We start from the raw sequence: 56,011 nt of genomic DNA, 5'->3' as shown, positions 1-56,011 counted from the left end.
GTACGCCGAGACCAGCGCCGCGAGCCGCTGGTCGCGCCCCATAGACGCCCTACGCCACGACGGCGAGGGCGCCGAGCGGGAACAGCGCGACCAGCGCGACGGCGGCGGCGGCCAGGGCGCGCATGCCCCGCTGCTCCCAGTCGCTCCCGTACGCGGCGATCGCGACGGACTCCAGCCGCGTGACGAACTCCGCCGCGCCCGGCGGCCGCTGCCCCGGGTCCTTGGCCATCCCCTCCAGGACGAGCCGGCGCAGCGGCTCGGGCACCTCCCGCACGTCGACCTGCGCGGTGAGGTGCTGGTTCATCAGGGCCGCCCGCTCGGCCGTCGCGAAGGGGCGCCGCCCGGTGACGCACTCCACGAACACGCACGTCGCGGCGTACACGTCGGTGGCGGGGCTGGCGGGTTCGCCGCGCCACTGCTCCGGCGCCATGTAGACCGGCGTCCCCGACATCGAGCTGCCGCCCGCCAGGACGGCGATGCCGAAGTCCACGAGCTTGCTGAGGCCGTCGCCCCGCACCACGACGTTCGCCGGCTTGTAGTCGCGGTGCACGACGCCGACGGCGTGGGCGGCCGCGAGCCCGAGCAGCGAGCCCTTCAGCACGAGCAGCGCCGCCTCCGGGGCGAGGGCCCCGTGCTCGCGCAGCACCTCCTTCAGGGACGCGCCGTTCACCGCCTCCATCACGATCGCCGCGCCGTGCTCGCCCTCCACGAACTGGTAGAGGCGCGCCACGTACGGGCTCGTCAGGCGCCCCAGCATCTGCGCCTCGGACCGCAGCGCGCCGACCGCGCCGGGATCCCCGCCGACCAGGTACTTGATCGCAACCGGAGTCCCGGACGCCGTGTGGCGGGCCAGGACGACCCGTCCCTGCGCGCCCCGTCCGAGTTCGCGCTCCTCAGTGAACCCCGTCAGCCGCCAGTCCATCCCGCGCTCCCGCCGCTCTTCAGATCATGCTTCACAGGACGGTGACGCCACCGCGTGAGGAAAGGTTCGCGGAAAGTCCGCACGACCGCCGCGTCCGGGGGCCGGGCAGGGCCTCCGGGGACGGCCGGTGAGATGGGACACACCGCCCGCCGCGCGACCCCCGGCCCGGAGGCCTCCGAAGCCACAGGTCACGGGCCGCGCTTATCATTCCATGACAAAGCGCGGAGGAAAAGCGCGGCCGGGAATTCACGGAAGGAATGTGCTACAACCCGTTGGGGTTCGCCGACCGCGAAAGGATCTTCATGGGCGCAGCGGAGGCTCTCGCAGGGGTCGTCGACACGGAGCGCTATCCGCTGGCCGCGCCGGGAGGCGCCGGCTGGGACGTTCTCGTTTCCCGGACCAGGGCCGAACTGAGGAAAACGGGCTGCTGCGTGCTGCCCGACTTCATTCGCCCGGCATTGCTGGACGCGCTGCGCGCGGAATGCGAGGCGATCGCGCCGCACGCGCATTACGACGTCGAAACGGTGAACGCCTACAACATCGATGTGAGCACGCCTTTGCCGGTGGACCATCCGGGACGCCTCACCGTCGAGCGGGGCAACGCGTTCGTCGCCCGCGACCACATCCCCGCGGACTTCCTCGTCCACCGGCTCTACGCGAACGGGCTCTTCCAGCGGTTCGTGGCGGCCTGCTTCGGGCTGCCCCGGGTGCACGAGCTGGCCGATCCGCTGTCGGGGCTCGTCCTCAACGTCGTCAACCCGGGAATGGAGCATCCCTGGCACTTCGACACCAACGAGTTCACGGTCAGCCTGCTGACGCGGGAACCCGAGGACGGGGGCGTCTTCGAGTACTGCCCGAACATCAGGTCGGCGGAGGCGGAGAACTTCGGCGACGTGCGCCGCGTGCTGACCGGCCGCGGCGGCGACCTCGTCCGGCGGCTCACGCTTCGCCCGGGTGACCTGCAGTTGTTCAAGGGACGGTACTCGCTGCACCGGGTCGCCGCGGTCCGGGGGGACACGGCGCGGCACACGGCGATCCTCGCCTACAGCGAGCGCCCGGGGGTCATCGGCAGCGTCGCGCGCACGAGGCAGCTCTTCGGCCGCGTCCTGCCCGAGCACCTGGCGGCGGAGGGGCGCGCCGTCCGGGTCGACCGGCTGCTGGACTAGGAGGCACCCGCCCGTGCGCACGGACGCCACAGGGAAGATCTCGCTCGACCACATCTACACCAGCCCCGATCCCCGCGCCTACTTCGGCACGCTGCGCGAACTCCATTACGACATCCCGGAACTGGCCAAACCGCACTTCCAGCGGCTCATCGCCGAATACCGGGAGGCGCGCAGTGTCCCGGTTCCGACCGTTCTCGATATCGGCTGTTCCTACGGCATCAATGCGGCCCTGCTGAAATACGGCGTGACGATGGCTGACCTGTACGATCGCTACGGCGGTCCCGACGCCCTCGGATACACCCGTGCCAGGCTGCTGGCCCGAGACCGGGAGTTGGTCCGTTCCCGTGAAACGACGAGCCGGCTGCGCTTCCTCGGCCTGGACGCCTCCGACAGCGCCCTTTCCTACGCGCTCGAAGCCGGTTTCCTCGACGGCGCCGTCCACGCGGATCTGGAGAACGACGAGCCGACCCCCGAGCAGCGCGCCCAGCTCGCCGGGACGGACGTGGTCATCTCGACGGGGTGCCTCGGATACGTCACCGAGCGCACCATCACCCGCGTCGTCGAGGCGCACGGGGAGCACCGGCCCTGGATGGCGCACTTCGTGCTGCGCATGTTCCCGTTCGACCCGGTCGCCGACGCGCTCGCGGCCGCCGGGTACACGACGGTCCGCCACGACGGCCTGTTCCGCCAGCGGCGGTTCGCGACGCCGCAGGAGCAGGCGCTCGTCCTGGACCGCCTCGCCGACGTCGGCGCCGACCCGAGCGGCCTGGAGACCGGCGGCTGGTTCTACGCGCAGCTCTACGTCTCCCGTCCTGACGACAGAACAAGAGGATCGATGTGAACGCCGGCGATGAACTCTCGTCCCGCACCTTCGGCAACGAGGAGCGCCTGCCGCGGGTGCCGCTGCCCACGCTCGACGAGACCTGCGAGCGGTTCCTCGAATGGTGCGGGCCGCTGCTGACCGCGGAGGAGCGGGCCCGGACGGAGGCGGCGCTGGCCTCGTTCGCCCGCCCGGGCGGGCCGGGCCGCACGCTGCACGCCGCGCTGGAGCGCTACGACGCGAGCGAGGGGGTGGACAGCTGGCTGGACACCTTCTGGCCCTACCGGTACCTCGGCCGCCGCGACCGGATCGCGCTGAACGCCAACTTCTTCTTCCTGTTCAAGGAGTCGCCGGAGGGGCAGGTCGAGCGCGCGGCCGGTCTCGTCGCCGGAGCGCTGGACTACAAGCTGCGGCTCGACCGCGAGGAGATCCCGCCCGTCGTGCAGCGCGGCCGGCCGCTGTCGATGGCGCAGAACCGGTACCTGTTCTCCACCACCCGCATCCCCGGCGCCGAGCAGGACACCGTCCGCGCCCCCTACACCGCCGAGTGGCCCGGCCCCTCGGACGCCCGCCACATCGTCGTGCTCTTCCGCGGCAACATGATCCGGATGGACGTGCTGGGGCCCGACGGCCGCCCCCACACGCTGGAGGAGCTGCGGGCGGGACTGGCCGCCGTCATGAGGGCGGAGGCCGCGCCGGAGCCGTCCGCCGGGCACCTCACCACCAAGGCCCGCGCCGAGTGGGCGGCGAGCCGCGAGGCGCTGCTGGCCCTCGGCAACGCCGAGGCGCTCGACGACGTCGAGACCGCGCTGTTCTGCGTGTGCCTGGAGGACTTCGTCCCCGCGAGCACCCTCGACGCCTGCGACCACCTGCTCCACGGCGACAGCGCCAACCGCTGGTTCGACAAGGCCGTCTCCTTCGTCGTGTTCGGGGACGGCACCGCGGGCATCAACGTGGAGCACTGCGGCCTGGACGGCACCACGATCCTCAGCTTCGTCGACGCGCTGCTGGGCGAATCCCCGGAGAAGCTGTCGCACCGGTCGGGCGCCCGGTCGCAGGGGCTCCCGGCCGTCCGGGCGATCGAGTTCACCCTCGACGACGCCCTGCGGCGCGACATCGGCGACGCCGCGGCGGCGTTCGCCGCCTACGGGGCGGCCACGGCCACCGCGACCGTGCCGTTCGACGACTTCGGCACCGAAAGCATCAAGCAGCTGAAGATGTCACCGGACGCGTTCGTCCAGATGGCCTACCAGCTCGCCCACAAGCGCGCCAAGGGCCGCGTCGGCGCCACCTACGAGTCGATCGCCACCCGCCAGTACCGGAACGGGCGGACCGAGGCGATGCGGGTCGTCACCCCCGAGGTGCTCCGCTTCGTCGAGGCCATGGACGACCCGGCCGCCGGGCCCGGACCGCGCCGGGACGCGTTCCGCGCCGCCGCCGACGCCCACGTCCGGCGGGCCAGGGAGTGCCAGGCGGGGCAGGCGCCCGAGCAGCACCTCTGGGAGCTCCAGCTCGTCCAGAAGCGGCGCGGCGCCGAGCTGGGCGTCACCGAGCCGCTCCCGCTGTTCGAGTCCCCGGGGTGGCTCGTCATGCGGGACGACTACCTGAGCACCAGCTCGGCGCCGTCGGTCAACATCCGGTACTTCGGGTTCGGGTCGACGAGCGAGCAGTGCATCGGCGTCGCCTACGTCCTGCTCCCCGACCGGTTCAACGTCTACCTGAGCACTCCGCGGCCGGTGGCGGGCGCGATGCGGGAGTTCGCCGACCGGCTCCGCGAGGCCGTCCGGGAGTTGCGGGAGCTCCTGGCGTGATCACCGGCCGGGCCTCGCCGGCCGGTGCCTCCGCCCGATCGGGTAGAGCCAGCGCCGGAACACCCGGCTGAGCCCGGGCATCACGAGCAGGGTGAGCAGCGGGATCACGATGACGGGGAACGTCAGCGCCCGCACCGGCAGCGGCCACGACTGGGTCAGCGGCGTGACGAACGCCTGCAGCAGCAGGCTGAGCGGGTACACCGCGCAGAAGGTGACCACGATCATCTTGAGTTTGGAGGGCGGCGGGACGGACTCGCCCGGCAAGTTGAACCACGTCTCCAGCCCGGTGGTGTCCTGCCGGTGCTCGTCGGCGATCCCGCTGACCCGCTCGATCCACTCCGCGCGCTCGCCGGAGTGCAGCCACCGGTCGAGACTCTTCTGGTCGGCGAAGTTCACGACCGTGTAGTACCGGTGCCGCGACCCCTCCGCGCGCAGCCAGGTGGCGCCCTGGTGGCCGGAGTACCGGGTCGCGACCTCGTGGAGCCCCTCCGCCCACTCCTCGAAGTCGCGCTCCCGGCCCGGCTTGACGTCCCAGGTGAACACGACCGTGACGGGCTCGGTCTCCGTGGAAGCCATGGCTGAGATCTCACCCGTCACGTCCGGTCCATGCATGTATGTCCCGGTCAGGTGGCGGCGAGCGCCTCGGTGGGGCTGAGGCGGGACGCCCGGATCGCCGGGTACAGGCCGGCGACCGCGCCGATGAGCAGGGTCGCGGCGACCCCGCCGAGCACCGCCCACGCGGGGATCACCACCGGCCACCCCTGGGAGACGGCGTAGCCGGCGGTGACCAGCGCGCCGACGGCCGCCCCGCCGGCGCCGCCGAGCGCCGACAGCAGCAGCGACTCGGCGAGGAACTGCGTGCGGATCTGGCCGCGGGTCGCGCCGAGGGAGCGGCGCAGCCCGATCTCCGACCGGCGCTCCAGCACCGAGATGACCATGGTGTTGGCGACCCCCACGCCGCCGACCAGCAGCGCGACCGCGCCGAGGCCGAGCAGCAGCCCGGTGAACGCCTCCCCCGCCGCCTTCCTGGCCGCCAGCGCGTCCGACGGCCGCGACACCTCCACCTCGTTCGGCGCCTCCGGGTCGGCGGTCGCGGCCAGCACGTCCCGGACGTCCTCGACGCTCGCCTCCGCCGACCGGGTGTAGATCGTCGTCGGATGGCCGTCGAAGCCGAGCCGGGACCGCGCCGCCGGCCAGCCGACCAGCGCGGCGCTGTCCAGCTCGGGGGCCAGCACCACCGGCTCCAGGATGCCGATCACGGTGAACCAGCGGCCGCCGATCAGCACCTGGACGTCCGGGGCCGCGTGCCCGATCCCGAGGCGCCGCGCGGCGGTCGAGCCGAGGACCGTCGCGGGAAAGCCGCCGGTCGCGGCGTTCAGCCACACGCCGCCGCGCAGTTTCGCCCCCGTCGCGGCGCGCAGGTCGGCGCGGGCCGCGTACGCCGAGATCCCGTTGGTCTCCGCCTCCGGGATCCTGCCCGTCCGGTAGACCTTCGCGCCGTCCAGCAGACCGGTCGCCGACACCTCCCGGACCGGGGCGATCCGGGCCACCATGGCCTCCGACTCCAGCGGCAGCTCCGCCTTCTCTCCGGTCAGGGTGTTGCCGGGCGAGACGGTCAGCAGGTTGGTGCCGAGCGCCGCGAGCGCCCGGTCGAGGTCGGCGCGGGACGAGGAGGACACCCCGACGACCGCGACCATCGCGGCGATCCCGATCGCGATGCCGAGCGCGGACAGGAACGCCCGCAAGGGCCGGGTCCGCAGGCCCACCGCGCCGACCCTGAGCACGTCGCCCGGCCACAGCCGCGCCGGGCGCAGCGTCCCGGCCGTCATCGCGCCGCCCCCGCCGGGCCGTCCACCGCGGCGGCGTCCTCCACCACGGCGTCCTCCACCACGGCGTCCTCGACCCCGGAGTCCTCCACCACCAGGCCGTCGCGCATCCGGACGCGGCGGGGCAGGGCCGCCGCGATCTCCCGGTCGTGCGTGATGAGCACGACGGTGGTGCCCGCGGCGTGCAGCTCGCGCAGCAGCGCCATCACCCCCTCGCCGGACGCCGAGTCCAGCGCGCCGGTCGGCTCGTCCGCGAGCAGCAGCGCGGGCTCCCCGGCGACCGCCCTCGCGATCGCGACCCGCTGCCGCTCCCCGCCGGACAGCTCGTGCGGCTCGTGCTCCAGCCGGTGGCCGAGCCCGACCCGCTCCAGCGCCGCCGCCGCCCGCCGGCGCCGCGCCGCCGGGCGCAGCCCGGTGTACAGCAGGCCGTCCGCGACGTTGTCGATCGCCCGGGTCCCGGCGGCCAGGTGGAAGTGCTGGAAGACGAACCCGATGCGGCTCGCGCGCAGCGCCGACAGCCGCGCGTCCGGGAGCCGCCCCACGTCGTGGCCGTCGACGCTGATCTCGCCCGAGGTGGGGCGGTCCAGGGTGCCGAGCATGTTGAGCATGGTCGTCTTGCCCGACCCGGAGGGGCCGACGATCGCGACCAGCTCGCCCGCGCCGACGTGCAGCGACACCCCGGCGAGCGCGTGCACGCCGCCCGGGTAGGACTTCCTCACGTCCCGCAGTGTGATCATTTCGGCACCCCCACGAGCACGCCCTCGGCGATCCCCGGTCCGGAGACCTCGACCTTCCCGTCGGCGAACAGCCCCGTCTCGACCGGGACATAGGACGACGTCCCGCCCTTGACGACCTCCACGCCGAAGCCGCCCTCCCGCAGCGCGACCAGCGCGGACACCGGCACCGTCAGCACGTTCTCGCGCCTGCCCGCGGTGAACCGGACGTCGGCGGAGGCGAGCGCGTACCGGGCCGCGGCCTTCCTGGCCGCGGCGGAGTCGAGCCAGATCGTGACCTCCACCTTCGTCTCCGGGTCCTCGCCCTGCCCGCCCGGCTCGATCACGGTGGTGACCTCGTCGATCTCGGCCGCGACCGGCCGGCCCTCCGGCAGGGTCACCTCGACCCGCGCGCCCTTCTTCGCCAGCCGCTGGTCGGCGGTGTCCAGCTCGACCGTGACGGCCTGCGCGGTCCCGGTGTAGCCGAGGATCTTCTTGCCGGGCGCGGCGGGCTCGCCCGGGTTCGCCGCGACGGTCTCGACCCGGACGGGCCCCTCCGCGTAGGCGACCCGCCCGACCTCGACGGTCCCGGTCTCCGGCGCGCCGATGTCCTCCTGCCATTCCCGGACGGCCTCGGCCGTGCCCGAGGTGTACTCGTCGTCCACGGTGAAGCCGCCGTAGCCGAGCGCGCTGAGGTTCCGCTCGAACCGCTTCACGTCGGAGCCCTCGGTGCCGACCCGCAGCGGCCGGTAGGACGGCTTGGGCCCGTACATCAGCACGACGGGGTCGCCGTCGAGCTCGTACAGCCGATGGCCGCGGGTGACCTCGTCCCCGCTCTCGGGCAGCCAGGTGATCGTGCCCCTGGCCTGGCTCGTCGCGGTCAGGGTCGGGCCGTAGCCGAGCCGCCCGTCCTCGGTCTGGGTGTCGCTGAGCGTCTCCCGGGCCACCTTCGCGGTGCCGGGCGGCAGGGCCGCGGCCCGTCCTCCCTCCCGGTCCCCGCCCGCGGCGAGCGCGGCGACGGTGGCGGCGCCGCCCGCCGCGACGACGGCGGCGACGGCCAGAGCGATCTTCAGGCGGGGCCCGCGGCGGCGGGCGCGGCGGCCCGCGGGCTCGGCCGGCGCGCGTTCCGCGACCGTCTCCCCCGTCACTTCCCGCCGCCCTGCAGGACCTTGTCGCACGCCTGCTGCGCCGTCTCCAGATCCGGGTCGTCGCCGACCGTGTTCTTGTCGATCCGGATGCCGGGCTGGTTCGGGTCGGGGTCCGGGAACTTCTCCACGCCGTTCTTGCGCATGCACGCGGCGAACTCGCGCGCCCGCTCCTGCATCTTCGGATCGGGCGCGCCGGTGCGGTCGGCCATGGGGTTGTACTGCCGGCACGCCTCCATGGCCTTGTCCATGGCGCCCTTGTCGCCCTTGTTCTGGATCCGGATGCCTCCGCCGGGCTTCGGGTCCTCCATGTCGACGCCGTGCTCGCGCATGCACTGGGCGAACTTGACGCCGCGCTCCTCCGGGGCGAGTTGCTCGCCGCCCTGCTTCGCTCCGCCCTGCTTCGCGCCCCCGTTCGCCGAGGCCACGCCGTCGCCCTTGCCGTCAGAGCCGCACCCGGTCAGGGTCAGCGCCAGCGCGAGCGGCACCATCGCCAGGATCCGCAGTCGCATGTCTCCTCCTCACTCCCGGCCGGAGCGGTTCCGGCCGGCGAGGAGCGATGCAACCCGGAGGAGCGTTTCCCCCGTGTTTCCGCCTTCCCGCGTTCTCGCCGGGAGGCGGCCGCTAACGGAAACGAAACACGTCTTCCGGCACCATCGGCGTTCTGAGGAGGCTTCATGAGAGTGCTGGTGGCAGAGGACGAGCGGCTCCTGGCCGACGCGATCGCCGAATGGCTGCGCGACGACGCGCACGCCGTCGACCTGGCCCACGACGGCGCGGCCGCCCTGGAGCGGCTCACCGTCAACGACTACGACGTGGTCGTGCTGGACCGCGACCTGCCCCTCGTCCACGGCGACGACGTGTGCCGCGAGATCGTCCGGGGCGGGGGCGCGGCCCGGGTCCTGATGCTCACCGCCGCCGCGGAGGTCACCGACCGCGTCGCCGGGCTCGGCCTCGGCGCCGACGACTACCTGACCAAGCCGTTCGCGTTCCCCGAGCTCGCCGCCCGCGTCCACGCGCTCGGCCGCCGCTGCCGCCCGGCCGCGCCGCCGGCGCTGCACCGCGCCGGCATCACCCTGGACCCGGCGCGCCGCGAGGTGTTCCGGGACGGGCGCTACGTGCCGCTCGCCCGCAAGGAGTTCGCCGTCCTGGCCGAGCTGCTGCGCGCCGAGGGCGCCGTCGTGTCCTCCGAGCAGCTCCTGGAGAAGGCGTGGGACGAGCACGCCGACCCGTTCACCGGCGCCGTCCGCCTGACCGTCCTCAAGCTGCGCCGCAAGCTCGCCGACCCGCCCGTCGTCGAGACCGTCAAGGGAGCGGGGTACCGGATCCCATGAGGCTGTCACTGCGCGCCCGGCTCACCCTCACCTACGGCGGCCTGTTCCTCGTCGCCGGGGTGGTGCTGCTCGGCGCGACCTACGCCCTGTTCGACCAGCAGCTGTCGCGGTCCAGTACGAAGGTGCTGGCGACCCGGGTGAACCCGGCGCCCGGCACCGCCCCGCCGGCCGGGAGCGCGCAGCAGGCGTCGCAGGAGGCGAGGGCGATGGCCGACGCCGACCGCTGGATGCGCGATCGGCGCGAAGAACTGCACGACGCCGCCGTCACCTCCCTGGTCACCCAGGGGTCGATCGCGCTGCTGGTGGTCGGGGGCGCCGCGGCGGGCTTCGGCTGGCTCATCGCGGGCCGGGCGCTGTCCCCGCTGCACCGCGTCACCGAGACCGCCCGCCGCATCGCCGGCTCCCCCGCCGCCGACCGCGGCCTGCACGAGCGCATCGCGCTGCGGGGCCCCCACGACGAGGTCAAGGAGCTCGCCGACACCTTCGACGCGATGGTCGACCGCCTCGACCGCTCCTTCGACGGCCAGCGCCGCTTCGTCGCGAACGCCTCCCACGAGCTGCGCACCCCGCTCACCCTCGGCCGCGCGCTGGTCGAGGTGGCGATGCACCGCGAGTCGGCGTCCCCGGACGTCCGGCAGCTCGGCGAGACCCTCCTGCAGATCAACGCGCGGCACGAGCGCCTCATCACCGGCCTGCTGCTGCTGGCCCGGTCCGAGAACGAGATCACCAACCGGGCGCCGGTGGACCTGGCGGACGTCGTCGCCCACGTCGCCGCCCAGACGGCGCTGGAGGCCGACGGCTCCGGCATCGCCGTCGAGACCGACGCCGCCGAGGCCATGACGGCGGGCGACGCCCTGCTGCTGGAACGCGTCGTGCAGAACCTGCTGGAGAACGGCCTGCGCCACAACACCGACTCCGGGTGGGTCTCCGTCTCCTGCCGGACCGAGAACGGCCGCGCCGTCCTGGAGGTCGCCAACTCCGGCCCCGCCGTCCCGCCCTACGAGATCCCCGCGCTCTTCGAGCCCTTCCGCCGGCTCGACGCCGACCGCCTCGTCACCGCCAAGGGGGCCGGTCTCGGCCTCTCCATCGTCCAGTCCATCGTCCGCGCCCACAACGGCACCGTGACCGCCGTGCCCCGCCGGGAAGGCGGCCTCACCGTCACCGTCGCCCTCCCGTCCGCGGATCCGGAGCCGGAGCCGGAGCCGGAGCACCGCCCCGGCCCGCTCGCCGCCCGCGCCTAGGCGCGGGCCGCCTTCGGGGAGAAAAGCCGAGTTCACCGGGGTTATTCCGCTTTGTTATGTCCTGCTGGCATTACCGGGCCAAGACCGCGAATGAGACTTTTATCGCGTTCATTCGGCCTCTCGCGGCCTCCCCGCCCGGACACTCCCCCGGCGCCGGACGGGAATCGCTCGGCTCCCTCGCGAGAGGCGGTGCGGCCCTCGCCGGGAGAAAAGGCGGAAGTGCATGAGAACGCGTACCCGACCCGCCCGGGCGCGCCGGCGGCTCGCGGCCGGACTCGCCGGGGCGGCCGCCGCCCTCGCGGCGTCCACCGGCGTCGCCTCGGCCCAGAATCTGCCGATCACGCAGCAGGTGCAGCAGCAGGACCAGTGGTGCTGGGTCGCCAGCGGCCTGACGATCGCCAAGTTCTTCGGCAAGGGCAACGTCAGCCAGAACGACTTCTGCGCGCTCGGACGCGGCTACCCGCGCGGCAGCGCCTGCCCGAACCAGGCCGGCTACCTGGAGTACGACCAGCGCGCGTTCCAGGCGCTCGGCGTGTCCCCCGGCCAGGTCAGCGGCCCCCTGTCGTACCAGGCGGTCACGACCGAGATCAACGGGCAGCGGCCGATCCTCACCGGCATCTACTGGACGGCCGGCGGCGGCCACGCCCAGGTCATCTACGGCTACTCCGGCCAGACGGTCTCCTACGGCGACCCGTGGCCCTCCAGTCCCCGGTACGGGGAGATGGCGTACAGCAGCTACGTCAGCAACTACCAGTTCCGCTGGGGCCAGGCCCTGTCCAGGATCGGAGGCTGACATGCGCACGACCGCGAGACTCGCGACCGGAGCCCTGATCGGCGGGACGGTCCTGCTGGGCGGCACCGCCGCGCAGGCCGCCGGGCCGTCCTCCGACGAGGCCGCCGCGGCGAGGGCCGCCGCGTCCCCCGCCGCGCAGCAGAGGCTCGGCGCGTTCTTCGTCCACCTCGACCAGCACCGGCGCGGGCGGCTGGTGAACCAGGCCGTGCCCAAGGCCGAGGCGCAGGCCAAGGCCCCGCGCCTCGAAGGAGCCGTCCAGCGCGTCTACTCGCTGAACCCCGCCTTCGTGAAGGGCGACGGCGGCGCTCCCGTGGCGACCTTCGCCTACATGGCGGTCGGCGCGGCGTCGGCCACCGGGCAGCACGCGACGGTGTGGCTGACCAGGTCCGGCGCGGGCTGGCAGGTCATGAACGTCATCTCCGGGTCGGAGGAGGCGGTCTACCCGGCGCGGGCGCGGGGCGGCACGGTGTTCACCGAGCCGCAGATCCACGCGTGGTACCGGCTGAAGGACGGCCGGGTCACCGCGCTCAACGGCACCGCCGCGTCGTCGGTCGGCAGGTCCGGCGTCACGGTGGCGGCGTACCGGAGGCTCGTGCGCTCCCGGTACGCCGACAAGCTCCCGGGCAGCGCCTACCAGCGCTCCGGGAAGTTCGGCGGCTTCTCGCCCGCGACCGGCGTCAGCGATCCGGCGCCGGACGGGGGCCCGGCGCCCGCCCTGCTGGCGCTGGGCGCGGGCGGTGCGGTGACCGCCGCGGGCGTCGCCCTCGCGCGGCGCCGCCGCCAGGGCGGCTGCTAGCCGCCCTCCCGCGGGTCCCCGGAACCGCCCCCCTCCCCGGGCCCCGCACCGGCGCCCGTCCCCGCGCCCTCCACCGGGCCGGCGGGGACGGGCAGCGCCGGGTGCGCCTCGGGATGCTCGTCCCACCAGTCGCCGTAGGCGCGCTGGGCTCGGACGAGGTCCAGGTAGACGGCGTCGAACACGTCGCGCAGCCGGGCCGCCGCCCGCCCGGCCCCGGGCCGCCACATCAGGACGACCCGCTGGCCGAGCGGGTCGCCCGTGATCCGGCGGAACGCGACCCCCGCGCGGGGGGCCGCGGTCGGCTGGTAGATGCCGACGGCGCGCCCGGACCGGATGAGCGACGCCGAGATCTGCCAGTCCGTCGCCCAGTACCTGACCCGCGGCCGGAACCCCGCCTCGGCGCACACGCCGCGCAGGTAGGCGGGCCAGGGGCCGTCGTCGAGCGGATCGTCGATCCAGTCGTGGTCGGCCAGGTCGGCCAGGTCGACGGTCGCGCCGGCGGCGAGGGGGCTGGAGCAGGACATCCCGACGAGCGCCGGCTCGCGCTCGACGAGCACCAGCCGCTCCAGGCCGCCGCGCGGCCGCGGCGGACGGTCGACGGGCTCCTGGAACAGCCCAATGTCGAGGGTGCCGGAGGCGAGGAGCGCGGGGATGCGCCCGCCCCCGGGATCCACGCGCAGGTGCAGCCGCGACTCCGGGGAGAGCGAGCCGAGATGGTCGCCGAGCCGGGTGAGCACCGGGCACGCCTGCACCCCGATCCGCAGCAGCGGCGCGGCGGCGGGTTCGCTGACCCGGTGGGCGAGCGCGGCGTTCAGGTCGTCGATGCCGGCCAGCGCGGCCCGGGCGCGGGTGGCGACCTCGGCGCCGACCGGCGTCGGCGTGACGCCCTCCGGGGAGCGGACGAACAGCTGCACGCCGAGGTGGCCCTCGACCCGGCGCAGCATGGTGCTGACGGCGGGCTGGGTGAGGCCGAGCCGGGCGGCGGCCTTGCTGATGCTGCCGGTCGCGGCGATCGCCTCGATCATCCTGAGGTGGTGGGGGCCGAGGTCCACGGGCGCGCTCCTGAGGTCTCTCCGCCCCGTCCGGTGATCTCAGCCGCATCGTAACCCGGGAGCGGTCCGGGCCGGCTGGAAATCCGTGCCCGTCAGCGGGCGGCGCCGTGCCGGCGCAGTTCCCGCGGGCTGACCCCGAAGCGCTGCCGGAACGCGTGGCTGAGCGCGCTGGCCGAGGAGAACCCGGTGGCGTGCGCGAGGTCGGTGATGGTGACGTCCCGGTCGAGGGGGTTGCGGAGCCGGTCGCGGACGAGCCGGAGCCGCTCCTCGCGGATCAGCTCGCGGGGCGTGGTCCCGGCGCGCTGCAGGGCGAGCTGCACCTGCCGCAGCGACCAGCCGAGGTCCTGCGCCATCGCGGCGCCGGTGAGCCCGGGGTCGGTGGCGTGCTCGCGGACGTAGCGGCGCACGACCGCCTCCACCTCGGCGAGGTGGCCGGGCGCGGGCGGGCGCTCGTCCCCGGCCAGCAGCAGGCACAGCAGCTCGGTGATCCGTTCGCAGGCGGCGTCGAACTGCGGCGCGGTGAGGCTGCGGCGCTCCTCGCCGACGGCCCGCACCATGTCGGCGACGACGCGGCCGAGGCCGGCGGACAGGTCGAGGCCGGTCGCCGGGAGGACGGGGCCGCCCAGCCGGCCGTCCATCTCGCGGGCCGGGATGGTCATGACGAGCGCGCGGGCCGGGCGCGGCTGGACGACCCGGAACGGCGCCGCGGGCGCGATGAGGCCACCGGTCCCCGGGCGCAGCCGCGCCTCGCGGCCGTCCTGCACCATGAGCATCTCGCCGTCCAGCGGGAGCAGGAACCGGTAGCCGCGGTCGCGGCGCGCCTGCCCGGGGGCGCGGTCGTACTCCGCCCGGTCCGACAGGTGCAGCACGAGCCGGTACTCGGCGCCGTTCGCCCCGCCGAGCGCATCGTCCACCCCGGGCCCCTCCGCCGCTCTAGATCACCTTCGGGCGAGCGTAGTACCGCCGTCACCTGCGAAACAGCCGAATCCATCGGAAAGTAACGTGATTCGGACGATGGGTGATCTTGCGATGCGCCCGGCGGCAAGTTCTCTGCGCGCGAGCACAAGCGCGGCCCCGCGCACCCGTCCTACGGTGCCGAAACTGCGGCGTATCCGCGCCGCCCCCACCAGCCATGAGGCGGTCCGCCGGGTGTCGCCGACACCGGACCGGGCCCCACCTCGCCCGAAGACTTCTGCACCGAGGATCTGATGGAGCAATTCCTGTTGGCGGCGGCGCTCGTCGTCGTGGCGGGCGCCGGCATCGCGGCCGCAGCCCTGCTGGTGCGCCAGCGGCGGGAGACGGCCGGCCTCCGCGCGCAGAACGCCGCCCTGGCCCGCGGGCTCGACCTGCGCGAGAGGGAGCTGCGGCACCTCGCGGACGTCCGGCTGCCCGAGCTCATGGAGTCCCTGCACAACCCCGGCGTGCGCGTCACCGGCCCGCTGCACGACCTCGACCGCGAGGCGCCCGCCTACGGGCAGGCGCTGCGGACCGTCACCGAGCTGTTCGCCGGGTCCGCCGCACGCGTCCGGGAGCGGGCCGACCTGTCGGCCAAGTCGACGCTGCGGGCGATGATGCGCGCCGTGCAGAGCCTCGCCAACGAGCAGCAGCTCGCCATCTCCGACATGCAGGAGCGCCACGACGACCCGGACGTGCTGGAGGGCCTGCTCCGCGTCGACCACATGAACGCCCAGCTCGGGCGGCGCGCCCAGGCCACCGCGGTGCTGTGCGGGTCGTGGCCGGGCCAGCAGCGCTCGGCGTCGTCGATGAGCGACGTGGTGCGCGGCGCCACCTCCCGCATTCGCGACTACCTGCGGGTCAACATGCAGGGGCCGGTGAACACCGCGGTGACCAGCCGGGCCGTGGAGCCGATCGTGCTGACGCTGGCCGAGCTGCTGGACAACGCGGCGCGGCACTCGCGCCCCGACACCACCGTCGAGGTCAACTTCCAGTCCACGCACAACGGCGTCGCCATCATGATCGACGACGCCGGGGTCGCGATGGACGCCGAGGAGCTCCAGCGCGCCGCCGACCTGCTGTCCGGCGACGCGTCGGTCGACATCCACCGGCTCGGCGACCCGCCCCGCGTCGGGTTTGCGGTGGCGGGCGTCCTCGCCGCGCGCTACGGCTTCCGGGTGTCGGTCGACACCCGCTCCCCCTACGGCGGCGTGCGGGCGGTCGTGTTCGTGCCGTCCGCGCTGCTCACCGACCTCCCGGGCGAGCACGCGCCCGACCCGGCCGCCGCGTCCCGCCCGGCCGCGGAGGGCCCCGCGCCCGCCGCCTGGACCCCCGCCTCCGCCACCCCCGGCGGGCTGCCGAAGCGCACCCGCGTCGCGGTCGCCGAACGCCCCGCCGAAGAACAAGAGCCGCCCGACGTGCCCGACGCGGGGGCGCCGCCTCCGCTCAGGCCGGCCCGGGAGACCGCCGCGGGCCTCGGCGCCTGGCAGCGCGGGACGCGGTCCGGCCGCGCTTCGACGCCGTCCGACGGCGAGGGCCCCGGCATCGAGAGCAAGGACCTGCGGCCATGAACGAGGGATGGAACGGCGCGATGGACGACGGTACGAACCGGCTGGGCTGGATGCTGGACGACGCGCTGCGGATGCCGGAGACCCGCTACGCGATCCTGCTGTCGGCCGACGGGCTGCTCATGGCGCACTCCGAGCGGATCAACCGGGACGAGGCGGAACGGCAGGCCGCCGGCATGGCGGGCCTGCAGTCGCTCGCCCGCAGCACCGCCGAGTTCTGCGGGGACGCCGGCACGACCTGGCGGCAGACCGTGAACGAGTTCGACGACGGGTACGTCTTCCTCGTCGCCGCCGGCCCGGGCGCCTACCTGGCGGTGTCGGCGACGCAGCACGTCGACATGGAGACCGTCTCGTTCCGGCTCCAGGAACTCGTGCAGCGGCTCGGCAAGGAGTTGACCACCCCGCCGCGTCCGGGCGCCGGCCGTCCCGCATGACCCCGCGCCGCAGCAGGCGGGCCCTGGTCCGCCCGCACGTCGTCACCGGCGGGCGGGCCCACCCCACCCGCAACGTGTTCGATCTCGTCACCCTCGTGACCGCGACCGGCGACCTGCCGCGCACCGGCCTGTCCCCGGAGAAGACGCGCATCGTCGAGCTGTGCCGCGGCGGCGCGCTGTCGGTGGTCGAGATCTCCGGCCATCTGAGCCTGCCCGTCGGGCTCACCAAGGTGCTGCTGTCCGACCTCGTCGACAGCGGGCACCTCTCCACCCGGGCCGCCGCGCCCTCCGCCCAGCAGTCCAAGGCCCGGCTCCTTCAGGAGGTGCTCGATGGACTCCGCGCTCGCCTCTGAGACCCCCTACCTGCGCGAGAGCGTCCGGACCGCCGTCAAGATCCTCATCGTGGGGCACTTCGCGGTCGGCAAGACCACCTACGTCGGAACGCTCTCGGAGATCCGCCCGCTGCGCACCGAGGAGCGGATGACGCAGGCCGGGGCGGCCGTGGACGACCTCGCCGGCATCAGGGACAAGACGACCACGACCGTCGCGATGGACTTCGGCCGCCTCACCCTCAGCGACGACCTCGTCCTGTACCTGTTCGGGGCGCCGGGGCAGCAGCGCTTCACCCGGCTGTGGGACGACCTCGCGCGCGGCGCCCTCGGCGCGCTGATCCTGGTGGACACCGCCCGCCTCCAGGAGTCGTTCGCCGTCATGGACATCGTGGAGAAGCAGGGCCTGCCGTACGCGGTCGCCGTCAACCACTTCGACGGCTCGCCGCGGTTCCCCGAGGCCGAGGTGCGCGAGGCCCTCGACCTCACGCCGTCGACGCCGCTCGTCAGCTGCGACGCCCGCGACCGCGTCTCCTCGACCGAGGCGCTCATCTCCCTCGTCGACCACCTCCTCACCCTGGACGGGGAGCACCCATGACCATCGACCGCACCGCGCCCGAACGCGTCCCGCTGTACGGGCCGGAGTTCGCCAGGAACCCGCAGGCCGCCTACGCCCGGATGCGCGAGTACGGCGACCTCGCGCCCGTCGAACTGGCGCCGGGCGTGCCGGCGACGCTCGTCCTCGGCTACGACGCCGCCCTGGAGATCCTGCGCGACCCGGCCACGTTCCCGCGCTGCAGCGAGGTGTGGGAGGAGACGGTCGGCCCCGAGTGCCCGGTGCTGCCGATGTTGATGGCGCGGCCCAACGCGCTGTTCACCAACGGCTCCGTGCACGCCCGCCTGCGGTCGGTGATCGTCGACAGCCTGGACCGGGTCGACCCGGTGTCGCTGCGCGAGAACGTCGAGCGCAGCGCCGACACCCTCATCGACCGGTTCAGCCGCGACGGCAAGGCCGACATCCTCGGCCAGTACGCCCGCATGCTGCCGCTGCTGGTGTTCAACGAGCTCCTCGGCTGCACGCCCGAGATCGGCGACAAGCTCCTGCGCGGCATGAACGCCATCTTCGACACCGTCTCCGCCGAGGAGGGCAACGCGCTGCTCGGGGAGGCGGCCGGCGAGCTGATCGCGCACAAGCGCGCCAACCCGGGCGCGGACGTGACGTCCTGGATGCTGAGCCACCCCGCAGGACTCGACGACCTGGAGACGATCCACCAGGTCATCCTGCTGATGGGGGCCGGCACCCAGCCGGAGGGGAACCTCATCGCCAACGGCATCCTGCTGCTGCTCTCCGACGACCGGTTCGGCGGCGACCTGTCCGGCGGCGCCCTTCCCGTCGAGGACGCGCTGGACGAGATCCTCTGGACCGACCCGCCGATGGCCAACTACGGAGGGACCTTCCCCCGCCAGGACATCGACTTCCACGGGTACCGGCTGCCCGCCCACCAGCCCGTCCTGGTCAGCTACGCCGCGGCGAACACCGACCCGTCCCGGAGCATCGCCGACCGCCGGGGCAACCGCGCCCACCTGTCCTACGCGGGCGGCCCGCACAGCTGCCCCGCCAGGAGCCACTCCCGGCTCATCGCGTCCGTCGCGGTCGAGAAGCTCCTCGACCGGCTGCCCGAGGTGGAGCTGGCCGTCCCCGTGGAGCACCTGGAATGGCGGCCGGGCCCGTTCCACCGGGCCCTCATCGCCCTCCCGGTCACCTTCCCGCCGGACCAGGCCCTTCCGTAGCGGCGCGCAGCGCGCCGATGACGGCGGCGAGCTGCGTGACCAGGCCGGCGACGCCGGCCTGGTCGGCGCCGTTGACGGTGACGGTGCGCAGCTCGTCCGGCTTGGGCAGCTTCGCCATGATCTCCGGCAGCGACGCGATGAGCCGCGCCTGGACGGCCGCGGGCGTCCGCTCGTTCTCCAGCGCGGCGCGGGCGGCGTCCCGCTCCAGGTCGAGCAGCGCCTGCTCGTGCCGCGACCGGGCCCGCAGGTCGGCGAGGGCCAGCTCGCCCTCGGTGCGCAGCCGGGCCAGCTCGTGGTCGCGCTCGATGCGCAGCCGGCCCGTCTCGGCCTCCTCCTCGTGCCGCTCGCGCTCCATCCGCAGCGCGTGCCGGGTGGTCTCGGTCTGGAGCTCGGCGAACTCGCGGGTGTCGTCGTGCTCGCGCCGGGTGCGGCGCAGCTTCTCGGCCGCCTCGGTGTCGAACAGCTGCGACTCGTTGCGGGCGCGCAGCTCGGCGAGCTCGCGCTCGTGCTCCAGCCGCTGCGTCTCCTTGATCCGCGCGGCGGCCATCTCCCGCTGCGCGACGGCCTCCTCGGCCTCCAGCTCCGCCAGCCGCGCGATCTGCCCCTGCTCGGCCCGGTAGGGCTTCTGCAGGTTCTCCCAGAGCCGCGACGAGCTGACCACGGCCTCCTTGATCTGCACCGTGACGATCCGCAGGCCGAGCCCCTGGTCGCTGTTGTCCTCGCCCTCGGCGACCGCGCGCAGCCGGGCCGTCAGCTCCTCGATGATCGGCTGCTTGTCGCTGAGGACGTCGCGCACCCCCATCGTGGCGACCTTGTCCTTGATCGCCGCCTCGGCCTGCTCGCGGAGCTGGAGGTTCACCAGCCGCAGCGGGTCGTCGCCGCCGAAGTCGAGCTTGCGGTAGGCGGTGCCGAAGTCCTGGATGATCCACTGCACGTAGCCCTGGACGAGCACGCCCTGCAGCTCCCGGCAGATGCAGTACGCGTTGATCAGGATCGTCTGCGTCGCGCCCGGCACCACGAGGAAGGAGTCGGTGGACGGGTTGAAGCGGAACGACACCCCGAGGCCGATGTGCAGCGGTTCGGCGCGCCCGCGCCGGGTGTGGACGACGAACGCGTTGGGCGGGACGAGCACGTTCTTCCACCGCCAGAACCCGCTGATCCGCACGTCCACCGGCCCCGGGCCGGGGCGGTCGGCGGGCGCCGCGCCGCCGAGCGCGCGGTCGCGCTTGGCCAGCGGTCCCGGCTCCGGGACCGCGCCCGGCGGGCCGGGGGGCGGCGGCGGAGAGCGCCGCGCCTTCAGGTCGTCCTCCAGCACCGCCTGCTGCGCGACGACCTTGTCCAGATAACTGTTGCCCTGGTCTGAGGCGCTCATCTCGCTCCCCCGGAATTCGGTGTGGCCGATACATTAATGAACCTTTTGCTTTGATGCGTGCGTATTTGCCTTCGTGGCAGCACAGGAAGCGACGGCGACGCGCGAAGGGGAACGGCGGGAAGCGGCCGGGACGGACCTGCCGATGCTCGCGCTCGGGGCGGGAGCGATCGCGCTGGTCGTCCTCGCGCTCGCCGTGCGGCTCGGCGGCGCGTTCAGCGGGACCGCGGCGCCGGGGCTCTCCCAGGCGGGCGCGCTGGCCAAGACCGGCCTGGTGACGGCGCGGCTGGGCGGTAACGCCGCCGCCGTCCTGACGGTCGGATGGCTGCTGGTCGCGGCCGTGTTCGTGCCCGGCACGCCCGCCGCGCGGAAGTGCCTGCGCGCCGCGTCGCTCACCGCCGCGGCCTGGGCGGCGTGCACGCTGGCGCTGATCGTGTGCACCGTCCTCGACCTGTTCGGCGTGGGCGTCACCAAGGTCACCGGCGACATGATGCGAACGTTCCTCGTCGAGCTGCCGCAGGGGCGGGCCCTCCTCCTCGTCCTCGCCGCCACGGCCGCCGTGTCGGTCGCGGCGAGGCTCCCCCGCGCCGCCGGCGGGGCCGGGTACCTGCTGGCGGGCGCGCTCGCCGGGATGCTGCCGCCGCTGTTCACCGGGCATGCCGCGAGCGGCGCCGGCCACGCCCTCGCCGTCTACAGCCTGGTCGCCCACATCGCGGGCGTCGCGCTGTGGACCGGCGGCCTGGTCGCCCTGGTCACCCTCGCCCCGGCGGTCGGCGACCGGCTTCCCCGCGTCGCGGAGCGCTACAGCCGGCTGGCGCTGGTGTCGTTCGCCGTCGTCGGCGCCAGCGGCGCGGTCAACGCGTGGGTGCGGCTCGGCGGACCCCACCTCGGATCGCGGTACGGGGCGCTCGTCGTCGCGAAAGCCGCCGCGTTCGCCGTGCTCGGCGCGATCGGCTGGCGGCACCGCCGCGCCACCCTGCCCACCCTGCGCGGCGGGAGGGGCGCGCGGCCCTTCCTGCGGCTCGGGGCCGTCGAGGTCCTCGTGATGGCGGCGGCGATGGCGCTCGCGACCGGCCTGTCCCGCACGCCGCCGCCGGAGGTCGCGCCGGGCACGCTGGACGTCGTCGCGCTGCGGCTCGGGTTCCCGCTGCCCGGTCCCGCCGGGGCCGGGCCGCTCCTGCTCGACTGGTGGATCGACCCGCTGTTCCTCGTGCTCGTCGTCGGCGGCGCCGTCCTGTACGGGACGGGCGTCGCGCGGGTGCGCGGCTGGCCGCGCCGGCGGAGCCTGTCCTGGGCCGCCGGGCTCCTCGTCGTCCTTCTCGCGTCCTGCGGCGGGCTCTCCCGGTACAGCATGGTCCTGTTCAGCGCCCATGCCGTCCAGCACGTTCTGATCGGCCTGGTGGCGCCGGTGCTGCTGCTCCACGGGGCGCCTCTCCGGCTGGCGCTGGAGGCGGCGCGCGGCGGGGGCGGGGCCCTGCTCGCCGCCGCTGCCGGATGCCGGGCAGTGCGGGTGCTCACGGACCCGGCCGCGGCGTCCGTGCTGCTCCTGCTCAGCCTCTACGCGTTCTACGGCTCGCCGCTGTTCGGGGCGTCCCTCGGCAACCACGCCCTGCACTCGCTGGCGCTGGCCGCCTTCCTGGCCGTCGGGCTCGCCTACTTCCACGGGACGACCGGGACGCCGATGCCGCTCGCCCTCCTGCCCCTCCACGCCATCGCCGGGACCGCCCTGGCGCGGAACGGGACCGTCCTCGGCGGCTGGTACGAGCACCTCGGCCGCCGCTGGGGCGTGTCACCCCTGGAGGACCAGCACCTCGGCGCCCTGCTGCTCTGGACGGCGGCCGCCGCCGTCACGCTCGCCGTGGCGGCGGCCCACGGGCTCTACTGGCGGGGCCCCCGGTCCACGACCCGGCTGAGCGCCTCCACCACCGTCGGGTCGTACTCGGAGGCCGAGTCCAGTCGCAGCCTCTCCAGCACGGCGGCGCCCCGGTCGCGGTCGGCGGAGTCGCCGACCAGGTCGTCGTAGGCGTTGGCGACCTTGATGATGCGGCCGGCGAGCGGCGGCGGGAGCGGCCGCTCCCCGGAGTCGCCGGACGGCTCGCGCCCCGTCCGGTAGGGGTGCGACGACAGCTGGACGATGTGCGCGACCCGGTCCAGGACGCCGGTCTGCTTGATCACCTCGGCGCCGAGCTCGGCGATGCGGCGCTGCTCGGCCGGGGACGCCAGCACCGTCGCGCCGCCGGGGATCGGGTCGCCGAGCGACAGCTGCCCGATGTCGTGCATGAGGGCGGCGTACTCCAGTTCGAGCAGCTCCTCCTCCGACATCCCGAGCTCGCGCCCCATCGCCACCGCGAGCTTGGACACCCGGTGCGAGTGCCCCGCCTCCACGTAGCCGCCGACCTCGGTGACGCGCGACAGCGCCCGGACGGTCTGCAGGTAGGTGGCGCGGATCCCGGCGTAGCGGCGGAACGCGAACTGCGTCACCAGGATCGGCACCGTGAAGATCAGCAGCGCGGCCTCGCCCATCGCCGTCGTGGAGACCGCGATGAGCATGGCGGTCGCGCTGGTCGCGGCGCACAGCGCCATCTTCGCGTCGATCTCGTCGCGCAGCGCGATGCCGAACCGCGCCCGCACGGCCTCCGCGCGGATCATCGCGGCGATCAGCATGTCGGTGAAGCAGGACAGCACCACGACGAAGCACATGACGGCCAGCAGCAGCTGCCAGGGCAGGTGCAGGGACAGCAGCGGCCGGAAGCACAGCGCGACGACCGCGACCGTGAACAGCCGCCGCGCCATCGCGTCGGGCCGCGGCGACCGGCCGACCGCGATGTGCGGCAGCGAGCCGACCAGCATCCCGGCCGCGGCGACCGCGACGACCTGGAGCGCGGAGTGCTCGGCGGCCACGACGCCGAGCGGCGCGTCCGGCGCGGCGCCCTCCGGGCCGACGCCGACCAGCATCGCGTACCCCATCGCGCCGGCGCTGGCGATCGGCGCGACCTCCCGGTTGCCCGGCATCACCATGCGGAACAGCTCGCCGAGCGCGATCAGGACGCCGAAGATGATCGCCACGTCGGGCTGGCGCAGCCCGACGGACCCGACCTCGGCGATCGCGACGATGACGAACAGCCCGGCGGTGGCGATCAGCAGGAGCTGGCCGGAGTCGATGGTCTGCCACGCGGCCCGGTCGCGGGCGCGCGCCTCCCCGCTCACCGCCGCCCCCTCACTGGCGCACCCCGTCGCCGCCGGCGACGCGCAGCGGCGCGCTCGGGTCGTCGTGGTCCTGCTGGGTGGTCTCGACGACGTCGTCGTCGGGCAGCACGACCGGCCGCGGCGGCTCCCAGCCCTCCCGCTCCAGCGCCCGCAGGAACGCCTCCACCATCGCGGGGTCGAAGTGGTCGCCCATCCCGCGGCGCAGCTCCTCGACGGCCTCGTCCTTGGTGCGGGCGGCCCGGTAGGAGCGCGTCGAGGTCATCGAGTCGAACGCGTCGGCGACGGAGATGACCCGGGCGAACTCGGGGATCTCGTCGCCCGCGAGGCCCATCGGGTAACCGCGCCCGTCCATCTTCTCGTGGTGGTGCATGATGCCGGCGAGCGCCTCGTCCAGGAAGCCGATCTCGCGGACGATCTCCAGCCCGCGCATCGGGTGCAGCTGGATCGCGGCGAACTCCTCCTCGGTGAGCGAGCCGGACTTCTGCAGCACCTTGGTCGGGACGCCGAGCTTGCCGACGTCGTGCAGCATCCCCGCGTACCGGATGGCCTCGACCCGGTCCGCGCGCATCCCGATCTCCTGGGCGATCATCACCGAGCCGCGGGAGACGCGCTCGGAGTGGCCGCGGGTGTAGAAGTCCTTGGTCTCGACCGCCTGGCACAGCGCGGCGAGCGTCGCGGCGTGCGCCTGCTGCTGCGCGTACGCCTGGTCCATGGCCCAGCGGGCGATGAACAGCGGGAGCAGGACGAGGATCGCCGCGAACAGGCCCACCCGCGGCCAGAGCCCGGCGATCAGCAGGCCGACCATGCCGTAGCCGAGGCAGCCGATCGCGAGCTGGCCGCTCTCGCGCAGGAGCTCGCGCGGCGAGGCCTGCCGGCTGAGCAGCAGCACCCCCGCCATCAGCGTCAGGTTCACCAGGACGAAGGCGACCAGCGCGCCGAGGAACGGCCCGATGACGTTCTCGACCCAGCGGGCCTTCTCGGGGTGGAACCGGTCGCCGTCGAGGAGGTTGAACACCGTCCCGGCCATGAAGCCGCTGAGCGCGAACTGCGCGCCGTTGAAGAGCCGCTTGACCGGGGCGAAGATCCGCTGCCCGGTGACCAGCGCGCAGAGGCCGAGCAGCGCGGCGCCGACCGGGCCGAGCAGCACCACCGACGCCAGGCTGGCGGCGAAGCTCAGCGACACCCTGGCCCGCGTGATGTTCAGCCGCGCGGGCGCCGAGTCGCAGATCAGGAACAGCAGCGCCAGGACGGCGAGCTTCGTCCAGTCGATATCCGTGAAGGACGACGTCGCGATGAGGCCCGCCGCGAGCGCGACCACACCGCAGACGTACGCCCAGGCAGCGAGAGGTAGTCCACGCATTGCCGCCCCTCGGGGAGTGACGAGTTGGCAGGCCGCCACCGGGCTCACACGTGCCAGCCGGCACCTAGACCCAGGACACGCCCTTGGTCATCATCAGCGACGACGACGACGGGACGCTCAGGCGCCGCCCGTGTCCATGCGGTGTCACGCGCTTGTGCATGGCTCCTTGCCTCCCCCCAGCCGAGCCGGGCCGACCGGCCTCGCGGCCGGCCACCGGGACCGGTGCGGTCCAGGTCTCCCGGGCGAGCACGTACCCCGAATTCCTCGGAGTGCACGCGCTCCGTCACTGATTTCGGCATAAGCCTAACGCGGACTGCCCAGGTCACACAGGCGTGCAGGAAAACGTGAGCAAAGCGTGAACCAATCGTCACCTTAGGTGATCAATTGTCCTGGTTGAAAATCCAATCATCGGCCCTCTCTCCAGCCTGCACAAACCGGCTGCACAAACCGGCTGCACAATCCCGCTGCACATCATGAATGCACGTGCATCCGCAAATGCATCCACCTAATTCCTTAAAGGTCGGCGAACGAGGCCCCGGAGTTGGAGAAAGCGTGGACCAATCAGCGGCGCGCGGGGTTCCGTTCCCGCGCCCAGGCGACCGTCTCCGCAAGCCCTTCGGGCAGGCCGACGGCCGGCTCCCAGCCGAGCGCCTCCCGGGTCCGGCGCGGATCGACCGACATCGCCGGCAGGTCTCCCAGCCGGGGCGGCGCGAACTCCGGGTCGTCCGGCGCCCCCGCCGCCTCGGCGACGAGCGCGTGCAGCTCGCGGTCGGTCGTCTGCAGGCCGGTGCCCACGTTGAGGCGCAGCCCGCCGCCCGCCTCCCCCGCGGCCCGGGCGTACGCGTCGACCACGTCACCGACGTAGACGTAGTCGCGGGTCTGGGAGCCGTCGCCGAAGACCCGGGTCGGACGGCCCGCCAGCAGCGCGTCCGTGAAGATCGAGACGACCCCCGCCTCGCCCTCGGGGGTCTGCCGCGGCCCGTAGACGTTCGCCAGCGTCAGCGTCGTGAAGTCGATCCCGTGCAGCTGCCGGTACATCCCGGCGTACACCTCGCCGGCGACCTTCGAGGCCGCGTACGGCGACGCGGGGCGCAGCTCGGCGTCCGGGGGGACGGGCAGCGCGTCCGGCACCCCGTACACGGCGCAGCTGGAGGTGAACACGACCTTGCGGGCGCCCGCCGCCCGCGCGGCCTCCAGGACGTTGGCCGTCCCGACCACGTTGGTGCGGGCGTCGCCCAGCGGGTCGCCCACGCTGACCCGCACGCTCACCTGCGCGGCGAGATGGAAGACCACCTCGGGGCGGCGGGCCGCGGCCCGCTCGGCGAGCGCCGGGTCGGCGACGTCCATCTCCCACAGCTCGACCCCGGGCCGGGCGTTCGCGCCCGACGACATGTCGTCCACTCCCACGACCTCGTGGCCGTCCGCGAGGAGCCTGTCGACGAGATGGGACCCGATGAATCCGGCCGCGCCGGTGACGAGTGTCAGCACACCGGAAAGATACCGGCGGTCAGGCGCTCTCCGGCTTGCCGGCGCCACCGGACGCCGGGACCTCGCCGGCCCCGGACGCCTGGATCTCGCCGCAGATCTCCTCGATGCGGCCGAGCACCTTGGCGCGCAGTTCGGTCGGGGCCTGCTCGCACCCGCACGACTTGCTCACGAGCTTCTTGACGGCCTCTTCGAGGCCGTACTCGCGCAGGCACGGGCCGCACTCGTCGAGGTGCTGGCGCACCTCGCCGCAGCCGCCCTGGTCGAGCTCGCCGTCGAGGTAGGTGTACACGCGGGCGAGCACCTCGTCGCAGGGCGTGTCGTGGTGGTTGCCGCAGCTCATGTCGACCCCCTGCTCGCGCGGGTGAGCCCGCGCTCGTCGGCGTAGTCCTCGAGCATGCCGCGCAGCTGGCGCCGGCCCCGGTGCAACCGGGACATCACCGTGCCGATGGGCGTGCCCATGATCTCGGCGATCTCCTTGTAGGCGAACCCCTCGACGTCGGCGAGGTAGACGGCGATCCGGAACTCCTCCGGCAGCTCCTGGAGCGCCCGCTTGACGTCGGAGTCGGGCAGGTGCTCCAGTGCCTCGGCCTCGGCCGACTTCAGACCGCTCGACGTGTGCGACTCGGCACGCGCGATCTGCCAGTCCTCGATGTCGTCGGTGGCCGCCTGCTGCGGCTGGCGCTGCCGCTTGCGGTAGGTGTTGATGAACGTGTTGGTCAGGATGCGGTACAGCCAGGCCTTGAGGTTCGTCCCCTCCTTGAACTGGTGGAAGGACGCGAACGCCTTGGCGAACGTCTCCTGGACGAGGTCCTCGGCGTCGGCCGGGTTGCGCGTCATGCGCAGCGCGGCCGAATACAGCTGGTCCAAGAACGGGAGCACGTCGCGCTGGAAGCGCTCCTGGCGCTGCTCCACGGTCTCCGCGGTGCCCGGTACCTGACCCACCCCCTCGGCTCTGGCGCCCGTGGCCTTGACCGGCCGGGCGGCGCCATACCCCTCAGACGATATCGACCCCACAGACGATATCGGTCCGCGCGGCCCTCCGACGCGGGCGGGGGCCCGCGCGTCGCCGCGGGGCGCCGCCGTGCCGGCTCTCCGCTGCTGATCGGCGACGGCTGTGGTCATCCGGCTCGCACCTCCGCTTTCGCTGCTCTGTGAGAGGGTGCAACACCGGAACGCCCCCGCCGATTCCCGGGCGGGGGCGGGCGCTCCGCGACCGTGTCGCCGGGTCCCGTCCCTCACTCAGGGTGATGACCGGCCCCGGACGGGGAAAGATGTGACGTACACGGCTAGAACAGGAGCAATTGGTGCACTCGGTGCCTTCGGCGCGACCTTCCGAGCCCACCATCGCCAGCCTGCGGGACACCTCCGGTGACGGGTCAGGGGACTCCCTGGCGCGCTACTGGACCTTCTACGAGGCGGTGGCGGACGCCCAGCTCACCCGGTGGCTGCCGCGCAGGCCGTCCCGCGTGCTCGACATCTCGGGCGGGCAGGGGCACAGCGCCGCCCGCGCGGCCGCGGCGGGCCACACGGTGCTGGAGGTGCGCGACCCCGAGCGCCGGGGCCGTCCGGCGCCGGTCCGCCCCGGCACCCCCGGGGGGCGGACCGCCCGCACGGTCCCGCTGATCGCCGACTCCGGCACCCTGTCCTACCTCGGCGACGCCTGCGTGGACGCCGTGATCGCCGAGAACCGCGTGCTGTCGCGGCACCTGGCCACCGAGGCGACGATCGGCGAGATCGCCCGCGTGCTGCGCCCCGGCGGCCGGGTCCTGCTGTGCGTCGACTCCCTCACCCTCGGCATGGCGCTGCTGGCCGAGCGCAACTACTGGGCGCACCTGTCGGACGTCCCGAGCGCCGAGGTCGTCCTCGTGCCCTGGCCGGACGGGACGATCACCCGCTCGTTCTCGGCCCACCAGCTCCGCGAGCTGCTCGCCGACGCCGGCCTGGAGGTCGAGTGGATCCGGCCGCGCACGGTGCTGTCCCCCTCGACCGTCGAGCACGTCCTCGGCGAGTCCCCGCGGGCGCTGCAGCGCCTCGTCCGCACCGAGATGGGCGCACGCCAGACCGACGAGTCGCTCGGCATCCACCTCCTGGCCAGCGCCCGGCTGCGCTAGCCGGCACGTCACGCCGTCACGCGGTCAGGCCGGCCGTGGCGGAATTGTCGCGCCCGGAGCGCTCCCCGAGCGGAATGGCGCCGGACCCTCCGGCGCGGCCCGTGTCAGAAGAGACCCTCGGAATGGTCACCGGAACCATCCCCGGAATTTGCCGGTTCTATAAGTTCCGGGCCGTTGTTCCGCACGTTGTTGACGGCCTTCGAGACGGGATAGGCGTCCATTGTCCCGGCCATGGCGGGAACGAGCAGGCCGCGCACCTGCTCGGTGTCGGTGAGCGCGGGGTCCAGCCAGGCGTCCCACCGGTCCGGTTCGACGACCATCGGCATCCGGTCGTGGATGCGGCCGAGGTCGTCCGGCGCGTTGGTGGTGATGACAGTGCAGGTCCACACCCACTCGTCCTCGGGTGACTTCCACAACTCGTACAGGCCCGCCATCGCCATGACCGCGCCGTCCTTGGGGCGGATGAAGTACGGCTGTTTCCGCGGCTTCCCCTTCGCCTTCTTCTCTCCCTCGGCCGGGTCGGCCCCGTCACCCTGGTCCTGCAGCGTGTACCACTCGAAGTAGCCGTCGGCGGGCAGCAGGCATCGGCGCTTGGCGAACGCCCGGCGGTAGGACGGCTTCTCGTGCACCGTCTCGACCCGGGCGTTGATCATGCGCGACCCGATGGACAGGTCCTTGGCCCAGGACGGCACGAGCCCCCACCGCACCGTGCGCAACTGGCGCACCGCGGCCGCCTCGTCGGGCTCGTCCTTCGGCCGCCGGTCGAGCACGACCGGGACCTGTTTGGTGGGGGCGACGTTGTAGTCGGCCTGGATGTCCCCGTCCACCGCGTCGAGCTGCACCTGGAACTCGTCCAGGAGCTCCTGCCGCGCGCGGGAGGTGGCGTAGCGTCCGCACATGGGTCCCATCCTGCCGCGCTTGAGGCGCGGCGCGCTGGGCATGTAGCGGGCTATGCGACCCTTCACGACCCTGGCCCGCCCGTTCGTGGCGGCGCCGTACATCATGACCGGCCTGGAGGCACTCCGCGACCCGCGCGAACGCGCCGAGCGGGTGGGCCCGGCCGTCAAGCCCGTCGCCGACCGGATCGACTGGCTGCCGAAGGACCCCGAGACCCTCGTCCGCATGCAGGGCGCGCTCAGCCTCGGCACCGGCGCGCTGCTGCTGACCGGGAAGTTCCGGCGGCTCACGACGCTGGTGCTCGCCGCCCAGCTCGTCCCCGCGCTGGCGACCGAGCACCGCTACTGGACCGAGGACGACCCCGAACGCCGCGCGAACGAGCGCTCCCACCTGCTGAAGAACGCCGGCCTGTTCGGCGCGCTGCTGATGGTGGCGACCGAGCCCCGCCGCGCGCCGCGCACGGCCGAGCTGCGCCGCGCCGTGCGGGAGACGCAGATCAAGAGCGGCGCGGAGGCCAAGGCGATGCGCCGCGAGGCCGCCGCGACGCTGCGGGAGGCACGCCGCGAGGCGTCCCGTCAGGTTCGCGTCGCCCGCGCCGAGGGCGGGCGCAAGGCCGCGAAGGCGTCCGGCCGTGCCAAGTCCGCCAAGTCCGGCGGCATGTTCCGGCTGGGCAAGGCGGGCGGCAAGGCGGGCGGCGCGCTCACGGCCGCCGGGGCGGCGAGCGGCGCGCTGAAGGCCGGCAAGGCGGGCGGCAAGGCCGGAGGCAAGGCGGCCCGCAAGGCCGGTGGCGCGCTCAAGAGCGCGGGCGCGGGCGGCGCCCTCGTCGCGGGAAAGGCGGCCGGGAAGGCGGGCAAGGCCCGGGGCAGGAAGAGCGGCAGGGGCGGCGGCGCGCTCAAGGGCGTCCTGGCCGCGGGGAGCGCGTTCAAGCTCGGGCGCGCCTCCAAGCCGGGCAAGGCCGCGCGGGCGGGGCAGGCCGTGAAGGCCGGGACGGCGACCCAGGCGGCGAAGGCCGCCAAGGCCGGCCGGACGGTCAAGGCCGGAACCGCCGCCCAGGCGGGCAAGGCCCTGCACGCCGTCAAACGCTGACTTCCCGAAGAGAACCTTAAAAGAGTCTCAAGGGCGTTGAACCGAAGGCCGGGGCGGTCCCGTACTGCCAGATGACCGCCCTTCCAGCACGACGGAGACGCCCCGGCCATGGCAGTTCCCGGATCGACCGGCCGCCCCGGCGGCGGCCTGCGCAGCCTGCTCCGCCGCCCCGGCGCGGCGCGGGCCGCGCAGACCGCGGCCGACGAGGAGATGGCGGCCGAGCTGTACCGCGAGTACCATCGGCCCCTCCTCGCGTTCGTCCTGCGCCTGACGGGCGGCGACCGCCCGTGGGCCGAGGACGTGGTGCAGGAGACCATGATCCGGGCATGGCGCAGCGCGGACCGGCTCGACGACCGGACGTCCTCGCTGATGCCGTGGCTGGCCACGGTCTCCCGGCGTATCGTGATCGACAACCGGCGGCAGCGCGAGGTCAGGCCGCCGGAGGTCGGCGACGGGCCCCTGGAGAACCTCCCGATGGCGGACGAGATGGACGCGCTGCTGCGCAAGGTCGTGGTGACCGAGGCGCTGGAGTCGCTCTCCCCCGCGCACCGGCAGGCGCTGACGGAGACGGTGCTGCGCGACCGGACGGTGAACCAGGCCGCCGAGCACCTCGGCATCCCGGTGGGGACGGTCAAGTCCCGCGTGTACTACGCGTTGCGCGCTTTGCGGGTCGCCTTGGAGGAGAGGGGGGTGACGTCATGAGTTCCCAGGTCGAGCACACCGATGTCGGCGCGTACGCGCTGGGCCTTCTCGAAGAGGGCGACCGTCGGGCGTTCGAGGCGCATCTGCGGGGATGCGGGTCGTGCCAGGCCGAGCTCGGGGAGCTGTCCGGGGCGGCCGGCGCCCTGTCCGGGCTGTCGCCCGCGGCGGCCGGCCCGATCCCGGACGGGCCCGGATGGGAGGGCGCCGGCGAGCCGTCCGCGCCTCCGGCGCCGGTGATCGACATGATGCGGCGCAGGCGGCGGGCCGACCAGCGGTTCCGGCGCGGCGCGTACCTCGCGGGCACGGCCGCCGCGGCCGCGGCGCTGGCCGCGGGCATCGGCATCGGCGCTGCCGTGAACGACGAGGCCCCCGCCCCGAAGCCGCCCGTGACGCAGGCCCTCACCGGCCAGAAGTTCCACGCGGCCGACGCGAGCACGGGCGCGTCCGGGACGGTCGCGCTGGTCGACAAGGGCTGGGGCACGCAGGTCGGGCTGGAGCTGAAGGGCATCCGGGGGCCGCTGAAGTGCCACCTGGAGGCGGTGTCGCGGACCGGCGAGCGCAGCGTCGTCGCCGGGTGGAGCGTCCCGGACAAGGGCTACGGCGTCCCCGGCCAGCCCAAGCCGCTCGTCATGCAGGGCGGGACCGGGCTCAGCCGCCAGCAGATCGGCCACTTCGAGGTCCGACTGGACGGCGGCGGAACGCTCCTGACGATCCCCCTCTGATCGTCCCCTCTGATCGTCCCCTCTGATCGTCCCCTCTGATCGTCCCCTCTGATCGCCGCGGGCCGCCCGATCGTCCCGCTCTCTCCGGCGGCGGCCCGATAACCTTGGGGCATGGCCTCTCCGCACTGGTCCGCCCCGGTCGCCCATGCCCCGGTGGACGCCACCGTGCCGCTGCCCGGCTCGAAGTCGATGACCAACCGGGCGCTGGTCCTCGCCGCGCTCGCGGGGGCGCCCACCCGCATCGCCCGGCCCCTGCACAGCCGCGACACCGAGCTGATGGCGGGGGCCCTCCGCGCGCTCGGCGCCGGCGTCGGGGAGGACTCCGCCGACTGGCAGGTGCTGCCGGGGCGCCTGGAGGGCCCGGCGCGCGTCGACGTCGGGCTGGCGGGGACGGTGATGCGGTTCCTGCCGCCGGTCGCCGCCCTGGCGTCCGGCGAGGTGTTCGTCGACGGCGACCCGCGAGCCCGCGAGCGGCCGATGGGCCCCATCATCACGGCGCTGCGGGCCCTCGGCGCCGAGATCGACGACGGGGGGCGCGACGCCCTCCCGTTCACCGTCCGGGGCTCGGGCTCGGTGGCCGGGGGCGGGGTGACGATCGACGCGTCGGCGTCGTCCCAGCTGGTGTCGGGGCTGCTGCTGGCCGCGCCGCGGTTCGACAAGGGCGTGGAGGTCAGGCACGAGGGGCCGCCGGTCCCGTCGGCGCCGCACCTGGCGATGACCGTACAGATGCTGCGCGCGGCGGGCGCCGAGGTCGAGGCGGGGCACGACGTCTGGCGCGTGGCGCCGGGTCCGCTGCGCGGCGGTGAGGTGGTGATCGAGCCGGACCTGTCGAACGCGGCGCAGTTCCTCGGCGCGGCGCTGGTCACCGGCGGGCGCGTCACCGTCCCGGACTGGCCGGCCGAGACGACCCAGCCCGGCGACGCGCTGCGGGAGCTCCTCGCCGCGATGGGTGCCGAGGTGACCCGCGGGCCTGACGGGCTGACCGTGCGCGGCGGGGACGGGTTCGGCGGTCTGGAGGCCGACCTGCACGAGGTCGGCGAGCTGACGCCGGTGCTCGCGGCCCTCGCGGCGCTGGCCGGCTCGCCGTCCCGGCTGACGGGCATCGCGCACCTGCGCGGCCACGAGACCGACCGGCTCGCCGCGCTGGTCGCCGAGATCAACGGGCTGGGCGGCGACGTCCGGGAGCTGCCCGACGGCCTGGAGATCCGCCCGCGCCCGCTGCGCGGCGGCGTCTTCCGCACCTACGACGACCACCGGATGGTGATGGCGGCGGCCCTGCTCGGATTGGCCGTTCCCGGCATCGAAGTGGAGAATCCGGGCACCGTCGGCAAGACTCTTCCGGACTTCACCCGGCAGTGGGCGTCGATGCTGGCGTCCGCCTGACAGCAGGGAACGGACCACTGGCACGAAAACACGACTACGACGAGGACGACGTCCGGGTGCGGCCCGGGCGCCGCGGGTCGCGGCCGCGCACCCGCCGCCGTCCCGCGCACGAGGACGCCTCGCCCGGCCTCGTGACGGCCGTGGACCGCGGCCGCTACCGGTGCCTGGCCGACCCCGGCACGGACGACGAGCGCGCCGTCACCGCGATGCGGGCCCGCGAGCTCGGCCGCAAGGGCGTCGTCGTGGGCGACCGCGTCGCGCTGGTCGGGGACGTCACCGGCGCCCAGGACACCCTGGCCCGGATCGTGCGGGTCGAGCCGCGCACCTCGGCGCTGCGCCGCACCGCCGACGACACCGACCCGTTCGAGCGGATCATCGTCGCGAACGCCGACAGCCTGGTCATCGTGACGGCGCTGGCCGACCCCGAGCCGCGGCCCCGCATGATCGACCGGCAGCTCGTCGCCGCCTACGACGCCGGCATGGCCCCGCTGCTCTGCCTCACCAAGGCCGACCTCGCGTCCCCGGACGCCCTGGTCGCCGAGTACGCGCCGCTCGGCGTCCCCTACGTCGTGACCGAGCGCGGCGGCGACCTCGGTGAGCTGCGCCGCCGCCTCGCCGGCCGCACGAGCGTGCTCGTGGGCCACTCAGGCGTCGGCAAGTCGACGCTGGTGAACTCCCTCGTCCCGGACGCCGAACGCGCGGTGAGCCACGTCAACGCCGTCACCGGCCGGGGCCGCCACACCTCCTCCTCGGCGCTCGCGCTGGAGCTGCCCGGCGGCGACGGCTGGATCATCGACACTCCGGGCGTGCGCAGCTTCGGCCTCGCGCACGTCGACCCGGAGAACGTGCTCGGCGCGTTCGACGACCTCGCCGAGGGCGCCGCCGAACGCTGCCCGCCCCGCTGCGACCATCTCCAGGACGACTGCGGCCTGGACGGCTGGGTCGAGGAGGGCCACGCCAGCCGGGCGCGCCTGGACTCCTTGCGCCGCCTCCTCGCCGCCCGCGAGGGCGAGCCCGAATAGGCCGCGGCGCCGCGGATTCCGCCCGCCAAAAGGTGATCTAGCGCGACAATGGCCGCATGGAGCGGCGAGCGATGCTCAAGGCGGCGGCCCTCAGCGGGCTCGGCGGGCTTGGCGGGCTCGGCGTCGCCGGGTGCTCCGATGAGCGGCCCCGCCCGCGCCGGGCTCCGTCCTCGCCGCCGAGGCCGATGCCGACCGGCCCCGCCGACTGGAACGCCCTGGAACGCGGCCTGGAAGGAAAGCTGGTCCGCCCGTCCGACGCGTCCTACCAGGAGGCCAGGCGCCTCTACATCCCGCGCTACGACCGAGTCCGCCCGGCGGGCGTCGCCTACTGCGCGACCCCGCAGGACGTCGCGGAATGCGTGGCGTTCGCCACGGTGAAGCGGATGCCGGTGGCGGTGCGGTCCGGCGGGCACAGTTACGCGGGCTGGTCGACGGGGCCGGGCCTCGTGATCGACGTCTCCCCCATGGACGGCGTGAGGCGCGACGGCGACCGCGCGGCCGTCGGGGCCGGGACCCGGCTGATCGACCTCTACGACGGGCTCGCCCGCGACGGTGTGAGCGTCCCGTCCGGAAGCTGCCCCACGGTGGGCGTGGCGGGGCTGACGCTGGGCGGCGGGCTGGGCGTGACGTCCCGCGCGTACGGGCTGTCGTGCGACGTCCTGGAGGAGGTCCAGGTCGTCACGGCGGACGGACGGGTCCTGACCTGCGACGGGCAGCGGAACCCGGACCTGTTCTGGGCGTGCCGGGGCGGGGGCGGCGGCAGCTTCGGCGTGGCGGTGGCGTTCACGTTCCGGACGCACGAGGTCGGCGACGTGACGCCGTTCAGCATGCGCTGGCCCTGGCGGAAGGCGGCCGCCGTGGTGCGCGGCTGGCAGCGCTGGGCGCCGGCGGCGCCCGGCGAGGTCTGGACGAGCCTGCACCTCGACACCGCCCCCGATCAGGGCGCTCCGGGCGTCGAGGTGACGGGCCTCGCGCTCGCCGGCGCCGACGGCCCCATGGAACGCCTGACGGCCGCCGTGGGCGCGGATCCCGCCTCCACCACCGCCCAGAGCCGGCCCTACATGGACGCGATGAAGTTCATGGGAGGCTGCGCCGGGCAGTCGATCGAGCAGTGCCACGGGCGGGGCGCCCTGCCGGGGCGGCGTCCCGGCGGCGCCTTCCCCCGCACCGAGTACTCGGGGAAGTCGCACATCGCCTACAGGCCGCTGCCCGACGACGCGATCAGCGCTCTGCTCGCCCGGTTCGACAAGGGCAACGACGTCGGGAACCGTTCGGTCCTCATGGACGCGATGGGCGCCGCGATCGCGCGCGTCGGGCCGGGCGACACCGCCTTCCCGCACCGCAAGGGTCTCTTCTGCGTCCAGTACCTGGCGCCTGACGACGCCTGGCTGTCGGCCACGCACGCCGCGATGGAGCCCCACCTGGGAGGCGCCGCCTACGTGAACTACATCGACGCCGGTCTGAAGGACTGGGCCCGCGCCTACTACGGCCCCAACCTGGACCGGCTCAGGAAGGTGAAGGCGGCCCACGACCCCGGGCGCCTGTTCCGCTTCCCGCAGGCCGTCTAGCCCCGCGACTCCTCGAACAGGCTGCGCGCCTTGGCCTCGGCCTCGTTCAGCGCCTGCACGTGCCGGGGCGCGAGCTCCTCCACGCACCGGGTCATCTCCTCGGTGACCTGGCTGAACGCGGCCTCCTCCGCGCCGCGCAGCGCCGCCCGGACGGTCGCGGACCGGGCGCCGAGCGCCGACCACTCCAGCTCCAGCCGCGCCACGGCCTCGTCGAACGCCCGGGACGTCTCGGCTCCGGCGTCCTTCAGCTCGGCCGGGACCGGCCCCCGCCCCGCCTTGCGGGCGTGGCCGGACAGGGCCGAGATCCGGCTGGCGAGCGTCAGCCCCTCGCGGGCCAGCGGGAGCACGTCGTGGATCAGGTCGGTGACCGCCCTGGCGAGCTCCTCGACCCGGGTGAGCAGCAGCTGCGTCGCCTCCTCCAGGGCCTTGGAGGTGCGCTCGGCGACCCGCTCGGCGACGTCCTGCTGCTGCCGCGACAGCGCCGGGACGACGTCGCGGTCGAGCCGGCGGCGCATCTCCCGGCCCCGGTCGCCGTCGCCGGCGGGGCCCGCGCGGTCGGTCCAGTCGGCGAAGACCCGCTCGATGCGCTCCTCCCCGGACGCGGCGATCTCCGCGGTGATCTCCTCCATGGCCTCGCCGACGCGGGCCTTGAGGCGTTCCACCCGCCCGTACAGCGCCTCGCGCTTGAACGGGTCGTTGAGCTCGTTGAGTTGCGCCTGCAATCGACGGGAGACGTCGATGGCGTGCTCGGCCAGGGGGACGAGGCGGTCGGCGAGCTCGTCGAGCGTCTCGGCCCGGCGGGGATCGGTCAGCTCGGCCACCCACTCGGGGAGATCGTGCGCCATGGCCCCCATGCTGCCACCACCCGCGCCCGGAAGCGGGACATCGCGCCCGGCGCGCCGGTCCCGGCCGCCCGAAAAGCCGGAACGGCCCGGGTACGTGTGTCGCGACGGGCGGTGATCAGGGTAGCGTGGCTCGCCGTGGCGGGCTATTCCGATGACCTGCGTCTCGCGCACGTGCTGGCGGACGGGGCCGACGACATCACGACCAAGCGTTTCCGCGCCCTCGACCTCGACGTCGAGACCAAGCCGGACCTGACGCCGGTCAGCGACGCCGACCGCAGCGTGGAGGAGCAGATCCGCGGCACGCTGAAGCGGGCCCGCCCGCGCGACGCGGTCCTCGGCGAGGAGTACGGCAGGACCGGCTACGGCAACCGCTGCTGGATCATCGACCCGATCGACGCGACGAAGAACTTCGTGCGCGGCGTCCCGGTGTGGGCCACGCTGATCGCGCTGATGGAGAACGACGAGATCGTCGTCGGGGTGGTGTCGGCGCCCGCGCTGAACCGCCGCTGGTGGGCGGCCCGGGGCGGCGGCGCCTGGACGGGCCGCAGCCTGACCCGCGCGTCCCGCATGAGCGTCTCGTCGGTGGGCGAGCTGTCCGACGCGTCCCTGTCCTTCTCCAGCCTGAGCGGCTGGGAGGAGCAGGACCGGCTGCCCCGGTTCCTCGAACTGACCCGCTCGGTGTGGCGGACGCGGGCGTTCGGCGACTTCTGGTCGCACATGATGGTCGCCGAAGGCGCGGTCGACATCTCCACCGAGCCCGAGGTGTCCCTGTGGGACCTCGCCGCCCTCCAGGTCATCGTGGAGGAGGCGGGCGGCATGTTCACCGACCTGTCCGGCGTGCCGGGCCCGGACGGCGGCAGCGTCGTGTGCACCAACGGCAGGCTCCACGCGGAGGTCCTCCGCACCCTCGGCGGCGGCCAGCTGTCCCTGCGCATCTAACGGGGCACATCTGACGAGGCGCATCTGACCGGGGCGCCTCCGCCATGGCGCTCGGGCCGACTCGCGACATATCGTGGAACAGCGGTCGCCCGACGGCCGTTCTACAAGTGGGCGGTCCGTCAACGGAGGTGCGAGATGTCGACCCAGACCAAGCTTGTGATCGGCGGCGTCGTCGTCGGCTTCCTGACCCTGTTCGTCTTCCCGTGGTGGCTGAGCGCGCTGATCATCCTCGGCGTCCTCGGCGCGCCGCTCGTCGGGTACATGATGCTCGACCCGTCCCAGCGCAAGCGGGTGCGGGCGCAGGGGCGCAAGCGCCTCGGGAGCTGAGCCGCGCCCCCCGCTAGGGTGCGGATGTGGCGGAGACACGGGTCGGCGTCGTCGGCGCGGGCATCGTCGGGCTGGCGATCGCCCGCAGGCTGACGCTGGAGCGTCCGGGGCTGAAAGTGACGGTCCTGGACAAGGAGGACCGCGTCGCGGCCCACCAGACGGGCCGCAACAGCGGCGTCGCCCACGCGGGCCTCTACTACGCGCCGGGGTCGCTGAAGGCGACCCTGTGCAGGCGCGGCATCGGCCTGCTCAAGGAGTTCTGTACCGACCGGAACCTGCCGTACGAGGAGTGCGGCAAGCTCGTCGTCGCCCGCGACGAGGCGGAGACGGCGGCGCTGGAGGAGATCGAGCGCCGCGCGACGGCCAACGGCGTCCCCGGGCTGCGGCGGCTGGCCGGCGGCGAGCTGGCCGAGATCGAGCCGCACGCGGCGGGCGTGGCGGCCCTGCACTCCCCCACCACGGCGATCGTCGACTTCCCGGCGGTGGCCCGCGCGTTCGCGGCGGACGTCGCGGACGGCGGCGGCGAGGTCAGGCTCGGCTTCGAGGTCGTGCGGATCGGCCGGGCGGGCGACCGCGTCACGGTCGCCTCCCCGCACGAGCAGCTGACCTTCGACCGGCTGGTGGTCTGCGCCGGTCTCCAGTCCGACCGGGTGGCGCGGATGGCGGGCGACTCCCCGGCCCCGGCGATCGTCCCGTTCCGCGGCGAGTACTACCGGCTCGTCCCGTCCCGGACCGATCTCGTTCGCGGTCTCATCTATCCCGTCCCCGACCCGCGCTACCCGTTCCTCGGCGTCCACTTCACCCGGCGCGTGGACGGCGGCGTGGACATCGGCCCGAACGCCGTCCTCGCCCTCGCCAGGGAGGGCTACCGGCGGCGCGACGTCCGTCCCGCGGACCTGTGGGAGGCGCTCCGCTGGCCCGGCTTCCGCCGCCTGGCCCGGCGGCACTGGCGCACGGGCGCGCGGGAGCTGTACGGGTCGGCGGTCAGGCGGGCGTTCGTCGCCGAGGCCCGCCGCTTCGTCCCCGAGCTGACGGCGGCCGACGTCGTCCCGGCCCCCGCCGGCGTCCGCGCCCAGGCGGTCGACCCCGACGGCACGCTCGTGGACGACTTCCGCATAGGCCGCCTGGGCCCGATCACCACCCTCCGCAACGCCCCGTCCCCCGCAGCCACATCCTCCCTGGCCATCGCAGAGCACGTAGTGAAAGGGCTGCTCTAGTCCCAGAGCTTGCGGTCGTCGCTGTGGGGGTCGTGGACGATCGCGTCGCCGGGGCCGTCGAAGACCATCACCGCGCGGTCCGACGGGTCGAACCGCTCCCAGCCGGGGTCGCCGTCGACGGCGAAGCGGGTCCAGGCTCGGTGCATCCGGTCGGCGAGCGCCTGCGGCGGGTTCGGCCCGGTGAGGCCCTCCTCCTCGCCGGTGAGGTTGTCGAAGACGAAGCCGAGCTCCAGCGCGTGACAGGCGCCGAGGCCGTGGTTCGGCGACCGCCACGCGAACTCGTACATCCAGGTGCGCCCGCCGGACGCGCAGTGCCCGGCGGCGGCGCGGTGGGCGGGGATGCGGAACAGGCTGTCGGTGATGATCGTCGCGAGCAGCTCGCCGGACGTCGCCTCCGGATGGTGGGCGCGGTAGGCGGCGGGCAGCCCCGGCGGGACGCCCATGCCCGCGGCGACCGCGCCGACCAGTTCGTCGGTCAGGTCGGCGGCGATGCCGGTCGGCATCAGGAAGAATCGGAACTCCTCGGTGGTGTACCCGACGAGCAGGTCCACGTCCCGCCCGGCGCCGGCGGCGATGGCGTCCTCGGGGCGCCGGGTGATCAGCTCGCCGTCCAGGACGGGCGTGAGCGCCATGCCGCCCGCGGCGGTGGTGGCGCCCCAGCGGCCGGGGTCGGGCAGCATCGCGACCTCGGCGGCGACCTCGTTCTGGACGGGGATGACGGCGGCCGGGTCGAGCGCGGCGAACGCCTCGGCGGTGGGCTCGACGCCGAGCCGGGCCGCCATCTCCTTGGTGACGAGCAGGGCGTCGGCCGGGTCCTGGGCGATGCTGCCCGCGCCGCTCTGCGCGACGGCCCGGTGGAAGAGGCCGAGGTCGAGGGAGAGCAGGGTGGTGACGCTCATCCCGCCCGCCGACTCGCCGAACACGGTGACGCGGGCGGGGTCGCCGCCGAACGCGGAGATGTTGTCGCGGACCCACTCCAGGGCGGCGATCTGGTCGAGCAGCCCGCGGTTGGGCGGAGCGCCGGGCAGATACGCGAAGCCCTCGACGCCGAGCCGGTAGTTGATCGTCACGCAGACGACGCCGTCGCGGGCGAAGTTGCGGCCGTTGTAGACGGGCACCGCGCCCGATCCGTTCCGGAAGGCACCGCCGTGGATCCACACCATCACCGGGAGGCCCTCCTCGCCGTCCGGAAGGCGGGGAGTCCACACGTTCAGGTTGAGGCAGTCGTCACCGGGGATCTGGGGGTCGGGCACGAGAGCGGCGAACACCGGGGGGTAGCCGGGCTTGGGCGCGGTCGGCCCGTACTCGACGGCGTCACGGACACCGTCCCAAGGCTCGGGCGGCCGCGGAGCCTGAAACCGGTCGGCCCCGAACGGCGGCGCGGCATAGGGAATCCCGAGAAACGCGGTCACACCGTCCCGCTCCGCCCCCCGGACCTTCCCGTAGGACGTCTGCACGACCGCCGCCATGCCCCACCTCGCTTCTAGAACGAAATTCGACACCCAAAGCCTACGGGACCCCCCGCAAGAACCTCAGCCCCCACCGCAACCACGCAACAACCTCAATGGTCGCGATCGCGTCCGAAGGCAGGTTCGAGCGAAGCGAGAACCTGATCGCGCAGCGAGCCGCAAGGCGAGCCGGAGCGATGCAGCGATCGCCCGCAGTTCTCGACGATGGAGGGCCCCCGGGCCCGAAGGAGGAGAGCACTGCCATAGGTACAGCGATCGCGTCCGAAGGCAGGTTCGAGCTTGCGAGAACCTGATCGCGCAGCGAGCCGCCAGGCGAGCCGGAGCGATGCCAGCGATCGCCCGCTTTTGTCGACGATGGAGGGCCGCCAGGCCCGAAGGAGGAGAAAAAAGCAATTAACACAGAAGGCGCGACAAATATTCGCGGGCGAAGGCGCGGGTGGCGTCTTCGTCGTCGAGGGCTAGGCCGCCGCCGGGGACGAGGAGCAGCGAGACCGCGACCCGCAGCAGCACCTCGGCCACGGTGCCGTGGTCATCGGGGTCGCCGGGGCGGGCGCGGCGCAGGCGGTCGGCGAGGATGTCGCGGGCCGCGAGCATCACCGCGCCGCCGTTCATGCTGAGCTGCGGCAGGAACGCCTCGGGCTCGCTCTGCAGGACGCGCGTCATGAGCGGGTGGGTGCGGGCGTTGCGCAGGCCGACCACGAAGCCCTCGACGACGGCGTCCTCGGGGGAGGCGAGGTCCTCGGTGGCGTCGGCGATGGCGGTGAGGAAGCGGCGGCACTCCCGCAGGATCACGGCCTGGACCAGCTGCTCCTTGTTGGTGAACCGCCGGTAGATGGTGGTGCGGGCGACCCCGGCCCGCTTGGCGACGTCCTCGACGCTGACCCGGCGCAGCCCGTAGGTCTCGAACTCCGCGAGCGCGGCGTCGAGGATGCGGGTGTCGAGGTCGTCGGCGCCGGCGTCCGGCGCCGCCAGCCGGTCCCGCAGCCCCTGCGTGATGGTCGCGTCCGTGGTCATGCCCGCACCCTAGCCGCCGGACGGCCGGCGCCCCGCCACCGGATGGGACACAGTTACAATGATCGTCGTTCTGTAGTTCCGTTCCGACCCCCGGCGGTGCACATGACGGACGAGGCCGACGCGCGGACCCCGGCCCCCCTCGGACCCGGGTCGCTGACCTGGCGGTACTTCGGCGACACCCGGATGTTCCTCGTCGGCCCGCGGGCGGGCGTGCTGCAGAACATGCTCCCCGCGCTCGGCCAGGGCGTCCTGGACCACTCGGTGTTCTTCACCGAGACGTTCGCGCGGGTCAAGCGGTCCGCGGGCCCGATCCTGAACACCGTGTACGGCGGGGAGCGGTCCGGCGAGACGGGCCGCAGGGTGCGGGACTACCACCGCGAGATCAAGGGCACGATGCCGGACGGCTCCCGCTACCACGCGCTCGATCCCGAGACCTACTACTGGGCGCACGCGACCTTCCTCGACAACATGCTCTACGGCGTCGAGACCTTCATCCGGCCGCTCGGCGAGGACGAGAAGCGCCGGATCTACGAGGAGTCCAAGACCTGGTTCCGGATGTACGGGGTCAGCGACCGGGCCATGCCGGACGACTGGGAGGCGTTCCAGGCGTACTGGAAGCGGATGCTGGACGAGGAGATCGTCGCGCACAGGACCGCCCGGTACGGCGTCGGGTACGTGACCAAGGGGCTGCCGGCGCCGCCGAGGGTGCCGGCGCCGGTGTGGCGGGCGGTGTCGCCGCCGCTGAACGCGGTCGCCCGGTTCATCACGGTCGGCGGGATGCACCCGCGCATGCGCGAGCTGCTCGACCTGCCGTGGAGCGCCGCCGACGAGCGCCGGCACCGGCGGTTCGCGGCGGCCGTCCGCGCGGCGGGACGGGTGTGGCCGCTGCTGCCCGAGGCCGTCCGCTACCTGCCGCCGGCCCGCCGCGCCTTCCGCAGGGCGCGGCGGGCGGGAGCGGTCTAGGAACCCGACCGGATGCGGGCGTCGTAGCCCTTGCGCGCCTCGGGGTCGTACTCCAGGAAGATCTTGTCGAGGCCGAGGCGGCGGGAGGTCGCCCGCCGGACGCGCTCGGGCAGCAGCGCGCCGAGCCGGACCTGCGTGCCGAGCTTCTTCGGCACGGCGACCTGCGGGCGCGGCCTGCCGACCAGCTCGACGACCGCGGCGGCGATGTCCTCGGGCTCGCAGTTCTTCTGCCCCTTCGGGCTGCGCGTCCCCGCGGTCAGCTCGGTGTTGGTGAAGGTGGGCAGGACGGCGCTGACGTGCACGCCGCGGTCCGCCACCTCCAGCCGGGTCGCCTCGGTGAACCCGACGACGGCGGCCTTGCTGGCGTTGTAGAGCGCGAGGCCGGGGGTGAACATGACGCCGGCGAGCGAGGCGATGTTGATGACGTGGCCCCGGCCGCGCGGCAGCATCCGGTCGAGGGCGAGCTTGGTGCCGAGCATCACGCCGTGCACGTTGATGTCGATGCAGCGGCGGGCGTCGGCGTCGCTCTCGTCGGTGACCGGCCCGATCGGCATGATGCCCGCGTTGTTGACGACGACGTCGAGGGGCCCGGCGGCCTCCTCGGCCTTGTCGAGGAAGGCGGTGAACGACTCGCGGGACGTGACGTCCAGGGCGAGGCCGGTGACGCCGAGCGACTCGGCGGCCTCCTTGACGGCGGTCTCGTCGATGTCGCCGATGACGACGGTGGCACCCCTGGCCTTGAGGGCGCGGGCGGTGGCGAGGCCGATCCCCCGCGCGGCCCCGGTGATGGCGACGACCTTGCTCATCTTCACTGCTCCAGTCGGTCGAGGCGGACGGGAAGCCCGTCCTTGGGCGAGGGAAGGGACGTGGTGTCCAGGGGCCATTCGTAGCGGGCGGGCACGCTCCAGCGGTACCGCAGGAGCATCTGGTGCAGGATCGTCCTGACCTGCATTCCGGCGAAGTGCAGCCCAATGCACTTGTGCGCGCCGCCCCCGAACGGCGCCCAGGCGTACTTGTGGACCTTGTCCTCGCGGCGCTCCGGGGAGAACCGCTCGGGGTCGAACTCGTCGGGGTCGGTCCACCAGTCGGCCATATGGTGGTTGCTGAGCATCGGCACCACGACGGTCGTCCCGGCGGGGACGTGGAAGCCGAGGATGGAGGTGTCCTTGACGACCTTGCGCGGGAGCGCCGGGACGGGCGTGACCAACCGCATCGACTCCTTCATCACCATGTCGATGCCGGTGAAGGCGTCCAGGTCGTCGAAGCCGGGGCTCTCCTTGCCGAGCCCCAGGGACTGCTCGCGGAGCCGCTCCTGCCACTCGGGGTACTTGGCCAGGTAGTAGGCCATCGTCGTCAGTGTGATGGTGGTGGTGTCGTGCGCCGCCATCAACGCGAAGATCATGTGGTTGACGACGTCCTCGTCGGTGAACCGCTCGCCGTCGTCGGTCTCGGCCTGGCAGAGCGCCGAGAACAGGTCGCTCCCGTCGCCCCGGCGCTTGGCGGGCAGGTGCCGGTGGAAGAACTCCTCCAGCACCTTGCGCGCCTGGAGGCCCTTGTGCCAGCGCAGGCCGGGCACCGGGAAGCGGACGTAGGCCGTCCCCGCCCGGACGGCGTCGATGAACGCGCCGTTGACCCGCGCCCGCTCGGCGTCGTCGAGCTCGACGCCCATGAAGACGTCCACCGCGAGGTCGAGCGTGAGCTTCTTGATGTGGTCGTAGACCTTGAAGCCCTGCCCGGGCTCCCACGACTCCACGCCCTTGACGATGCCGGGGGCCATCGCGTCCATGTAGGAGCGCAGCCGGGGGCGGGTGAACGCCTGCTGCATGATGCGGCGGTGGTGCAGGTGCTCCTCGAAGTCCAGGAGCATGATGCCGCGGTTGAAGAACGGGCCGATGAAGTAGCTCCACGCGGGCCCGTTCGCGAACGCCTTGTCGCGGTTGACCAGGACGACCTCGGCGGCCTCGGGGCCGTGGACGGTGACCATCCGCTGGCCGAGCAGCCATCCCCAGGCGACCGGGCCGTACTCGGCGTACCGCTTGCGGGCCATCCCGATCGGGTCGCGCATCACCGCGAGCGTGCTGCCGATGTAGGGGACGCCGGGGACGCCGGGCACCGGTTTCAGGTCGCTGCCCTGCGGCGGCGGCGCGAGAACACTCGTCATGACCCCTCCGGACGCGTGCAACAAATGCGCGAATTCTGTCGCTTTGTTCTAACGCAACGGCCGCCTGTAAGTCCAGACTTATCGGCGGTGACTTGGGCGTCAGCGGGCCTCGCGGGCGGGCGCCGCCTTGAGGAGCCGCCGCCGCGCGGCGTCCGTCAGCGGCCGGTACGCGCCCGCCTTGTCCCGGTAGAAGGCGCGCCCGTCCCCCGCCGGCGGGACTCCCTCGTCCCGCAGCGGCGCCGTCCGCAGCCGCCGTCCCGCCGTGACGGGCACCTCGTCCACGATCCGCACGATCGCGGGCCGCAGCCCCGGCTCCACCCGCAGCAGCGCCTCGGACAGGTCCACCGGCTTGACGGCGCCCTCGGCGGAAGACCCGGGGGCGGCCCGCAGGCTGACGGCTGCCGCGGCCAGTTCCGTGTCGCCCACCGGGATCCCGTAGACGGCGACGGCGTCGACGTAGGGCAGGTCGCCCAGCGCGTCCCGGATGGGGCCGGGCGGGACGATGCCGTCGGCCGTGCGGATCAGCTCGGTCTCCCGGCCGACGAGCCAGAAGTCGCCGTCGGCGTCCCGCCGGAACAGGTCCCCGGTGATCGTCCAGGCGTCCTCGGGGCGGAACACGCCCCGCACGGGACGGGCCGCCGACCCGATCGCCGACAGCCGCACCCGGGCGAGCAGCATGCCGATCTCGCCGGGCTCGCAGGGGATGGCGAACCCGTCCGGCCCCTCGGCGAGCCGGCCGTTCTCCAGGTCGTAGCGGGCCAGGCGCACCCCGGCGCTGCCCGGCAGCGGCCGCCCGAGCGACCCGGGCTTCTTGCCGCTCAGGTTGACCAGCACCGACTCGCCCTCGGTGGAGGCGTAGAACTCCAGGACCCGCGCGGGCGCGAACCGCTCCTCGACCCGCTGCCACAGGTTGCGCGGCATGCCCGACCCGATGAACAGCCGGACGGCGTGGTGCCGCTCGGCCGGGTCCGGCGGCGCGTTCACGAGCTCGCGCAGCAGCGTCCAGGTGTAGGAGGCGACGGTCACGCCGTAGCGCCGCGCCTCGTCCCAGAACGTCTCGGGGTCGTACTCCCTGCGGGGGGACGACCCCCCGCTCCCCCCGGGATCGGCGTGGGTGCTCGCCAGGGCCAGTCGCGCACCGCCCGCGACGGCTCCTCCGAGGCTCATCAGCAGCGCGGACGGATGCTGGAGCGGCGTGAGGCTGTAGACGGTGTCGGACGAGGACAGGGAGGCCGAGGACGCCGTCCCGAACGCCGACAGTGCCCACCGCCGGTTGGTGATGCGGCTGGCGCGCAGCTGGTCCCCGTCACCGCGGAAGACCACGAACGCCAGGTCGCCGGCCCGGCCCGGGTTGGGCCGGTACCAGCCGGGAAGCTCGACCCGGTCCGGGTCGATGGCCTCCATGTCCATCAGCGGACCGCGCTCGCCGCGTCCCGCGCCGCCCAGCAGGAAGCCGGGCACGTCCTCCAGCCCCGCGGCGGCCGCGGCGTGCTCGGGGTCGGCGATGACCCGCGTGACCTGGCCGAGCCGCGCCTCGGCGGCCGGGTCGCCGTCGGGCCGCAGCAGCACCGCGACGGCGCCGAGCCGGTTGAGCGCGGCGACGAGCGCGAGCGCGGTCGGCCGGGTGCCCATCAGCACCCCGACCGCGTCGCCGCGCCGCACCCCGATGTGGATCAGGCCGCGGACCACGGCGTCGATGCGGCGCCTGGCGGCGTCGTGGGTGTGCCCGCGCCCCTGGTAGAGGAAGAAGACCTCGTCCGGCATGCGGCGGGCCTGCTCGTCCAGCAGCAGCCCCATGGACATGCGGGTGTCGGACTGGATGCGCTCCAGCCGGGCCAGGCGCGGCAGGTTCTGCGCGGCCTCCCCGCCGAGCTGGCGGGTTCCGTGCACGGCCCGCGAGGCCGTCCGGTACGCCGAGCGGGCGGCGCTCGCCCCGACGCCCATGGCGAGCTGGAGGCCGTACCCGGCGGGGCCGCCCGGAAGCCCGGCGGACGCGGCCTCCTCGTCCCCGGCGACGGGCACGACGATCTCGGGGAGCTCCGCCTCGCCGTCCCGCCAGCGCGCCCACGCGGCGACGGCCGGCCACGTCCGCGCGATGGCGAGGCTGCCGACGACGAGCCCGAAGTGCCCGGCGCGCAGCGACGCCTCGTACACCTGGGCGCGCGGCGCGGCACGGCGGATCCCGCGCACCATCGGCGGCGCCGCGATCTCGTCCACCTCCCCGACGAACGTCAGGACGGGGCAGGTGATGTCGGCGAGCGTGACGAGCCGGTCGCCGATGAGGAACCCGCCGGTCAGCATGCGGTTGTGCTGGATGAACTGGCGGATGAACTCCGCCAGCGCCGGTCCGGGCCACGACACCCAGCCCTCCCGCTCCAGGAAGCGGCGCTGGCGCTCCCGGGGCGCGAGCCGCTCCCGGTCGTGGAGCTGGAGGATGAAGTCGACCCGGGAGCGCACCGACTTCACGGGGCTGAGGAGCTGGAACCCGAGCCGCGTGACCCAGCCCGGCACCGCGAACCCGCCGAGCAGGGCGTCGGGGATGCGCTCGACGCCCTCGGACGCGAGCCAGCTCGGCAGCCCGAACGGCAGCCCGACGCTGGTGTCGGCCGGGCTCCCGAACGTCACCACGGACGCGACGCCCTCGCTGCGCCGGTACGCGGCGGCCTGGTAGACGAACATGCCGCCCTGCGAGTACCCGGCGAGGTGCACGTCCCGGCCGGTGGCCTCCCGGATCCGGTCCACCGCGTCGCTGACGGCCAGCACGTGGTCGCTGACCGTCCGCTCCAGCCCGCCGGGCTCCCGCTCGGGCGCCCCGAAGTCGACCACCCACGGGTCGACGCCGAGGTCGCGCAGCACGCGCACCGCGCTGACCCGCGAGGAGATGTCGTACACCTCCGCGGTGATCATCAGCGGCGGGACGAGCAGCACGACCGGCCCGCCGCCCGCGCCGGGGAAGTAGTGCCGCAGCCGGTAGACGCGCTGCTCGGTCACCACCTCGCAGGGCGAGGCGTCCTCGTCGGTGTCGAACCCTCCGAACCGGGCGACCTCCAGGGCGTTCTGGGCGGTGGAACCCAGGCGGGAGCCCAGCTTCAGCAGCGTCTTGGCAACAGCCGGCATCATGGCCCTCTCACAGCGTCAACGCCATGTTGTCCTGTTATCACCGGCTTTAGCAATCAGCTGATGATCCGCGCGCCCTCCAGGTGGCCGCCCTGCAGCCGCTCCCACATGTACCTGCGGCGGGGCTTGCCGCTGGAGGTGCGCTGGATCAGGCCGGTGCCGACGACGATGGTCAGCTCCACGTCGTCTCCGAGCCGGCGCCGCAGCATCTCGCGCACCCCGCCGATCCAGGTCTCGTCCTGCGTCTCGGCGAACAGCGCGAGCCCCTTGCGCCCGGCGCCGGGGACGCCGACCACGACGATGCGGCCCTTACCGAGCCCGCTCACCTCGGCGATCTTGGATTCGAGGTCCTCGACATAGACCGAGCGCCCCCGCACCTTGATGCTGTCGCCCATCCGCCCGAGGACGAACAGCTGCCCCTCGTGGAAGAACCCGGCGTCGCCGGTGTAGACCTTCCCGTCCATGAACCGGGTCGACTTGGCCTCGGCCCCCGCGAAGTACCCCGGGCACGCCGACGGTCCCCCGACGACGATCTCGCCGAGGAGGCCGCTCTCCAGCTCGTTCCCCTCGTCGTCGACGATGGCGACGGGCACGTCGTCCTCGGGCGTCCCGCAGCCGACGACCCAGCCGGCCTTGGCGCCGAGGGACTCCGGTCCGAGCGGGTGCTGCTCCAGGATCCGGACGGGCTGCCCGAACGCCAGCGCCTCCGGGTCGGGCCGGACCGCCAGCGGGTGGCGCGGGACGTCGTCCATGGTGACGAGCAGCGTCGTCTCGGCCATCCCGTAGGCGGGCTTGAACATCGTCCGGGAGAACCCGAACGGCTCCATGAGCTGCGCGAACACTTCGAGCGTGTGCGGGTCGATGGGCTCGGCGCCGATCAGCGCCATCTTCCACCCGGACACGTCGAGCCCCTCCAGCTGCTCGGGCTTGACCCGCCGCGCGCAGTAGGCGTACGCGAACGGCGGCGCCGCCGTGTGGGCCGCCTCCCCGAAGCACCGCAGCCACCGTGCCGGGTCGCGGATGAAGTGGTCGGGCCGCATCAGCTTCAGCGTCCCCTGCCGCGCGATGGGCGTGAGGAAGCAGCCGATCAGCCCCATGTCGTGGTAGAGCGGCAGCCAGGAGGCCACCACGTCCCCGTCCTCGTAGCCGGCCTCCCGCGCGATCAGATCGCTGTTGGCCTCCAGGTTCTCCCAGGTGACCATGACGCCCCGGGGGGACCCGCTGGACCCGGACGTGAACTGCAGCAGGGCGAGTTCGCCGGCGGGCCGGACCTCGGCCTCCTCGTCGGCCTTGCGGGGCCGCCACGGCTCCCCGTCCAGCCCGGCGCCGGCCATGGCCCGCCTCGCGTAGTCGGCCAGCCCGTCGGAGGCCACGACCAGCGCCGGCGACGCCTGGCGCAGGATCGCCGCCACGTGCGCGACGTAGTCGTCGCCGTCCTGGAACAGCGGCGGAGTGATCAGGCACACCGTGGCGCCCGCGGCCCAGACCGCGAAGTACGTCTCGACGCAGGTGAAGTCCGTGGGCAGGATCAGGCACACCACGTCGCCCGGCCGGACGCCCTCCTCGACCAGCGCCCCCGCGGTGCGCCGCGCGGCCGACGCCAGCTCACCGTAGTCGCGGAACTCCCAGCCGCCGTCGTCGGCCGCCAGGTGGACGCCGCGTCCGGTGTTCGGCTTGTCCAGCCAGTCGCGCAGCGCAGATGGCATCGTGTCCCCTTCACAGGAAAGGCTCGCGCCCGTACATGACTCGCGGGTAACTTCACCAGGGCGGCGCGACGCCGTCAACCGGTTCGATCAGCCGAAGAGACCGCCCGGTCATCCGGGGGCGTCCTCCAGGGCCCCTCACCCGGAGGCGGACACCTTCCGAGCCGCCGCCAGCCGGGCCACGAGCCGGGCCGCGACCCGCCATCCGAGCAGCGCGGCGCCGAGGAACACCGAAGCCACGATCACGAACGCGAGAGCGGTGCCCTGCCCGGACACGACCCGCAGCACCATTCCCACGGCCACGGACGAGACCCAGATCCCGACCCCGGCCGGAAAGACCTCCTCAGGCCGCCGCCAGGCCCGCAGAAGACCCCATCCGACGCCGAGCCCCACGAGGAACGGCCAGGCGGTGGACAGGAACCCGCCCAGACTGGCCGCCTCCTCATGCGAAGCCCGCCCGATGGCGACGAAAACGAGCACGCAGAGAACGTCGGCGACCGCACCCAAGACCTTCCTCACCCCTCCAGGCTAAGGGCCGCCGCCTGCGCTCTTGCCGCCGGGGAGCAGCCGCGCCATCATCGCGCGATGGACCTCGACCGGGCCTGCTTCCGCCGCCTCTACGAGGATCTGCTGGACCACGACGGCGAGCCCCGCCGGTTCCTGGCGGGCCGGCGGCGGACGGTGGCCGCCCACCTGGCCGGGCTGGCGCCCCTGCGCAGGCGTGAGCGCATCCCGCCGGGCGGCTGCACCGGGGACGTCGAGCACCTGTGGCGGATGATGAAGCTGTACGCGCTGAGCCGGGTCAGCGACTACCTGATCGAGCAGGGCGGCGCCGCCCACACGCACTTCTTCACCGAGATCGGGCTGACCCCGTTCGAGCACGCGGAGGCGTTCTCCCCGTTCCACCACGAGATCTCCGCCGTGGTGCAGGATCCGGGCGCGACGCGGGTCACCGTGGAGGAGGTGCTGTGGCCCGGTTTCTGGTTCGGTGACCTGCTGTTCTGCCGCGCCGGCGTGCGGGTGCGGGCGCCGCGGCATCTGATCGACGCCGCGGTCGCCACGACCTCGACGCTGTACTTCACCTTCCGCCGCGCCTCGCGCCCGGCCGGCGACCTGTCACACGGCTGGGGTTCCCAATCGCAGTGGCGGACGAGCTTCCCCCGTTTCTACGCCGACGAGGCCGGCCTGCACCTCAACTGGGACGGCGCGATCGACATCGGCGAGGACCCTCCGCACCGTCCGGCCGGCCGCCTGGGGGATGAGGCCCCGCTGGACGAGCGCCGTGAGCTGCTGCTGCACCGCTGCTTCGTCCGCACCGCCCTCCCCCGCGACGAGGACGACCGTTTCCCCTACAACGACCGCCTGAGCCTCACCACGGCGGAGTGGCCGATGAATCCGGATGCGATCGTGCGGACACCAAGACCCGAGTAGAACGCTCCCACATCAGGTCGTGCCGACCTTCGGGGCCGGTGATGCCGCCGCACTCCCGGAGACCTCACCGCTGGACCCGCCGGCGGGGCGACCGGGAAGGGCGAGGGCCGCGACGACACCCACCAGGGTCAGGACGGCCGACACGGCTACGGCGGCGCGCAGGCCGGCGGCGGCGCCGCTGCCGGATGCCGCGACGCCGACGAGCACGGCCAGTCCGACGCCCACCCCGATCTGCATGGCGGTGTTGGCCATGCCGCCCGCGATGCCCTGCTCCCGCGCGTCCACACCGGTGGCCGCGGCGGCGAACTGGGTGGGATAGATCGTGCCCATGCCCATCCCGTACACGGCGATCCCGGCCAGGACGGTGAGGTACGAGCCGTCGGCCACCATTCCGGCCGCCAGGAGGGCGCTGCCCCCTGCCCCGAGCAGGAGCGCGGTGATGAGGGTGCCGCGGATGCCGATGCGCAGCATCAGCCGTCCGGCGGCGAAGTTCCCCAGGGCGATCACCGCGGACAGGCCGAGGAACGCCAGTCCCGCCCGCAGGGCCGTGTAGCCCAGCACGTCCTGGAAGTACAGGGTGAGGAAGTACACGACGTTCTGCATGGTCGCCCCGAACACGAAGATGATCACAAGGGCGGGGGCCAGGTCGCGGTCGCGCAGGAGGCGCAGCGGCATCAGCGGGCTGCGGCTGCGCGCCTCGACGGCGAGGAAGGCGGCCAGCAGGCCGAGTGCGAGCAGGGCCCCGACGGCGAACTCCGCGGAGGTCCAGCCCGTGTCGGGGACCTCGGCGATCGTGTACACGAGGAGGGTGGCGCCCGCGGTGCCGGTGACCACGCCGGGCAGGTCGTACCCGCGGCCGCGGTCGACCGGTCCGTCCGCCGGCAGCAGCCGGAACGCGGCGGCGGCCGCGGCGGCCACCAGCGGCACGTTCACGAGGAACACGGCCTCCCAGCCGAACGCGTGGGTGAGGACGCCGCCGAGGAGCGCCCCGGCGCTGAGCCCTCCGGCGCCGGCCATGGCCCACACCCCGAGCGCCCTGAGCCGTTCGCGTCCCTCCGCGAACATGGTGTTGACCTGCGCGAGGGTGGCGGGGAACACGATCGCGGCGCCGACCCCCTGGATCGCGCGGGCGGCGACGAGCGTGCCCGGGGAGGTGGCGAGGCCGCCGAGCAGGGACGCGCCGCCGAACGCGACCATGCCGAGGACGAACATGCGGCGGCGTCCCAGAAGGTCGCCCGAGCGGCCGCCGAGCAGCAGGAAGCCGCCGAAGAACACGGCGTAGGCGCTGATCACCCACTGGGCCGAGCCCTCGGAGAAGCCGACGTCGCGGACGAGGTCGGGCAGCGCCACGTACACGATGGTGAAGTCGAGCGAGGTGATGAGGCTGGAGAACGCCAGCAGGGCCAGGCTCAATCCCGGCCTGGGCGCGGAACGCATGATGGACCTTCTTCGGTAGAGGTTCTGGTGCCGTCGCCCGACTATGCGGCGGGCCGCTTACCGCCCGCTTTCCCTCCGCCTACCGTCCCCCAGGCGCCGCCGTAGGCCCCGGTCAGGGCGTTATCGTGGGGATCATGCGTTTCGGGGTGCTCGGACCGCTGGCGGTCTGGACGGCCGACGGCACCCAGGTCGCGGTCCGGGGGCTGAAGGTCCGGGCGCTGCTGGCCGATCTGCTCGTCCAGGACGGGCGGCCGGTGTCGGCGGACCGGCTGATCGACGATCTGTGGGGGCCGGCGCGTCCGGCGGACCCGGCGGGGGCCCTGCAGGTCAAGGTGTCCCAGTTGCGCCGGGCGCTGGAGGACGCCGAGCCGGGCGGCAGGGATCTGGTGGTGTACCAGGCGCCGGGGTATCTGCTGCGGGTCGATTCCGAGGCGGTGGACGCGGGCCGGTTCGCCGCGCTCGTCGCCCGGGCGCGGGAGACCGCCGACCCTCGGGCCAGGGCCGCACTGCTCACCGAAGCGTCGGCCCTGTGGAGGGGCCCCGCCTACGCCCCCTTCGGCGACGAGCCGTTCGCGCGGGCCGCGATCCTTCGCCTGGAGGAGCAGCGGCTGGCGGCCGTGGAGGATCTCGTCGAGGCCCGGCTCGCCCTGGGCGAGCACAGCGCGCTGGTGGGCGAGCTGCGCGACCTGGTGGCCCGCCACCCCCTCAGGGAACGGCTGCACGCCGCCCTGATGCGCGCTCTGTACGGGGCCGGAAGGCAGCACGAGGCCCTGGACAGCTTCGGGGAGCTGCGCGACCGGCTGCGCGAGGATCTGGGTCTGGATCCGAGCCCCGAGCTGGCGGATCTCCGGCAGGCGATCCTCATCCGGGACCCGGACCTGGCGCCCGGGCGTCCCCGGACCAACCTGCCCGCGCCGCCCGGCGAGCTGATCGGCCGCGAGGAGGCGGTCCGCGAGGTGCGGGCGCTGCTGGAGCGGTTCCGTCTCGTCACGCTCACGGGGCCGGGAGGGGTCGGCAAGACCCGGCTGGCCCTGGAGATCGCCGCCGGGGCTCTCGACGCGTTTCCCGACGGGGTGTGGTCGGTCGGGCTCGGCGGTCACGACCGGCCGGACGCGCTGGCGGACGCGGTCGCCGCCACGCTCGGCGTCCGCGATGACGCCGGTGGAGGAGCCGTCCCTGCCGCCGACCGGGTCGCCTGTGCGCTGCGCGGCAGGCGGCTGCTGCTGGTGCTCGACAACTGCGAGCACCTGATCGAGCCCGCGGCGGATCTGGCGCACCGGCTGCTGGCGGCGGCGCCGCAGGTGCGGATCCTCACGACGAGCCGGGAACCGCTGGGGGTCGGCGGTGAGGCGATCTGGTCGGTGCCGCCGCTGGAGCCGCCCGGCGAGGCGGAGGAGGCGGGCCCGTCGGCCCTGCGCCGGTCCAGCGCCGTCCGGCTGTTCGTCGCGCGTGCCGCCGCCGCGTCTCCCGGTTTCGCTCTCACCGCCGGCAACGCCCGCGCCGTCGCGGCGATCTGCCGCCGTCTCGACGGCATCCCGCTGGCGCTGGAACTGGCGGCCACGCGGGTCCGCGCGCTCGGCGCGGACGAGCTGGCGGCCCGGTTGGACGACCGGTTCCGGCTGCTGTCGGCCGGCCGGCGGGACGTCCCGCGGCGGCAGCGGACGCTGCGCGCGGCGATCGACTGGAGCTGGGACCTGCTGACCGGGCCGGAGCGCGCCGTCCTGCGGCGGTTGTCGGTGCATGCCGACGGCTGCTCGCTGGAGGCGGCCGAGGCGGTCTGCGCCGGGGACGGGGTCGCGGGCGAGGACGTCGCGGAGCTGCTGTCCCGCCTGGTCGACCGCTCCATGGTCGTGGTCTCCGACGGCGTGCGCGGCCACCGCTACCGGCTGCTGGAGTCCGTCGCCGCCTACTGCGCCGAGCGCCTGCGGGAGGCCGGGGAGTCCGAGCAGGCCCGAGCCCGGCGCGACGGGTACCACGTCGGGTTCGCGGAGCGGGCGGCGGAGCGACTCCGCGGCCCCGACCAGCGGCGTTGGCTCCAGCACCTGGACCTGGAACACGCCAATCTGCGCGCCGCCATCGAGAGCACCGTGCGGCACGAGCGCCCGGATCTCGCGCTGCGCCTGGTCAACGCGATGGCCTGGTACTGGTTTCTGCGCGGGCGGCTCAGCGAGGGGCGCCGCCTGCTGGATCTGGCGCTCAGGCACGACGGCACGGCGCCGTCCTCCTCACGGGCCGCGGCCGGCGCGTGGCGGACGGGCATGGAGATGCTCGGCCGCCACGGCATCGACCGGACGCGGCAGGTCGAGGCGGCCCTGGAACCTTACGACCGCCTGGACGCCCCGGACGGCCGGGCCCGAGCGGAGTGGTTCCTCGCCGAGATCCTGCTGGGCGGCGCGGACTCGGCCACCGGCGAAGGGCTGGCGCGGCGGGCCCTTGCCACCTTCGGCGAGGCCGGGGACCGCTGGGGCACGGCGGCCGCGCTGACCACGCTGGCCCACTACGCGCTGATCCGCGGGGATCTGGCCGCCTGCGCGCGCCACACCGAACAGGGCGCGGCGCTCTTCGACGAGCTCGGCGACCGCTGGGGCCGGTTGAGGGCCGCCGATCTGCGAGGCAGGCTCGCCGAGATCCGCGGCGACCTCCAGGGCGCCGCCCGTCTGCTCCGCGAGGGGCTTCGGCTGGCCGAGGACCTAGGGATCTGGACGCAGGTCTCGTACCTGCTGTCCGGGCTGGGCAGGATCGCGATGATGACGGGCGACCTGGCCGGGGCGGAGCGGCTCCACGAGAAGGCCATGCGGCTGGCGACCGAGCAGAGCAACCGCCCCGGAGAGGTGTTCGCCGAACTGGGCCTGGCGATGGGGGCGCGGCGGCAGGGTCGGCTGGACGTGGCGGAGAAGCTCTTGCGCGACGCGCTCGACTGGCAGCGGCGCGTCGGGTTCGACCCCGGTGTAGCGCTCACCCTGTCGGAACTGGGCTTCGTGGCCGAGCAGCGCGGCGACGCCGGAGCCGCCCGCGAGGCGCACCTGGAGGCCCTGGCCGTAGCGCGCCGCACCGGCGACCCGCGGGCGGCGGCGCTGGCGCTGGAAGGGCTGGCGGCCGCCCACACCCTGGCGGGCGAACACCACCGGGCCGCGCGTCTGCTGGGCGCGGCCACCGCAGCGAGGGAGGCGACGGGTGCCCCAAGACCCGCAGCCGCCGGCACCGACGTGGACCGCACCATGAAGGCCCTGCAAGCCGCCCTAGGCGAGCAGACCCTGAACGCCGAACTCCAGCAAGGCCGCACCACCGCCACCCCCGAACCCTGACCGGGGCAAAGCGGAGGGGAACGAGGGCCGCCCCCGAGGGAGATGGAAGGCCGAGGCCCAAGGGAGGCCGATGAGCGAACCCCGAGGGAGGTCGATGGGCGAAGCCGAGGGAGGGCGAAGACCGGAGCCCGACGGAGATCGATGGGCGAGGCCCGAGGAAGGGCGAAGCCCGAGAGGGGTCGAAGGCCGAGGCCCGGGGGAGATCGAAGACCGAAGCCCGGGGGAAATCGAAGACCGAAGCCCGGGGGAAATCGAAGACCGAAGCCCGGGGGAAATCGAAGGGCGAAGCCCGAGGGGGGTCTAGGGGCGAAGCCCCAGGGGCGGGCGGGTGGGGGAGGCGGAGGAACAGGGGGCTCCGGGGGATCGTCCCCCGGGCGAAATGCGAAGGGTCCCCGGGAAGCCGCAAGCGGCGACCAGGGGACCCCAGACCAGTAGCGGGGGCAGGATTTGAACCTGCGACCTCTGGGTTATGA

49 protein-coding genes and 1 pseudogene are annotated in these 56,011 nt (G+C 73.9%); 26 read left to right on the top strand and 24 right to left on the bottom strand.

The features are described from left to right. Positions 1-49 precede the first annotated feature (49 nt). Positions 50-922, bottom strand: coding sequence for a serine/threonine-protein kinase (locus ABD944_RS36815; protein WP_345185036.1), 873 nt, complete (start codon positions 920-922; stop codon positions 50-52). Positions 923-1,224: 302 nt separating this feature from the next. Here ABD944_RS36815 and ABD944_RS36810 point away from each other — a divergent pair, with 302 nt between their 5' ends. Genes ABD944_RS36810 through ABD944_RS36800 form a run of 3 tightly spaced genes read left to right on the top strand, consistent with a single transcriptional unit; the run spans position 1,225 to position 4,719 of the window. Then, the gene (locus ABD944_RS36810; protein WP_345185033.1) at positions 1,225-2,088 is read left to right on the top strand and encodes a HalD/BesD family halogenase; all 864 of its coding nucleotides are present in this window, start codon (positions 1,225-1,227) and stop codon (positions 2,086-2,088) included. Positions 2,089-2,101: 13 nt separating this feature from the next. Continuing rightward, a complete protein-coding gene (locus ABD944_RS36805) occupies positions 2,102-2,929 on the top strand; it encodes a class I SAM-dependent methyltransferase (RefSeq protein ID WP_345185031.1) in 828 nt (275 codons plus the stop codon). Continuing rightward, a complete protein-coding gene (locus ABD944_RS36800; protein ID WP_345185028.1) occupies positions 2,926-4,719 on the top strand; it encodes a choline/carnitine O-acyltransferase in 1,794 nt (597 codons plus the stop codon). Before ABD944_RS36805 ends, ABD944_RS36800 begins: the two co-directional genes overlap by 4 nt. Here the strand turns inward: ABD944_RS36800 and ABD944_RS36795 are convergent, their stop codons facing one another. Genes ABD944_RS36795 through ABD944_RS36775 form a run of 5 tightly spaced genes read right to left on the bottom strand, consistent with a single transcriptional unit; the run spans position 4,720 to position 8,915 of the window. Next, a complete protein-coding gene (locus ABD944_RS36795) occupies positions 4,720-5,295 on the bottom strand; it encodes an antibiotic biosynthesis monooxygenase (RefSeq protein WP_345185025.1) in 576 nt (191 codons plus the stop codon). A gap of 47 nt (positions 5,296-5,342) precedes the next feature. After that, positions 5,343-6,548 carry an ABC transporter permease gene (locus ABD944_RS36790; protein ID WP_345185023.1) on the bottom strand — a complete coding sequence of 402 codons (1,206 nt, stop codon included), beginning with the start codon at positions 6,546-6,548 and terminating at the stop codon, positions 5,343-5,345. Continuing rightward, positions 6,545-7,282 (bottom strand): ABC transporter ATP-binding protein, encoded by a 738-nt coding sequence (locus ABD944_RS36785; protein WP_345185019.1) that lies wholly within the window; start codon positions 7,280-7,282, stop codon positions 6,545-6,547. The genes ABD944_RS36790 and ABD944_RS36785 overlap by 4 nt, the downstream gene beginning before the upstream one ends. Next, positions 7,279-8,406 (bottom strand): peptidoglycan-binding protein, encoded by a 1,128-nt coding sequence (locus ABD944_RS36780; protein ID WP_345185015.1) that lies wholly within the window; start codon positions 8,404-8,406, stop codon positions 7,279-7,281. The genes ABD944_RS36785 and ABD944_RS36780 overlap by 4 nt, the downstream gene beginning before the upstream one ends. After that, positions 8,403-8,915 (bottom strand): hypothetical protein, encoded by a 513-nt coding sequence (locus ABD944_RS36775; RefSeq protein WP_345185013.1) that lies wholly within the window; start codon positions 8,913-8,915, stop codon positions 8,403-8,405. Before ABD944_RS36775 ends, ABD944_RS36780 begins: the two co-directional genes overlap by 4 nt. Positions 8,916-9,080: 165 nt before the next feature. Here ABD944_RS36775 and ABD944_RS36770 point away from each other — a divergent pair, with 165 nt between their 5' ends. From ABD944_RS36770 to ABD944_RS36755, 4 genes are all read left to right on the top strand, one after another. Continuing rightward, the gene (locus ABD944_RS36770; RefSeq protein WP_345185011.1) at positions 9,081-9,737 is read left to right on the top strand and encodes a response regulator transcription factor; all 657 of its coding nucleotides are present in this window, start codon (positions 9,081-9,083) and stop codon (positions 9,735-9,737) included. Beyond that, on the top strand, positions 9,734-10,978 hold the full coding sequence (locus ABD944_RS36765) for a sensor histidine kinase (RefSeq protein WP_345185009.1): 1,245 nt from the start codon (positions 9,734-9,736) through the stop codon (positions 10,976-10,978). Before ABD944_RS36770 ends, ABD944_RS36765 begins: the two co-directional genes overlap by 4 nt. Positions 10,979-11,201: 223 nt before the next feature. Next, a complete protein-coding gene (locus tag ABD944_RS36760; RefSeq protein ID WP_345185006.1) occupies positions 11,202-11,771 on the top strand; it encodes a papain-like cysteine protease family protein in 570 nt (189 codons plus the stop codon). 1 nt (position 11,772) lies between these two features. Next, on the top strand, positions 11,773-12,567 hold the full coding sequence (locus ABD944_RS36755) for a hypothetical protein (RefSeq protein ID WP_345185004.1): 795 nt from the start codon (positions 11,773-11,775) through the stop codon (positions 12,565-12,567). On the opposite strand, the gene ABD944_RS36750 is transcribed toward ABD944_RS36755, so the two are convergent. Together ABD944_RS36750 and ABD944_RS36745 are read right to left on the bottom strand one after the other, a co-directional pair. Further along, positions 12,564-13,619, bottom strand: a complete 1,056-nt coding sequence (locus tag ABD944_RS36750; RefSeq protein WP_345185002.1) for a LysR family transcriptional regulator — start codon at positions 13,617-13,619, stop codon at positions 12,564-12,566. The genes ABD944_RS36755 and ABD944_RS36750 overlap by 4 nt on opposite strands. A 92-nt stretch (positions 13,620-13,711) precedes the next feature. Continuing rightward, positions 13,712-14,533, bottom strand: a complete 822-nt coding sequence (locus ABD944_RS36745; protein ID WP_345185000.1) for a helix-turn-helix domain-containing protein — start codon at positions 14,531-14,533, stop codon at positions 13,712-13,714. A 294-nt stretch (positions 14,534-14,827) separates the two neighbouring features. On the opposite strand from ABD944_RS36745, the gene ABD944_RS36740 reads away from it, so the two are divergent. Genes ABD944_RS36740 through ABD944_RS36720 form a run of 5 tightly spaced genes read left to right on the top strand, consistent with a single transcriptional unit; the run spans position 14,828 to position 18,695 of the window. Next, entirely contained in the window at positions 14,828-16,144 is a 1,317-nt protein-coding gene (locus ABD944_RS36740; RefSeq protein ID WP_345184998.1) for an ATP-binding protein, read from the top strand. Beyond that, on the top strand, positions 16,141-16,575 hold the full coding sequence (locus ABD944_RS36735) for a roadblock/LC7 domain-containing protein (protein WP_345184995.1): 435 nt from the start codon (positions 16,141-16,143) through the stop codon (positions 16,573-16,575). The genes ABD944_RS36740 and ABD944_RS36735 overlap by 4 nt, the downstream gene beginning before the upstream one ends. Beyond that, positions 16,572-16,928 (top strand): DUF742 domain-containing protein, encoded by a 357-nt coding sequence (locus tag ABD944_RS36730; RefSeq protein ID WP_345184993.1) that lies wholly within the window; start codon positions 16,572-16,574, stop codon positions 16,926-16,928. The genes ABD944_RS36735 and ABD944_RS36730 overlap by 4 nt, the downstream gene beginning before the upstream one ends. Further along, entirely contained in the window at positions 16,906-17,502 is a 597-nt protein-coding gene (locus ABD944_RS36725; RefSeq protein ID WP_345184990.1) for a GTP-binding protein, read from the top strand. The genes ABD944_RS36730 and ABD944_RS36725 overlap by 23 nt, the downstream gene beginning before the upstream one ends. Beyond that, entirely contained in the window at positions 17,499-18,695 is a 1,197-nt protein-coding gene (locus ABD944_RS36720; RefSeq protein WP_345184988.1) for a cytochrome P450, read from the top strand. The genes ABD944_RS36725 and ABD944_RS36720 overlap by 4 nt, the downstream gene beginning before the upstream one ends. On the opposite strand, the gene ABD944_RS36715 is transcribed toward ABD944_RS36720, so the two are convergent. Further along, positions 18,664-20,067, bottom strand: coding sequence for an SPFH domain-containing protein (locus tag ABD944_RS36715; RefSeq protein WP_345184984.1), 1,404 nt, complete (start codon positions 20,065-20,067; stop codon positions 18,664-18,666). The two genes, ABD944_RS36720 and ABD944_RS36715, sit on opposite strands and share 32 nt — an antisense overlap. A gap of 142 nt (positions 20,068-20,209) precedes the next feature. On the opposite strand from ABD944_RS36715, the pseudogene ABD944_RS36710 reads away from it, so the two are divergent. Then, positions 20,210-21,892: pseudogene (locus ABD944_RS36710) on the top strand (bifunctional copper resistance protein CopD/cytochrome c oxidase assembly protein); the annotation flags it as partial. Positions 21,893-21,942: 50 nt separating this feature from the next. Here the strand turns inward: ABD944_RS36710 and ABD944_RS36705 are convergent. The 5 genes from ABD944_RS36705 to ABD944_RS36685 form a co-directional block, all read right to left on the bottom strand. Next, complete coding sequence (locus ABD944_RS36705; RefSeq protein ID WP_345184982.1) at positions 21,943-23,271, bottom strand: HD-GYP domain-containing protein; 1,329 nt, start codon at positions 23,269-23,271, stop codon at positions 21,943-21,945. A 10-nt stretch (positions 23,272-23,281) separates the two neighbouring features. Next, positions 23,282-24,631, bottom strand: coding sequence for an HD-GYP domain-containing protein (locus tag ABD944_RS36700; protein ID WP_345184980.1), 1,350 nt, complete (start codon positions 24,629-24,631; stop codon positions 23,282-23,284). Positions 24,632-25,192: 561 nt separating this feature from the next. Then, positions 25,193-26,119 (bottom strand): NAD-dependent epimerase/dehydratase family protein, encoded by a 927-nt coding sequence (locus tag ABD944_RS36695; protein WP_345184976.1) that lies wholly within the window; start codon positions 26,117-26,119, stop codon positions 25,193-25,195. 19 nt (positions 26,120-26,138) lie between these two features. Next, positions 26,139-26,459 (bottom strand): mycothiol system anti-sigma-R factor, encoded by a 321-nt coding sequence (gene rsrA / locus ABD944_RS36690; protein WP_345184974.1) that lies wholly within the window; start codon positions 26,457-26,459, stop codon positions 26,139-26,141. After that, the gene (locus ABD944_RS36685; RefSeq protein WP_345184972.1) at positions 26,456-27,061 is read right to left on the bottom strand and encodes a sigma-70 family RNA polymerase sigma factor; all 606 of its coding nucleotides are present in this window, start codon (positions 27,059-27,061) and stop codon (positions 26,456-26,458) included. The genes rsrA and ABD944_RS36685 overlap by 4 nt, the downstream gene beginning before the upstream one ends. A gap of 362 nt (positions 27,062-27,423) precedes the next feature. On the opposite strand from ABD944_RS36685, the gene ABD944_RS36680 reads away from it, so the two are divergent. Continuing rightward, positions 27,424-28,230, top strand: a complete 807-nt coding sequence (locus ABD944_RS36680) for a methyltransferase domain-containing protein (protein ID WP_345184970.1) — start codon at positions 27,424-27,426, stop codon at positions 28,228-28,230. 104 nt (positions 28,231-28,334) lie between these two features. Here ABD944_RS36680 and ABD944_RS36675 read toward each other — a convergent pair whose 3' ends face one another. Next, positions 28,335-29,129 carry an SOS response-associated peptidase gene (locus tag ABD944_RS36675; RefSeq protein ID WP_345184968.1) on the bottom strand — a complete coding sequence of 265 codons (795 nt, stop codon included), beginning with the start codon at positions 29,127-29,129 and terminating at the stop codon, positions 28,335-28,337. A 52-nt stretch (positions 29,130-29,181) separates the two neighbouring features. On the opposite strand from ABD944_RS36675, the gene ABD944_RS36670 reads away from it, so the two are divergent. From ABD944_RS36670 to ABD944_RS36645, 6 genes are all read left to right on the top strand, one after another. Next, positions 29,182-30,213, top strand: a complete 1,032-nt coding sequence (locus ABD944_RS36670; RefSeq protein WP_345184965.1) for a DoxX family membrane protein — start codon at positions 29,182-29,184, stop codon at positions 30,211-30,213. Positions 30,214-30,423: 210 nt separating this feature from the next. Next, entirely contained in the window at positions 30,424-30,915 is a 492-nt protein-coding gene (locus ABD944_RS36665; RefSeq protein ID WP_218826252.1) for a sigma-70 family RNA polymerase sigma factor, read from the top strand. Further along, positions 30,912-31,637 carry an anti-sigma factor family protein gene (locus ABD944_RS36660; RefSeq protein WP_345184963.1) on the top strand — a complete coding sequence of 242 codons (726 nt, stop codon included), beginning with the start codon at positions 30,912-30,914 and terminating at the stop codon, positions 31,635-31,637. Before ABD944_RS36665 ends, ABD944_RS36660 begins: the two co-directional genes overlap by 4 nt. Before the next feature lie 111 nt (positions 31,638-31,748). Next, positions 31,749-33,020: a 3-phosphoshikimate 1-carboxyvinyltransferase gene (gene aroA, locus ABD944_RS36655; RefSeq protein WP_345184961.1), complete on the top strand. Its 1,272-nt coding sequence runs from the start codon at positions 31,749-31,751 to the stop codon at positions 33,018-33,020. 17 nt (positions 33,021-33,037) lie between these two features. Beyond that, entirely contained in the window at positions 33,038-34,042 is a 1,005-nt protein-coding gene (gene rsgA, locus ABD944_RS36650) for a ribosome small subunit-dependent GTPase A (protein WP_345185038.1), read from the top strand. Positions 34,043-34,098: 56 nt separating this feature from the next. Then, positions 34,099-35,610, top strand: a complete 1,512-nt coding sequence (locus tag ABD944_RS36645) for an FAD-binding oxidoreductase (RefSeq protein ID WP_345184959.1) — start codon at positions 34,099-34,101, stop codon at positions 35,608-35,610. Here the strand turns inward: ABD944_RS36645 and ABD944_RS36640 are convergent. Further along, positions 35,607-36,455: a hypothetical protein gene (locus ABD944_RS36640; RefSeq protein WP_345184957.1), complete on the bottom strand. Its 849-nt coding sequence runs from the start codon at positions 36,453-36,455 to the stop codon at positions 35,607-35,609. The genes ABD944_RS36645 and ABD944_RS36640 overlap by 4 nt on opposite strands. Positions 36,456-36,590: 135 nt before the next feature. Here ABD944_RS36640 and hisN point away from each other — a divergent pair, with 135 nt between their 5' ends. From hisN to lhgO, 3 genes are all read left to right on the top strand, one after another. Next, positions 36,591-37,394, top strand: coding sequence for a histidinol-phosphatase (gene hisN / locus ABD944_RS36635; RefSeq protein WP_345184954.1), 804 nt, complete (start codon positions 36,591-36,593; stop codon positions 37,392-37,394). A gap of 135 nt (positions 37,395-37,529) precedes the next feature. Next, positions 37,530-37,721, top strand: coding sequence for a hypothetical protein (locus ABD944_RS36630; RefSeq protein WP_141577897.1), 192 nt, complete (start codon positions 37,530-37,532; stop codon positions 37,719-37,721). A gap of 26 nt (positions 37,722-37,747) precedes the next feature. Next, complete coding sequence (gene lhgO / locus ABD944_RS36625; RefSeq protein WP_345184948.1) at positions 37,748-38,938, top strand: L-2-hydroxyglutarate oxidase; 1,191 nt, start codon at positions 37,748-37,750, stop codon at positions 38,936-38,938. On the opposite strand, the gene ABD944_RS36620 is transcribed toward lhgO, so the two are convergent. Together ABD944_RS36620 and ABD944_RS36615 are read right to left on the bottom strand one after the other, a co-directional pair. Then, on the bottom strand, positions 38,935-40,407 hold the full coding sequence (locus tag ABD944_RS36620; protein ID WP_345184945.1) for a carboxylesterase/lipase family protein: 1,473 nt from the start codon (positions 40,405-40,407) through the stop codon (positions 38,935-38,937). The genes lhgO and ABD944_RS36620 overlap by 4 nt on opposite strands. A 393-nt stretch (positions 40,408-40,800) precedes the next feature. Continuing rightward, positions 40,801-41,421, bottom strand: coding sequence for a TetR/AcrR family transcriptional regulator (locus ABD944_RS36615; protein ID WP_345184943.1), 621 nt, complete (start codon positions 41,419-41,421; stop codon positions 40,801-40,803). A 102-nt stretch (positions 41,422-41,523) separates the two neighbouring features. Here ABD944_RS36615 and ABD944_RS36610 point away from each other — a divergent pair, with 102 nt between their 5' ends. Next, positions 41,524-42,384, top strand: coding sequence for an oxygenase MpaB family protein (locus ABD944_RS36610; RefSeq protein WP_345184940.1), 861 nt, complete (start codon positions 41,524-41,526; stop codon positions 42,382-42,384). On the opposite strand, the gene ABD944_RS36605 is transcribed toward ABD944_RS36610, so the two are convergent. From ABD944_RS36605 to ABD944_RS36585, 5 genes are all read right to left on the bottom strand, one after another. Then, a complete protein-coding gene (locus ABD944_RS36605; RefSeq protein WP_345184938.1) occupies positions 42,381-43,190 on the bottom strand; it encodes an SDR family oxidoreductase in 810 nt (269 codons plus the stop codon). The genes ABD944_RS36610 and ABD944_RS36605 overlap by 4 nt on opposite strands. A gap of 2 nt (positions 43,191-43,192) precedes the next feature. Further along, complete coding sequence (locus ABD944_RS36600; protein WP_345184936.1) at positions 43,193-44,545, bottom strand: cytochrome P450; 1,353 nt, start codon at positions 44,543-44,545, stop codon at positions 43,193-43,195. A gap of 99 nt (positions 44,546-44,644) precedes the next feature. Continuing rightward, positions 44,645-47,665, bottom strand: a complete 3,021-nt coding sequence (locus tag ABD944_RS36595; protein WP_345184933.1) for an AMP-binding protein — start codon at positions 47,663-47,665, stop codon at positions 44,645-44,647. A gap of 53 nt (positions 47,666-47,718) precedes the next feature. Next, positions 47,719-49,368, bottom strand: coding sequence for an AMP-binding protein (locus tag ABD944_RS36590; RefSeq protein ID WP_345184931.1), 1,650 nt, complete (start codon positions 49,366-49,368; stop codon positions 47,719-47,721). 135 nt (positions 49,369-49,503) lie between these two features. Continuing rightward, positions 49,504-49,884: a DUF3054 domain-containing protein gene (locus tag ABD944_RS36585; RefSeq protein WP_345184929.1), complete on the bottom strand. Its 381-nt coding sequence runs from the start codon at positions 49,882-49,884 to the stop codon at positions 49,504-49,506. A 66-nt stretch (positions 49,885-49,950) separates the two neighbouring features. Between ABD944_RS36585 and ABD944_RS36580 the strand changes: the two genes are divergently transcribed. After that, positions 49,951-50,796, top strand: coding sequence for a hypothetical protein (locus ABD944_RS36580; protein WP_345184927.1), 846 nt, complete (start codon positions 49,951-49,953; stop codon positions 50,794-50,796). 12 nt (positions 50,797-50,808) lie between these two features. Here ABD944_RS36580 and ABD944_RS36575 read toward each other — a convergent pair whose 3' ends face one another. Next, positions 50,809-52,233, bottom strand: coding sequence for an MFS transporter (locus tag ABD944_RS36575; protein WP_345184924.1), 1,425 nt, complete (start codon positions 52,231-52,233; stop codon positions 50,809-50,811). 134 nt (positions 52,234-52,367) lie between these two features. Here ABD944_RS36575 and ABD944_RS36570 point away from each other — a divergent pair, with 134 nt between their 5' ends. Continuing rightward, positions 52,368-55,538 (top strand): AfsR/SARP family transcriptional regulator, encoded by a 3,171-nt coding sequence (locus ABD944_RS36570; protein WP_345184922.1) that lies wholly within the window; start codon positions 52,368-52,370, stop codon positions 55,536-55,538. Positions 55,539-56,011 lie beyond the last annotated feature (473 nt).

The organism is Actinomadura verrucosospora (genome assembly GCF_039540335.1).
In the GTDB taxonomy this organism is placed as follows: domain Bacteria; phylum Actinomycetota; class Actinomycetes; order Streptosporangiales; family Streptosporangiaceae; genus Spirillospora; species Spirillospora verrucosospora.
Note: the sequence above shows the minus strand (reverse complement) of the source record. Positions and strands in the feature narration are given on the sequence as shown.

Coding starts and splice junctions, on each gene's coding strand:
- ABD944_RS36790 (WP_345185023.1), bottom strand. CDS start 6,548: ATGACGGCCGGGACGCTGCGCCCGGCGCGGCTGTGGCCGGGCGACGTG.
- aroA (WP_345184961.1), top strand. CDS start 31,749: ATGGCCTCTCCGCACTGGTCCGCCCCGGTCGCCCATGCCCCGGTGGAC.
- ABD944_RS36815 (WP_345185036.1), bottom strand. CDS start 922: ATGGACTGGCGGCTGACGGGGTTCACTGAGGAGCGCGAACTCGGACGG.
- ABD944_RS36720 (WP_345184988.1), top strand. CDS start 17,499: ATGACCATCGACCGCACCGCGCCCGAACGCGTCCCGCTGTACGGGCCG.
- ABD944_RS36610 (WP_345184940.1), top strand. CDS start 41,524: ATGACGGACGAGGCCGACGCGCGGACCCCGGCCCCCCTCGGACCCGGG.
- ABD944_RS36715 (WP_345184984.1), bottom strand. CDS start 20,067: ATGAGCGCCTCAGACCAGGGCAACAGTTATCTGGACAAGGTCGTCGCG.
- ABD944_RS36640 (WP_345184957.1), bottom strand. CDS start 36,455: ATGGCGCACGATCTCCCCGAGTGGGTGGCCGAGCTGACCGATCCCCGC.
- ABD944_RS36755 (WP_345185004.1), top strand. CDS start 11,773: ATGCGCACGACCGCGAGACTCGCGACCGGAGCCCTGATCGGCGGGACG.
- ABD944_RS36620 (WP_345184945.1), bottom strand. CDS start 40,407: ATGGCGGCGGTCGTGCAGACGTCCTACGGGAAGGTCCGGGGGGCGGAG.
- ABD944_RS36775 (WP_345185013.1), bottom strand. CDS start 8,915: ATGCGACTGCGGATCCTGGCGATGGTGCCGCTCGCGCTGGCGCTGACC.
- ABD944_RS36740 (WP_345184998.1), top strand. CDS start 14,828: ATGGAGCAATTCCTGTTGGCGGCGGCGCTCGTCGTCGTGGCGGGCGCC.
- ABD944_RS36785 (WP_345185019.1), bottom strand. CDS start 7,282: ATGATCACACTGCGGGACGTGAGGAAGTCCTACCCGGGCGGCGTGCAC.
- ABD944_RS36795 (WP_345185025.1), bottom strand. CDS start 5,295: ATGGCTTCCACGGAGACCGAGCCCGTCACGGTCGTGTTCACCTGGGAC.
- ABD944_RS36600 (WP_345184936.1), bottom strand. CDS start 44,545: ATGACGAGTGTTCTCGCGCCGCCGCCGCAGGGCAGCGACCTGAAACCG.
- ABD944_RS36615 (WP_345184943.1), bottom strand. CDS start 41,421: ATGACCACGGACGCGACCATCACGCAGGGGCTGCGGGACCGGCTGGCG.
- ABD944_RS36670 (WP_345184965.1), top strand. CDS start 29,182: ATGCGACCCTTCACGACCCTGGCCCGCCCGTTCGTGGCGGCGCCGTAC.
- ABD944_RS36630 (WP_141577897.1), top strand. CDS start 37,530: ATGTCGACCCAGACCAAGCTTGTGATCGGCGGCGTCGTCGTCGGCTTC.
- ABD944_RS36735 (WP_345184995.1), top strand. CDS start 16,141: ATGAACGAGGGATGGAACGGCGCGATGGACGACGGTACGAACCGGCTG.
- ABD944_RS36725 (WP_345184990.1), top strand. CDS start 16,906: ATGGACTCCGCGCTCGCCTCTGAGACCCCCTACCTGCGCGAGAGCGTC.
- ABD944_RS36660 (WP_345184963.1), top strand. CDS start 30,912: ATGAGTTCCCAGGTCGAGCACACCGATGTCGGCGCGTACGCGCTGGGC.
- ABD944_RS36665 (WP_218826252.1), top strand. CDS start 30,424: ATGGCGGCCGAGCTGTACCGCGAGTACCATCGGCCCCTCCTCGCGTTC.
- ABD944_RS36730 (WP_345184993.1), top strand. CDS start 16,572: ATGACCCCGCGCCGCAGCAGGCGGGCCCTGGTCCGCCCGCACGTCGTC.
- rsrA (WP_345184974.1), bottom strand. CDS start 26,459: ATGAGCTGCGGCAACCACCACGACACGCCCTGCGACGAGGTGCTCGCC.
- ABD944_RS36580 (WP_345184927.1), top strand. CDS start 49,951: ATGGACCTCGACCGGGCCTGCTTCCGCCGCCTCTACGAGGATCTGCTG.
- ABD944_RS36590 (WP_345184931.1), bottom strand. CDS start 49,368: ATGCCATCTGCGCTGCGCGACTGGCTGGACAAGCCGAACACCGGACGC.
- ABD944_RS36700 (WP_345184980.1), bottom strand. CDS start 24,631: ATGCGTGGACTACCTCTCGCTGCCTGGGCGTACGTCTGCGGTGTGGTC.
- ABD944_RS36605 (WP_345184938.1), bottom strand. CDS start 43,190: ATGAGCAAGGTCGTCGCCATCACCGGGGCCGCGCGGGGGATCGGCCTC.
- ABD944_RS36570 (WP_345184922.1), top strand. CDS start 52,368: ATGCGTTTCGGGGTGCTCGGACCGCTGGCGGTCTGGACGGCCGACGGC.
- ABD944_RS36645 (WP_345184959.1), top strand. CDS start 34,099: ATGGAGCGGCGAGCGATGCTCAAGGCGGCGGCCCTCAGCGGGCTCGGC.
- ABD944_RS36760 (WP_345185006.1), top strand. CDS start 11,202: ATGAGAACGCGTACCCGACCCGCCCGGGCGCGCCGGCGGCTCGCGGCC.
- ABD944_RS36770 (WP_345185011.1), top strand. CDS start 9,081: ATGAGAGTGCTGGTGGCAGAGGACGAGCGGCTCCTGGCCGACGCGATC.
- ABD944_RS36765 (WP_345185009.1), top strand. CDS start 9,734: ATGAGGCTGTCACTGCGCGCCCGGCTCACCCTCACCTACGGCGGCCTG.
- ABD944_RS36810 (WP_345185033.1), top strand. CDS start 1,225: ATGGGCGCAGCGGAGGCTCTCGCAGGGGTCGTCGACACGGAGCGCTAT.
- ABD944_RS36675 (WP_345184968.1), bottom strand. CDS start 29,129: ATGTGCGGACGCTACGCCACCTCCCGCGCGCGGCAGGAGCTCCTGGAC.
- ABD944_RS36595 (WP_345184933.1), bottom strand. CDS start 47,665: ATGATGCCGGCTGTTGCCAAGACGCTGCTGAAGCTGGGCTCCCGCCTG.
- ABD944_RS36575 (WP_345184924.1), bottom strand. CDS start 52,233: ATGCGTTCCGCGCCCAGGCCGGGATTGAGCCTGGCCCTGCTGGCGTTC.